We start from the raw sequence: 42,168 nt of genomic DNA, 5'->3' as shown, positions 1-42,168 counted from the left end.
GGGGGCGACCCCCTGGAACCCCCGTCGTCGGGCAGGCCCGCTGCGCTCGCTGCACTCGCTCCGCGGGCCTGCCCGTGGCGGTGGCCGGGGTCCGGCCTTCCGCGGCGGCGCTCAGCCGGACTGAGTGGAGAGGGATCCGGGTTTTTCGCGACACATCGCGTCTGCGGTGCCGGGTTTGCGATGATGGTCCCGTGAACCTTCCCGAGCAGCCCTCCGAGCCCGACTCGCCGGCCCGCATGCGCGCCTCGGACGCCGACCGCGACCAGGTCGCCGACCGTCTCCGCGAGGCCCTCGCGGAGGGCCGCATCACGCCGGAGGAGCACGCCGAGCGCATCGACGCCGTCTACCGCGCCAAGACCTACGCCGACCTCGACCCGCTCCTCGCCGACCTGCCGTCCGAGCAGGCGCCGCGGCCCAAGGTCCGGCTCCAGAAGGACGAGGCGGCGCTGCCGCCGCCCGTCCGCCAGTCGTCCAGCCTCGTCGCGGTCTTCAGCGGCGCGACCCGCAAGGGACGCTGGCTCGTGGAGCCGACCACCAACGTGTCCTGCGTGTTCGGCGGCGTCGACCTGGACTTCCGCCAGGCCGTCCTCAGCCAGGGCGAGGTCACCGTCAACGTCAGCTGCCTGTTCGGCGGCATCGACATCACGGTGCCGCCCGGCGTGCGGGTGACCAACTCCGCCGCGATGGTGTTCGGCGGCGCCGACCTGCCCGACGACGTCATCGACCCGGACGCGCCGCTGATCCGGCTGACCGGCATGGTGATCTTCGGGGGGATCAACGTGCGCCGCCGCGAGATCGGCGAGAAGCGCTCCCGGCACGACCGGCAGCTGGAACGCCACCGGCGGCACATGGAGCGGATCGAGGAGCATCACGAGCGGATGCTGGAGCGGCACACCGACATGCATCGCCGCCGCGACGAGCGCCGCGAGCGCCTCCGCGAGCTCCGCGCCGAACGCCGCCGCCACCGCTGATCCGCCCGCCCGCTGCGGCGAGCGCGCCCCCAGCCGCCGCGGAAAGGCCGTCCGACGGCGGGGCGCAGGACGCGGGGGCGGTGCGGCGCGGAGGCGGGAGCCTTGCGGCCGTCAGTCCCTGGCGTGCTCGCGGTCGGGCTGGCAGACGAGGCACGGCGTGCAGCCGCGGGCCTTCGCCTCGGCGCGGGACAGCGCCTCCAGGTCGTCGGCCTCGTCGCCGATGTCCTCGATGAGCGCGCAGTCGGTGCGGTGGTAGCGCTTCGTGCCGCTGAGGATCCGGACCTGCGGGCCGCCGTCGTCGGCCTCCCCGGTCTCGGCGGGCTCGTCGAAGTCGTCGAAGCCGTCGTCGGCGGGCGGGTCGGCCGGCCGCTCGTCCGCGGCGGGCGCGGCGGGCTCGGGGACGGCCGCGTCGTCGGCGTCGCGGGGCCGCGGCGCCGCCGCGTCGCCCAGGTTCAGCGGGTCGTCACCGAAGTCGGCGGTGACGTCGGCCGGCGCGGATCCGGCCGCAGCGGGCCTCTCCGCCGCGGACGCGGCCTCCGGCTCGGGCTCCGGCTCCTCGGCCGCCTGCGGCTCGACGGCGGGCTCCTCGGCCCGCTCCGGCTCCCGCGGCGGCGGGCCGGCGACGGGGATGTCCGTCAGCGTCGGCCCGGCGGGGCCGCGGAACGGGGCGGGGGCCTCCGGCTCGGGGTCCGGGTCGGCGGGCGAGGACGACCACGCGGACGGCACCCGGCCGGCCGGCGGCTCCTCGCGGTGCTCGGCCGCCGGGCGGTCGTGCTCCGGCTCGCCCGGCTCCGGCACGCGGGGGATCTCCGCGGTCGGGTCAAACGACGCGGGCGCGGAGTGCGGCGCGAAGGGGGCGGCGGGCGCGGGCTTCGCCAGCCCGGCCAGGCCGCCCTCCGCACCGGCCGCGGAGCGGTCCACGCGGGGCTTGGTGAGGTCGGAGCCGTCCGCGACCGTCCTGCCCGGGTCCGGTGACCCGGGTCCCGACGCCGCGGCGCGCGCCGCCAGTGCGGTGTCGGGCATGCAGGCGGTGCAGGGGCTGAACCCCTCCTCCTTGGCCTCGGCGTAGGTGAGCTCCTCGGTGTCGCGCCCGGCGAGCTGCCGGCACGTGTCGAGGTGGTAGCGCTTGCGTCCGCGCACGACGAACACCAGGGCGTCGTCGGGCACGTCGACGGGCTGGACGGGGATCTCCACCTCGTCGTCGGGCTCGGCCGGGGCGTCCAGGGACGGCCGGGGCGCCGCGGGGGCGCCGGCCGCGCTCTTGGCCGCGGGCGCCGGCGGAGCCGGCCGCGGCCGCTTGGCCTTCCTGCCCTTCCTGGCCGGCGCGGCGGGGGTGCCGCTGCCGAAGAGCTCCTTGCGGCGCAGGAACACCCCGATGGCCAGGCACAGCGCGGAGACGATGCTGACGGCGATCGAGATGTAGATCACCACCAGCGCATCCAGGCCGAAGACCTGGGCGCTGTCTCCGTTGCCGGCGACGATTCCCGCAACCAGCAGGGCGATCGCCGCCACCACGAGAACGCCACTCAGGATGATCACAGGGTCTCTCCCCCTCGTTCGGACCGCTCGGCTCCGGGCCGCCCTTCAGGCCCAGGTGTCACGCCGTATCTCCCCGGCCGACCGGCCCCGGCCGGCCGCCTCGGGGCGCCGGGACGGCGGCGGTGCCATCCTCGGCGCGGCGATCGGGACGACACTATCGCCTGCGGTGCCCGAGTCAGCGCCTCTCGTGCGGCGGGTTGTCACCGCCGCCGGAGTGGAACGCGCCGGTCGCCGAGTGCTGCACCTGCTGGGCGTGCTCGGCGGGCGACGGGAACGCCGGCCCGGCGGGGTTGGAGCCGCCGGCTCCGCCGTTGCGGTTCTCGGCGTGCGGCAGCGCGTTCTGCGGTCCCGTCTGGGGCCCGGCCTGCGGCGCGGTCGGCTGCGGCGCGGTCGGCTGCGCCACCGAGGGCGCCGCGCCCGGGACGGCGGCGAACGCGCCCGTCTCGGTGCTGCCGGCCTCGAGGTCGCGCAGCTGGCCCTCCAGGTAGACCTTCAGGCGGCTGCGGTACTCCCGCTCGAAGGCGCGCAGGTTGTCGACCTCGCGCTCGAGCTCCTCGCGCTGCTGCACGAGCGACCCCATGACCTGGCGGTGCCGCTCCTGCGCGTCGCGGTCGAGGGCCTCGGCGCGGGACCGGGCCTCGCTGACGATCTGGTCGGCCTGCCGGCGGGCCTTGCCGAGGATCTCCTCGGCCTCGCGGCGGGCGCGGCCGAGCGTCTCGTCGGCCTCCCGGCGGGCGTCGGCGATCGCCTGGTCGGCGGTCTGCTGCGCCAGCGCCAGCACGCGCGCGGCGGTGTCCATGTTGTCCTCGCCGGTGGGCGCGGGCGCCATGCCGAGGCCGCCGAGGGGGACGGGCTCGGGCTCGGGCTGCGGCTGCGGCTCCGGCCGGGGGGGCTCGGGGATCTTCTGGACGTCCGGCTTGGGCTCCACGATGGGGGCGGCCATGGCGGGAACCTTGCCACGGAGGCACTCGGCGAGCTTGGCCCGCAGCTCCTCGTTCTCCTGGATGAGGCGGTCGAGCTCGGCCTCGACCTCGTCGAGGAAGGCGTCCACCTCCTCCTCGTCGTACCCCGGCCTCAGCCTGGTGGTACTGAACTGCTTGTTCCGCACATCGGCGGGTGTCAGCGGCATGTTCGTCTCCTTGGCGCGCTTGGAGTCTGTCCCGAAGGACGGTATCCGATCAGAGCCTCTGCACGAAGATGATCAAGACCCACACCACAAAGATGAGGAAGGTGAAACTGAGGTCCAGCGCCACGTTACCCAGCCGTATGGGAGGGATGAAACGCCTCAGCAGCTTCAGCGGCGGATCGGTGATGGTGTAGGTCGCCTCGGCGATCACGAGCACCACCCCTCTGGGACGCCACTGCCTGGCGAACGACTGCAGCACCTCCAGGATCAGCCTGCCGATCAGGAAGAGCAGGAAGATGTACAGGAGGTACGTCAGCACCTGTCCAACGATGTTCACGGACACTCTCGCATGTGGCTGTCAGCTTTGGTTGAAGAACCCTCGTTCTGCCATCCGGGCCTTGTCCTCCGCCGTCACCTCCACGTTGGCCGGTGAGAGGAGGAACACCTTGTTGGTAACACGCTCGATGCTCCCGTGCAGGCCGAACACGAGACCCGCCGCGAAGTCGACGAGCCGCTTGGCGTCGCTGTCGACCATCTCGGTCAGATTCATGATCACCGGTGTGCCCTCACGGAAGTGCTCCCCGATGGTCCTCGCCTCGTTGTAGGTCCTAGGGTGCAGCGTAGTGATGCGCGCAAGGTCGGTGGTACCGGACTCGTAGAGCGCCACGGAGCGTCGCTCGGGCGGTGACACCGCGTGATGATCGCGTTCCCGGTCCGCGGTCTCCTCGGCTCGGGTAAGCTGACCGCCGGATTCGTCCTCGCGGCGCCGCCCCTGGCCGGGGTCGGTCTCGTCGTCGTAGGGCTCGTAGTCGTACTCGTCGCCGTACTTGTCGTCGTAGCGGTCGTCCTCCACCAGGCCGAGGTAGACCGCCATCTTGCGCATCGCGCTGGCCATACGCCCCTCCGTGTCCTGTGGCCGCGGCACCCGGCGCCTCCGGCGCCGCTGGACCGATCCGTCTACGTGGCCCGCGTTCCGGCAGGTACCACTCCCGGGACATTACCTGACGATTGCCCGTCGGCCGCCGAGCAACGCCGTACCGATCCGCAGGTGTGTCGCGCCGCACGCGATCGCCTGCTCCAGATCCCCGCTCATGCCCGCAGAGACGCTCCGCGCGTCCGGATGGTTCCGGCGCAGGTCCGCCGACAGCGCGGCGAGCCGTTCGAACGCCGGTGCCGGGTCGGCGCCGAGCGGCGCGACGGCCATCAGCCCGCCGAGCTCCAGGCCCGGGGCGGCGGCGATCTCGTCGGCGAGCGCCGGGACCTGCGCCGGGGCCGCGCCGCCGCGGTGCTCGGCCTCGTCCAGCGAGACCTGGACGAGGCAGCGCAGCGTGCGCCCGGCCCGGCCGGCGGCGCCGGACAGCGCGGTGACCAGCCGGGACCGGTCGACGGAGTGCACGACGTCGGCGTAGGAGGCGACCGCGCGGGCCTTGTTGGTCTGTAGGGACCCGACGAAGTGCCAGGTCAGCGGGAGGTCGGCGCACTCGGCGGCCTTCGGCCGCGCCTCCTGGTCGCGGTTCTCGCCGACGTCGGTGAGTCCGAGCCCGGCCAGCAGCCGCACGTCGGAGGCCGGGAAGGTCTTGGTCACCGCGATCAGCGCGACCTCCGCCGGGTCGCGTCCGGCGGCGGCGCAGGCGGCGGCGATCCGGCCGCGGACGTCGGCGAGGTTCGCGGCGAGTTCGGCGCGCCGCTCGTCCGAAGCCGCCGGGGCCGCCGGGCGGCCGGGCTCGCCGGCGGTCACGCGCCGCCGTCCTGGAGCCAGACGAATCCGGCGAACCGGCCGGTGCGGCCGTCGCGGCGGTAGGAGAAGAGGTCCGGGGTCTCGATGGTGCAGCGCGGGTCGACGCGGACGTCGCCGACCCCGCTCGCGGCGAGCTGCGCGGCGATGCCGGCGCGGATGTCGAGGCCCGGGGTGCCCTTGGACGTCGTCGCGTGCGCGGCGGGCACCACGGCGGCGACCTCGTCGCGCATCTCCGCGGGCACCTCGTAGCAGCCGCCGCACGCGGCGGGGCCGATCGCGGCGCGTATCCGGGCGGGGTCGGCGCCGCGCTCGCACATCGCCTTCACCAGCGCGGGGACGACGCCGGCCGCGGTGCCGGGCCGGCCGGAGTGGGCGGCGCCGGCCACGCCGGCGGCGGGGTCGGCCAGCAGGACGGGGGCGCAGTCGGCGACGAGGACGGCGAGGACCAGGCCGGGGACGGTGGTGACGATCGCGTCGACGGGGCCGCCGGCGTCGGCGGGGGCGGTGACGAACGCGACGTCGGCGCCGTGCACCTGCCGCATCCAGACGGTGCGCGCGGGGTCGACGCCGAGGGCGGCGGCGGCGCGCCGCCGGTTCGCGGTGACGGCGGCCGGGTCGTCGCCGACCGCGCCGCCCAGGTTCAGGGAGTCGTAGGGGGCCGTGCTCACGCCGCCGGGCCGGCCGGTGAAGGCGGCGCCGACGCCGTCGCCCAGGGCGACGGTGGTGATCACTTCAGGAAGTCGGGCACGTCGAGGTCGTCGTCCTCGTCGAACACGACCGGGCGGCGGCGCCCGCCGGCGGGGGCGGGGCCGCCGTCGTTCTCGCCGGCGTGCACCCGGGAGGGGGTCGACTCGGCGGACGGGCGCGGCGCGGGGGCGCGCGAGCCGGTGTCGGAGCCCTGGTCGCGGTCGCCGGACTGCCCCGGCTGGGAGGACGGCTGCGGCTCGGCGCGGCCGGAGTCCGAACGGGCCGGGTCGCCGGGAGGCGACCCGCCGCGGCCGGCGGCGCGGTCGTCGCCGGCCGACCCCGGGGAGCGCTCGGCCTCGGGCCGCGGCGCGGGCGCGGGGACCGGCGCCGCGAGCGGCGCGGACGGCTGCGGCGCGGCGGCGGCCTGCGCGACCGACTGGTGCGGCGCGGGCTGCGGGCCGGTGTCGGAACGGCCGACCCGGCTCGGGATCGGGTTGGACGGCGCGGGCGGCGCGGCGGGCGGCGGCACCGGGCGGGGCGGCGGGGCGGCGCGCTTGGTCTCCGGCTCAGGGGCCGGCCGGGTAGGGCGTCCCTCGTCGAACCCCGCGGCGATCACGGTGACCCGCACCTCGTCGCCGAGCGCGTCGTCGATGACCGCGCCGAAGATGATGTTGGCGTCCGGGGCGGCCGCGTTGGAGACGAGCTGCGCCGCCTCGTTGATCTCGAACAGGCCGAGGTCGGAGCCGCCGGAGATGGACAGCAGCACGCCGTGCGCGCCGTCGATGCTGGCCTCCAGCAGCGGGCTGGAGATCGCCATCTCGGCGGCGGCGACGCTGCGGTCGTCGCCGCGGGCCGAGCCGATCCCCATCAGCGCCGAGCCGGCGCCGGACATCACGGACTTGACGTCGGCGAAGTCCAGGTTGATCAGTCCCGGCGTGGTGATCAGGTCGGTGATGCCCTGGACACCGGACAGGAGCACCTGGTCGGCGGCCTTGAACGCGTCCAGCACGCTGACCTGCCGGTCGGAGATCGACAGCAGCCGGTCGTTGGGGATCACGATGAGGGTGTCGACCTCGTCGCGCAGCGTCTCGATGCCGGCCTCGGCCTGCATCGCGCGGCGCTTGCCCTCGAAGCTGAACGGGCGGGTGACCACGCCGATCGTCAGGGCGCCGAGCGACCGGGCGATGTTGGCGACCACGGGCGCGCCGCCGGTGCCGGTGCCGCCGCCCTCCCCGGCGGTGACGAAGACCATGTCGGCGCCCTTGAGCACCTCCTCGATCTCCTCCCGGTGGTCCTCGGCGGCCTTGCGGCCGACGTCCGGGTTCGCTCCGGCGCCGAGGCCCCGGGTGAGCTCGCGGCCCACGTCCAGCTTCACGTCGGCGTCACTCATCAGCAGCGCCTGGGCGTCCGTGTTGATCGCGATGAACTCGACGCCCTTGAGTCCCTCCTCGATCATCCGGTTGACGGCGTTGACGCCGCCGCCGCCGATACCGACGACCTTGATGACCGCGAGGTAGTTCTGCGGTGCTGCCACGACGAGGGGCCTTTCCGCTCGCTCTATCCGACCCGCCGGTCCGGTCTGCCGACCGTCCGCCGCGGAGTTTCCTGACCTGTGCGCTTTTCCGGCGCGGGAAGCGGGCGGAACCGACCGTCGATCCGATCCACCCTCAACCCTCACCCTCAACTTGAGGCTTACAGTTATGTCAACCTGAGGACTGATACGGACAGTAGGGCGGCCTTACCGCCAGGGTCAACTAACCTCCCCCGAACTCCACCGGCGTGTCGCACTGGGCACGGGTTTGCCCTGGTTGGCGACGGACGTGTCCGCCGCCTGCCGCTCAGTGCACCGCCGCCCGCCCTCCGGTCCGTCCAGGCCGGCCGAACTCCGGCCGACCGTTCCAGCGTGCCCCATCGGACGCCCGGAATCGCCCCGACACACGCACCGGACCCGAACGGCTTGACATTCCGCCGCGCCATCCGGCCGGTCACCGCGTGATCAGCACCTCCGGCGAGCTGACGTCGACGCTGTGCAGGGACCGCCCCGACGCCGTCCGCTCCACCGAGTCCAGCAGGCGGATCTTCTCCGCAGCGCGCTCCGGCGGGCCCCACGTCACCGTCAGGCCGCCCTTCATGTGCAGCTCCACGGACGCGGGATCGGCCGCCTCCACCTCGGTGACCCGGCCGCGCAGCCGTTCCGGCAGGCCGGTGAGCACCTTGAGGGCCGCGAGCGTCGCCGGGTCGGACGGCCCGGGCGAGGCGACGGTCAGCTCCGGAAGCCCCGGCGGGCGCGACGCCCCGTCCGCCACGGTCACCCCGTGCCGGTCGAGGCGCTCGTAGCGGCCGCCGCGCCGCAGCACCGCCACCGGGACGCGCTCGTGCACGACGATCCGGACCGTCGCGGGCCAGTCGCGCTTGACCTCGGCGGACTCCACCTCGCGGAGCCGCTCCACCCGCGCCCTGATCGCGCCGGTGTCCAGCCGCGCCATCGGGACGCCGAGCCGGATCCCGGCGGCGGCGACGATCCGGTCGCGCGGCGCGAGCGCGGCGCCGCTCACCTCCACGTGCCGCACCACCAGCAGCTTCGAGCCGAGCAGCACCCAGCCGACCGCGGCCAGCGCGCCGAGCACGAGCAGCGCGACGAAGATCACTTTCCATCGGCCCGGGCGTGCCCGGTCCGCGGCGGTCTCCGGCCCGTCCGCCGCCCGGTCCCCGGCCTCGCTCTCCGGTTGGTCCGTCCGCGCCTCGGTCATGACCCCAGCTTGACAGTGATCGGCCCGCGCGCCGCCGAACGCCCGCGCGGCGGCGTGTCCCCCTCCGCGCGGCGCGGGCGCTCAGCGGGCCGCGAGCCGCTCCAGGACCAGCGGGCCGAGCGCGGTCACGTCGCCGGCGCCCAGCGTGATCACCACGTCGCCGGGACGGGCGAGCGAGGCGGCCAGGGCGGGGACCTCGTCGCGCACGGGCGCGTAGACGGTCTCGGTCCCGGCGGGGACGGCGTCGGCGACGAGCGCGCCGGTCACGCCGGGTTCGGGGTCCTCGCGGGCGCCGTAGACGTCCAGGACGACGGCGACATCGGCGAGGCCGAGCGCGGCGCCGAACTCGGCGGCGAAGAACCGGGTGCGGCTGTACAGGTGCGGCTGGAACACCGCGACGATCCGGCCCGGCTCCTGCTTCTCCCCCAGGTAGCCGCGGGTGGCCTCCAGGTCGGCGGTCAGCTCGGTCGGGTGGTGGGCGTAGCTGTCGAACACCTCGACGCCGCCCGCCTCGCCCTTGCGCTCCAGCCGCCGCATCGCGCCGCCGAACGCGGCGAGCCCCTCGCGCACGGCGGCGTCGTCGACGCCGAGCGCCTGCGCGACCGCGACGACCGCGGCGGCGTTGAGCGCGTTGTGCCGGCCGGGGACGGCGAGCGCCACCTCGCCGGCGCCCTCGATCGTGAAGCGGGAGCCGAGGCCGCGCGGGGTGAACCCGGTGACCCGCAGGTCGGCGCCCTCGGCCTCGCCGTACGTCCGGACGGTCAGCCCCCGCGCGCGCGCCAGTTCCGCCAGCTCCATCGCGACGGGGTCGTCGGCGCCGGCGACGAGGGTCCCGCCCGGCTCGATCCGGTCGACGAACCTGGCGAAGTTCTCCTTCACCATCTCGAAGCCGCCGTAGTTGTCGAGGTGGTCGGCCTCGACGTTGGTGACGACCGCGATGTGCGGGGTGTACATGAGGAACGAGCCGTCGCTCTCGTCGGCCTCGGCGACGAACACGTCCCCGGTGCCCTCGTCGGCGCCGAGCCCCGTGGTGACCAGCTGCCCGCCGATGCAGTACGACGGGTCGGCGCCCGCGTGCTGCAGCGCGACCGTCAGCATCGACGTCGTGGTGGTCTTGCCGTGCGTCCCGGCGACGGCGACGGCGCGCCGCCCCGCCATCAGCGACGCCAGCGCCGCCGAGCGGTGCAGCACCCGCAGCCCGCGCTCGCGGGCGGCGACCAGCTCGGGGTTGGCCTCCCGGATCGCGGTGGACACCACGACGGTGTCGGCGTCGCCGACGTGCGCGGCGTCGTGCCCGACGAACACCTTCGCGCCGAGGTCGCCGAGCTGGCCGAGCAGCTCGGAGTCGCGCGCGTCACTGCCCGACACGGCGATCCCGCGGCGCAGCATGATCCGGGCGATGCCGGACATGCCGGCGCCGCCGATGGCGATGAAGTGGACCCGGCCGAGCTCCCCGGCCGGGACCACCTCGCACGGGTCGATCAGGCTCATCGGGCGGCGCCCGCCGCGCGGACCACGTCGTACACCATCCGGGCCAGCGCGACGTCGGCGTCCCGGCGGCCCATCCGCCCGGCCGCCTCGGACATGTGCGCGACCCGGCCCGGGTCGGCCAGCACCGGCAGCAGGTTCCGGGCGATCCAGTCCGGCGACAGCTCGGCGTTGTCGACCAGCATGCCGCCGCCCGCCGCGACGATCGGCTCGGCGTTCAGCCGCTGCTCGCCGTTGCCGATCGGGAGCGGCACGTACACCGCCGGGAGCGCGACCGCGGCGAGCTCCGCGCAGGTCATCGCGCCGGCCCGGCACATCGCCATGTCGGCGGCGGCGTAGGCGAGGTCCATCCGGTCGCAGTACGGGATGGTGACGTACTGAGGGCCGCCCTGCGCCGGCTCGGGCTCCTCGGTGTTCTTCGGCCCGACGATGTGCAGCACCTGGATGCCGGCCTGCCGGAAGTACGGCGCGGCGGCCACCGCGGCCTGGTTGAGGGAGCGGGCGCCCTGCGACCCGCCGAAGATCAGCAGCGTCGGCAGGTCGGGCAGCAGGCCGAAGTAGGAGCGGGCCTTGTCGCCCATCGCCAGCCGGTCCAGCGCCGCGATCTCGCGGCGCAGCGGGATGCCGACGAAGGTGGCGTTCGGGAGCGGCGAGTCCTGGTGGGACACCGCGACGTGGTCGGTGAAGCGGGCGCCGAGCTTGTTGGCCAGGCCCGGCTTCGGGTTGGCCTCGTGCACGATGATCGGCACCTTGCGCTTGCGCGCGGCCAGGTAGCCGGGGGTCGCGACGTAGCCGCCGAACCCGACCAGGATGTCGGCCTGCGCCTGGTCCAGCACGTTCGCCGCCGCGTTGATCGCGCCGCGCAGCCGTCCCGGGACCGACAGCAGCTGCGGGGTCAGCGTGCGCGGCAGCGGGACCGGCGGGATCAGCGCGAGCTCGTAGCCGCGCTGCGGGACCAGCCGGGTCTCCAGGCCGCGTTCGGTGCCGAGGCAGACGATCCCCGTGTTGGGGTCGTTGCGGCGCAGCGCGTCGGCGAGAGCCAGGGCGGGCTCGATGTGTCCGGCGGTGCCGCCGCCGGCCAGGACAACCCTCATGCTCGTTGACAACTCCTCAGCGTGTTCGACGTGTCGGGTGCCGTCCGCTCGCGTGCCGTCCGTCCCGCACTCGGCGCGTGCGGGCGGCGGACGCCGGGTCGCCGGCACCCCGGCGGGGGGATTTCAGCGCCGTGCCAGTCCCAGCCAGCTTAGAGCCCTCACGACCGGTCCGGGGCCGCGTGCGGACAGTGCCTGCCGCGCGCCGGGCTCGCGTTTGGCGAACGCCAGCAGCATCCCGAGCGCGATCAGCGTCGGGATCAGCGCGGAGCCGCCGTAGGACACCAGCGGCAGCGGGATGCCGGTGATCGGCAGCACCCCGATCACGGCGCCGATGTTGACGATGGCCTGGACGACCAGCCAGGCGGTCGCGCCGGCCGCGGCGAGCCGGGTGAACGGGTCCTTCACCCGGCGGGCGATGCGCAGCCCCGCGTAGGCCAGCAGCCCGAACAGGCCGAGCACGACGAGGGTGCCGACCAGCCCGAACTCCTCGCCGACGATCGCGAAGATGAAGTCGGTCTCGGCGTGCGGCAGGTAGTCCCACTTGGCGCGCCCCTCCCCGAGGCCGGTGCCGAACAGCCCCCCGGAGGCGACCGCGAACAGGCCCTGGATTCCCTGGTAGTTGCTCGTCAGCCGGTTGCCGGCCGGGTCGAGGAAGCCGGTGAGCCGCTGCATCCGGTACGGCTCGACGATGATCAGGATCGACACCAGCAGGCAGACGAGGCCGGCGATGCCGACGAACAGCCGGCCCGGCGCGCCGACCACCCACAGCAGCGCGAGGAAGATCGTCAGCAGGACGAGGGTGGTGCCGAGGTCGTTGCCGAGCATGACCAGCAGCACCAGCACCCCGGCGCCGGGCAGCAGCGGCACGAGCAGCGGCCGCCACTCGGTGAGCTGGCCGAGCCGCTCCTTGCGGGCCAGCAGGTCGGCGCCCCACAGCACGAGCGCGAGCTTGGCGGGCTCGGACGGCTGGATCTGGACGGGCCCGAGGTCGATCCAGCGGGTGGCGCCGCCCGCGCTGCGGCCGAGGCCGGGGACCAGCACCATGGCGAGCGCGACGATCGACAGCAGCAGCAGCGGGTAGGCGAGCGCGCGGAACGTCCGCACCGGCAGCCGGGACGCCAGCCACATCAGCGGCAGCCCGATCACCATCCACACGGCCTGCTTCTGGAACAGCGTGTAGGCGGACCCGGTCTCCTGGAGCTGCTTGACCGACGACGCGGACAGCACCATGGTCAGGCCGAGCGCCAGCAGCATCACCGAGCAGCTCAGCACCAGGTAGTAGGAGGTGAGGGGGCGGTCGAGCAGCCCGACCGCGGCGACCACCTGCTCGCGCGGCCCCGCCCGGCGCGTCCGTTCCTCCTCGGCCGGTACGGCGGTGGTCATGACGCCTGCGGGTCTCCGGCGGCGGCGAGGCGTTCCACCGCGGCGATGAACGCCTCGCCGCGGGCGGGGTAGTTGGCGAACATGTCGAAGGAGGCCCCGACGGGGGCGAGCAGCACGGTGTCGCCGGGACGGGCGAGCCCGGCTGCTTCGGTGACGACGCGGTCCATGGCCCCAGTGTCGGTGTCGGCGACGTCGACGACCGGGACATCGGCGGCGTGTCGCGCGAGTGCCTCGGCGATCCGGTGCCGGTCGCGGCCCATCAGCACGACGCCGCGCAGCCGCCCGGCGCAGGTGCGCACCAGGTCGTCGACGTCCAGGCCCTTGAGCAGGCCGCCGGCGATCCACACGATCGACTCGTAGGCGGCCAGGGACGCGGCGGCGGCGTGCGGCTGGGTCGCCTTGGAGTCGTTGACGTAGGCGACGCCGGCGACGTCGGCGACGTGCTGGATGCGGTGCGGGTCGGGCACGAACGAGCGCAGCCCCTCCCGGACGGCCTCGGGCGGCACGCCGAAGGCCCGCGCCAGGCCCGCCGCCGCGAGCGCGTTGGCGACGTTGTGCGGGGCGAACGGGCGGACGTCCGCCAGCGCGGCGAGCTCGGCGGCCTCGCTCGCCGGGTCGGCCGTGAACGCGCGGTCGACCAGCAGTTCCTCGACGACGCCGAGCTCGCCGGGGCGCGGCACGCCCAGCGTGAACCCGGCGCGCCGCTCGACGCCCTCGGCGCGCTCGGCGAGCGCGGTGGAGGTGGCGTCGTCGGCGTTGTAGACCGCGACGGTGCCGGGCGCGAAGATCTTCGCCTTGGCGCCGACGTAGGCGTCCATGGAGCCGTGCCAGTCGAGGTGGTCGGGCGCGATGTTCAGCACGGTCGCCGCCAGCGGCGCGAGCGAGCTCGACCAGTGCAGCTGGTAGCTGGACAGCTCCACCGCCAGCACGTCGTACGGCTCGGCGACGGCCTCGACGATCGGGGTCCCGACGTTGCCGACGGCGAGGGCCTTGTGCCCGGCGGCCGTCAGCATGCACGCCAGCATCCGGACGACGGTCGTCTTGCCGTCGGTTCCCGTGATGGCGAGCCACGGCGCCGCGCCCTGCTCGCCCGCGGGCCGCAGCCGCCAGGCCAGCTCGACCTCGCCGATGATCTCGACGCCGGCCGCGGCGGCCGCCGCGAGCAGCGGCGCGTCCGGCTTCCATCCCGGCGAGGTGACGACCAGGCCGGTGCCCTCCGGGAGGGTCTCGCCGTCGCCGAGCCGGACCGCGACGCCGCGCTCCTCCAGCTCGGCGGCCTGCGCGCGCTGCTCGTCGCCGTCGCGGGCGTCGACGGCCGTGACGCGGGCGCCGCGCGCGGCGAGCGCGCGCGCCGCGGCCCGTCCGGACACGCCGAGCCCGGCGACGCAGACGGCGAGGCCGTCCCAGGGACTCATCGTCACTTCTTCGGCATCCATTCCAGGTAGAAGATCCCGATCCCGATCCCGACGAACAGCGCCGACATCAGCCAGAACCGCACGACGATCGTGGTCTCGGCCCAGCCGGACAGCTCGAAGTGGTGCTGCAGCGGGGCCATCTTGAACACCCGTTTCTTGGTCATCTTGAAGCCGCCGACCTGGATGATCACCGACAGGGTGATCATCACGATCAGGCCGCACAGGATGGCCAGCAGGAACTGGGTGCGGGTGAGGATCGCGAGGCCGACCAGCACGCCGCCGAGGGCCAGCGAGCCGGTGTCGCCCATGAAGATCTTCGCGGGCGGGGCGTTCCACCACAGGAAGCCGAACACGCCGCCGAGCACGGCCGCGGCCACCACCGCGAGGTCCAGGGGGTCGCGGACGTTGTAGCAGTTGGGGGCGAGCGCGGCGGCGCAGGAGTTGCGCAGCTGCCAGTTGCCGATGATCACGTAGGCGGCCAGCACCATGCCGGCGGGGCCCGCGGCCAGGCCGTCCAGGCCGTCGGTGAGGTTCACGCCGTTGGACATCGCCGCGATCAGCAGCAGCGCCCAGACGACGAACAGGTAGGGGCCGATCGAGGGGCCGAAGTCGCGCAGGAAGGACAGGTGGGGGTCGGCGGGGGTGATGTCGTAGCCGTTGGGGAAGTTCAGCGAGGCGACCGCGAAGACCACCCCGACGAGGATGATGCCGATCATCTTGGCGCCGCTGCGCAGGCCGAGGCTGCGCTGCTTGAACACCTTGATGAAGTCGTCGACGAACCCGACGAACCCGAGGCCGGTCATCAGGAACAGCACCAGCACGCCCGAGATCGTCGGCGCCTCGCCGGTGAACAGGTGCGCGAGCGCGTACCCGAACAGCGACCCGACGATGAAGACGGTGCCGCCCATGGTGGGGGTGCCGCGCTTGGTGAGGTGGGCCTCGGGGCCCTCGTCCCGGATCATCTGGCCGTAGCCGAGCCGGTTGACGATCCGGATCCACACGGGGGTGCCGACCATGACGAACACCAGCGCGAACCCGGCCGCGATGAGGATGTTGGTCATCGACCGGCCTCCGTGCCGGGCCCGCCGGGCCCGTCCGGCGCGAGCAGCGCCTCGGCGACCCGTTCCAGCCCGGCGACCCGGGAGCCCTTCACCAGCACGACGTCCCGCGGCGCGAGCCGCTCGCTGAGCGCGGCCACCGCCGCGCCGACGTCATCCACCTGCACGCACTCTCCCGTCCATGACGCCACCTCCGCGGCACCTTCGGCCATCGCCGCCGCGTTCGCGCCGACGACGACGAGGCCGTCCAGCCCGCTGCGCGCGGCGTGCCGCCCGATCCTGGCATGTTCCGCGGCGGACGAACCTCCCAGTTCGGCCATTTCTCCCAGCACCGCGTACGCGCGCCGGCCGCGGGCCATGTGCGCGAGCACGTCGATCGCGGCCCGCGTCGAGTCGGGGTTGGCGTTGTAGGCGTCGTTGACCACCGTCACCCCGTCGGCCCGCTCGGTGACCTCCATCCGCCACCGGCTCGCCGGCTCCGCCTCCGACAGCCCCGCGGCGATCTCGTCCACCGGCAGGCCCGCCGCCCGCGCCGCCGCCGCTGCCGCCAGCGCGTTCGCGACCGCGTGCGAACCGTACAGCCGCAGCGCCACCGGCGCCGAGCCCTCCGGCGCCACCAGCGTGAACCGGGCCCGGCCCTGCTCGTCGAGCGTCTCGTCCACCGCGCGGACCGCCGCGCCCTCCGACCGGCCGAACGTCACGACCTCGCCCACCGTCCGCGACGCCATCGCGCTCACCAGGGGGTCGTCGGCGTTGAGCACGGCGGTGCCGCCGGGCCGCAGCGCCTCCACCATCTCGCCCTTCGCCTGCGCGATCGCCTCCCGGCTGCCGAACTCGCCGAGGTGCGCGGTGCCGACGTTCAGCACCACGCCGACGTCGGGCGGGGCGATCCGGGTCAGGTAGGCGATGTGCCCGATGCCCCGGGCGCCCATCTCCAGCACCAGGTGCCGCGTCTCGGCGTCGGCGCGCAGCACCGTCAGCGGCAGCCCGATCTCGTTGTTGAACGAGCCCGGCGGCCACACCGTCGGCCCCGCCCGCCCGACGAGCTGCGCGATCAGGTCCTTGGTGGAGGTCTTGCCCGCCGACCCGGTGACCGCGGCGACGGTCGTGTCCGGCAGCCGCTCCAGCACGCCCCGCGCGAGCCGGCCGAGCGCCTCCTTCACGTCGTCGACCAGCACGGCCGGGCCGCCCACCGGGCGCTGCGCCAGCACCGCCGCGGCCCCGGCCGCCAGCGCGGCGGCGGCGAAGTCGTGCCCGTCCGCGCGCTCGCCCTTGAACGCCGCGAACAGCGCCCCGGGCTCCACCGCGCGGGAGTCGATGACCACGGGACCGCCGGCCACGGCGTCCGGGGGCGCCCCGTCGACGGTGCCCCCCGTGATCTCCGCGATCACCGACAGCGGAAGTGGGATCACGCCTGCGTCCCGTCCCCTCTACTTCTCTTCCCGAGGCGCGGCACGCCGCAGCGCCTCCCGGACGACCTCGCGGTCGTCGAACGGCTGCACCTCGCCCGCCGCGTACTGGCCCTGCTCGTGGCCCTTGCCCGCGACGACGAGGACGTCGCCGCGGCGGGCCCGGCCGACGGCCAGCGCGATGGCGGCGGCGCGGTCGGGCTCCACGACGATGTGCGCCCGGTGCCGCTGCGGCACCTTGAGCCCGCCCTCGACCATAGCGGCGAGGATGGCGAGCGGATCTTCGGACCTCGGGTTGTCGTTGGTGAAATACGCCATGTCGGCCAGCCGCGCCGCCGCCTCGCCCATCAGCGGCCGCTTGCCGCGGTCGCGGTCGCCGCCGCAGCCGAGCACCACCGCGAGGGTCCCCTCGGTGACCGGACGCAGCGCCGTCAGCACCGCCTCGACCGCGCCGGGCTTGTGCGAGTAGTCGACGAGCGCGACGAAGTCCTGGCCCTCGTCGACCCGCTCCAGCCGCCCGGGCACGCCCTCCAGCGACGCGACGCCGCGCACCGCCGACGGCAGCCCGATCCCCGCCTCCACCAGCGCGACGATCGCGGCGAGCGCGTTCGCGACGTTGAACGGCCCGGCGAGCCGCACCGAGGCGTCGGCCTCGACGCCGCCCGGCCCGACGACCCGGAACACGCTGCCGTCCGCGCCGACCCGCACGTCCTCGGCCCGCCAGTCCGCCGCCGGGTCACCGGACGCCGAGAACGTCGTCATCGGGATCCGGGCGATCTCCAGCAGCTCGCGGCCGTAGTGGTCGTCGAGGTTCACCACCCCGACCCGCGCGTACTCCGGCGTGAACAGCTGCGCCTTCGCCAGGAAGTAGTCCTGCATCGTCGGGTGGTAGTCGAGGTGGTCCTGCGACAGGTTCGTGAAGACGGCGACCTCGTAGTGCGCGCCGCCGACCCGGCCCTGCACCAGCGCGTGGCTGGACACCTCCATCGCCGCGGCGCCGACGCCGCGCTCGCGCATCATGGCCAGCAGCGCGTGCAGGTCGGTCGCCTCCGGCGTGGTCAGCGCGCTCGGCACCCGCTCGTCGGCGACCCGGATCTCCACGCCGCCGACCAGCCCGGTGGTGAGACCGGCGCCGCGCAGCCCCGCCTCGACCAGGAACGCCGTGGTGCTCTTGCCGCTGGTGCCGGTGATGCCGATGAGCGTGATGTCGCGTCCCGGCTCCCCGTACACCCAGGCGGCCGCGTCGCCGAGCCGCGCCCGCGCGTCCGCGACCACCAGGACCGGCAGCCCGGTCGCGGCGGCGCGGCTCCGGCCGGCGGCGTCGGTGAGGATCGCGACCGCGCCCGCCGTGGCGGCCTGCGCGGAGAACTCCGCGCCGTGCGTGCGGGTGCCGGGCAGCGCCGCGTAGACGTCGCCGGGCCGCACCGCCCGCGAGTCGTGCGTGATCCCGGTGACCCGCGCGTCCCCCCAGTCGCCCCGCCCGATCCCGAGAGTCGCCGCGAGCCCGTCCAGCGGACGGGCCTGAGTGGTGGTCGGACGCATGACGGTTCTTTCGGTGCCGGTGGGACGGGAACGCTGGTGAACGGATGGTGGACTCACGGCGAGTGAGGGTACTCGCTGCGGTCAGTCTCGGGCGTAGATCTTGATGATCGGCGGTTTGCTCCCCGTCGGCGGGATCTTCTCGGACTGCAGCGCGAAGCTCATCACGTCGCGGAACACGGGCGCGGCGACGTCGCCACCATAGTGGCTGCCCCGCTTGGGGTCCTGCAGGACGACCTGCACGACGAGCCGCGGGTCGTCGGCGGGCGCGAACCCGGCGAACGACGCCGTGTACCCCTTGTAGCATCCGCAGCCCGCGTCGAAGCGCTGCGCCGTGCCGGTCTTGCCCGCCACCCGGTAGCCCTTGATCTGCGCCTTCGGCGCGGTGCCCTCGGCGGTGGTGACGCCCTCCAGCATGTCGCTGATCTGCCGGGCCGTGCCCTGGCTGATCACGCGGCGCTGCTGCGGGGCGGGCGCCGGGGTGAACCTGTCGTCCGCGCCGACCGTCCCCGCGACCAGGTTCGGCGCGACGCGGACGCCGCCGTTGGCGATGGTCGCGTAGACGCTCGCCATCTGCACCGCGTTGACCGACACCGTCTGCCCGAAGGCGATCGGGTACCGGTCGGTGCCCGACCACTTCGACGGCGGGTTCAGCAGCCCCGCCGTCTCCCCCGGCAGCGGCAGGCCGGTCTTCTGGCCGAACCCGAAGTCGCGCAGGGTCTGGTAGAGCTGCTCCTCGCTGATGGTCTGGCTGGCCATGATGGTGCCGACGTTGCTGGACTTGGCCAGCACCCCGGCGAACGTCAGGTCCTCCACGCCGTGCGGCTCGGAGTCGTGGAACACCACGTTGTACTTGCTGATCTTGTCGGGGACCTTGAAGGGCGTCTGCGGCGTGACCCCGCCGTGCTCCATGACGGCGGCGGCGGTGACGACCTTGCCGGTGCTGCCCGGCTCGTAGGCGTCCTGCACCAGCGGGCTGCCCCACACGTCGCGGTCGTCCTTGGTGACGTGGTTCGGGTCGTAGCCGGGCGCCGACGCCATCGCCAGCAGCCGGCCGGTGCGCGGGTCCATGACGATGACGGTGCCGCTGCGCGCGCCGCTCGCCCTGACCTGCTTCTCGATCTCCTGCTGGGCCTTGAACTGCAGGTCCTGCTGGAGGGTGAGGCGGATGCCGCGGCCGGGCACGGGCGGCTTCTTCTGGTCCTCGCCCATGGGGATGTGCTGGCCCTCGAGGCTGATCTCCACGCGCTGCCAGCCGTCCCGCCCGGACAGCACGGCGTTCTGCGTGCTCTCGAGGCCGGCGGCGCCCTGTCCCGCACCGTTCACGAAACCTATGACGCTCGCGCCCAGCGATCCGTTGGGATACTCCCGGCGATATTCCGGCAAAGTCCCGATGCCCTGGAAGTTCCACGACGTGATGAGGCGGGCCTGGTCGGGGGTGACGCCGTGCGCCAGCGTGACGAACTGGGTGCCCTTCTTGCTGATCGCCTTCATCACCGCGTCCGGGCTCAGGCCGAGGGCGGGCGCGAGCGCGTTGACGATCGCCTGCCGCTTCTCCGGCTTGATGACGTACGGGTCGGCGGTGATCGCGCGGGCCTCCACCGTCACGGCGAGCCAGTTGCCCTGCGCGTCGGTGATCGCGCCGCGGACGGCGGGCAGCGTCAGCTTGCGCAGCCGCTGGTCCATCGCCTGCTCGCTGTACTTGCCCGACTCGATGGTCTGGAGCTGGACGAGGCGGCCCGCGAACAGCGACAGCACGAACGCCACGACCAGCAGCCCGGCGTTCAGCCGCTTCATCGGGTCGCGGCGGTGGAAGGGGACGCGCGGGCGGCGCGGGGGCCGCGGCGGGCGGCGCCCGGACCCGCCGCCGGGGCGCGGGCCGCGGGGGCCGTCGCGGCGCGTCCCGCCCGTGCGGGACGGCCCGCCCGGCCGCGCGGTGGGCGCGGTCGTGCGGAACGCGGCCGTCCGGCTCTTCGCGGGCGCACCGCCCTTGCCGGAGCCGCCCCTGCCTGAGGTCGCCTTGCCGGTCGCGCCCTTGCCGGTCGCGCCCTTGCCGGTCGCGCCCTTGGCGGTCGCGTTCTTGCCGGTCGGCTTCTTCTCCGCGTCCTTCTTACCGGTGCCCTTGCGCGGCTGCGGGACGGTGCCGCCGCGGGCCGGGCGGCGGGCGGCGGGGCCGCCCTTCTTGCCGGGCCGGCCCGCCGCGTCCGCGCGTCCCGCCTGCGGGCGCGGCGGGTTGCCGGTCTGGCGCCCGGACGCGCGCGCCGCGCCCGGGCCGCTCGTGTCGTCCCGCCCCGCCGAGCCCCGGGGGCCGCGTTTCCGGCCGGGCGGCGGCCCGGCGGTCCCGCGTCCGGGTCCCTTCGTCACCGCGTCCCCCGCCCCTCGGTGCTCACCCCGTCGTGGCCGCCGCCCCGCGTCACGGCCGGCCGCTCCCGGTCCCGGTCCCCCGCGCCGCGGTGTTCCCGTGCCCCGAGCCGTTGCCCTGCGCCGATCCGTTGCCCTGTGCGGGGCCTCCGGAACCGGTCGCGCCGGACGGCACCGGGACCCCGTCGCCCGGCACCACGGTGCCGGGCACGCCCAGGACGGCCGCCGCGCCGGCGGACGCGGTGGCCGACTGCGGGACGGGCCGCAGCCCGCCCGCGCTCGTCTTGCCGGTGCCGGGGAAGTAGAACCGCGGGTACTTGTTCTGGACCATGCCCTGCGCCTCGGCCTTGCGCGCCAGGTTCTGCGGCGAGTTCTCCTCCTCGTTCTGCGCCTGCAGCTCCTGGCCCTGCTGGTCGAGCTCCTTGTTCTGCTGCTCGAGCTTGCTCAGCGTGAAGGCGTCCTTCGCCAGGACGGTGTTGAGCAGCAGCAGGCTCACCAGCGCGCCGCCGAGCAGCGCGATGATGAGCAGGACGAACGGGGCGCGCGGCGGCACGGCGGCCGAGCGCCGCGCCGGCCTGGGCTCGCGCCGTGCCCGGACGGCCGCCGCCTGCGCGTCCCCGCCCGGTGCCTTCTTCGGCGGTGTCCGCTTCGCCGGGGCCCGCTTGGGCGCGGCGGGCTCGGGCGGGGCGCCCTTGCGCGGCCGGGCCTTGGCCGGGGCGGCCGCGGCCGGCGCGCCCTTCGCCGCGCTCTTCGCCGGGCGGCGCGGCGGCGCGGCCCGTCCCGCGGCGGCGTCGGCCGGGCGGTCCGGGTCGGGCCTCTTCTTCTTCGCGGGCGCGGCCTTCTTCGGCGCGTTCCTGGCGGGCGCGGTGGCCGGCGGGCGTCGGCTCGTCGTCGTCATGTCGCCTCCCGGACCCGCTCGGCGGCGCGCATCCGCACCGACCCGGCCCGTGGGTTGGTCGTGGTCTCCTCGTCGGACGGCAGCTCGGCCCCGCGCGTCAGGAGCCGGAACCTCGGCTCGTGCTCCGGCAGCGGGACGGGCAGCTCCGGCGGGGTGGTGTCGGCCGCCTCGGCGGCGAGGACCCGCTTGGTGATGCGGTCCTCCAGCGAGTGGTAGCTGAGGACGGCGACCCGGCCGCCGACCGGGAGCGCGTCCAGGGCGGCGGGCAGCGCCCGCCGCCAGATGTCCAGCTCGCCGTTCACCTCGATGCGCAGCGCCTGGAACGTCCTTTTGGCCGGGTTGCCGCCGGTGCGGCGGGTCGCGGCCGGGATGGAGGTGCGGACCAGGTCGGCGAGCCGCCTGGTGGAGTCGAGCGGGGCGCGCTCGCGCTCGCGGACGATCGCCGAGGCGATGCGCTGGGCGAACCGCTCCTCGCCGTACTCGCGCAGGATGCGCGCCAGCTCGGCGGGCGGGTAGCCGTTGACGACCTCCGCCGCGGTGAGCGTCTGGGTGCGGTCCATCCGCATGTCGAGGGGCGCGTCATAGGAGTAGGCGAAGCCGCGGTCGGCCTCGTCGAGCTGCGGGGAGGAGACGCCGAGGTCGAACAGCACGGCGTCCACCGACGGGACGCCGAGCCGGGCGAGGACGCCGGGGATCTCGTCGTAGACGGCGTGCTCGAACGCGACGCGGTCGCCGAAGGGGGCGAGCCGGCGCGCGGAGCGCTCCAGCGCGGTGGTGTCGCGGTCGAGGGCGATGACCCGCAGGTCCGGGTGGGCCCGGAGCATGGCCTCGGTGTGGCCGCCCATGCCGAGGGTGGCGTCGAGGTAGAGGGGTGTGCGCCCGGCGGCGCGGGCGGCGTCCACGGCGGGGGCGAGGAGTTCCAGAACGCGACCGAGCATGACCGGTACGTGACCGGCCCCGGCCGCGTGGTCTCCCACGTCCATGGTTCACCCCCCTGGTACTGCCACCTCGCTCGCGGACTGTGTGGCATCGCCGGTCCGGACCTTGCGCGCCCCCGGCGGCGGCCTCGCCCGGCCAGGTCCCCATCCGCTGCCCTAAGGGAAGATCACCGCGTTACCGCGGGGGGTCGCCGTCTGGCACCGGGGAAGCTGCGCCAGCTGGCTCGGAGAGCGGCTGGAGACCTGGCCGAACGTGGGCCAATGCCGGTCAACGGACCGACGGGTCGTCTAGAGGATCCCGGGCAACACCTCCTCCGAGACGTCGGAGAACGCCTGTTCCTCCTGCTCGAGGTAGGACTCCCAGGCCTGGGTGTCCCAGATCTCCAGGCGTGTGTTGGCGCCGATGACCGTGCAGTCGCGGGTGAGGCCCGCGTACGTGCGCAGCGGCGGCGGGATCGTGACGCGTCCCTGCTTGTCGGGGACCTCGTCGGAGGCGCTGGCGAAGAAGACCCGGCTGTACGCGCGGACCGCCTTCTCGGTGACCGGCGCGGCACGCAGAGCCTCGGTGATGCGCTGGAACTCCGCCATGGGGAAGACGTACAGGCAGCGTTCCTGGCCCTTCGTGATCACCAATCCCCCCGACAGCTCCTCGCGGTACTTCGCCGGCAGGAACAGTCGTCCCTTGTCGTCGAGGCGCGGTGAATGGGTGCCGAGGAACACCGGCCCCACCTCCCGCGCCGCATGAGGCGCTACTGCTCCCCACGGCGCCCCACTCTACTCCACTCTTCCCCACCGTCAACAAGGAAAACGCCTTCCGCGCACGAAGATCATCGAGAAAGCCGCAGGTCAGATGGGGTGGGGCGGAGTGGGGGGCGGCGGGCGCCCCTCCGCGCGCCGTCCCGCGGCGGTCCCGCCGGGACGGCCCGCGGCACCGTCCGCCATGGACCTTTGAGGGGGCGCGCGGGAGGGCCGGGAGCGTCCGGTGGGGCGAAGTGGTGGGGCCGGTGGAGCGAAGTGATGGGCCCGGTGGGGCTGTGGTGGTGATCGCCGTGGAGCACAATGGGCTCGCGTTCCACATGAACATCGCGGCGGGCCCGCCGACGACGTACTGTCGGTTGGGCGGGCGCACAGAGCGCCGCACCGGTCGCGAGGAGACGGGCCCCCGGTCCCGGGGGGCGGGCTCCGTCAGGGGCCTTCGAGCACACCACGCGGCCGGACGGCTGAGGAGGGTTTGGTGGCAGTAGGCACGCACGGCGAGTCGTTCATGGAGACCGACCCCCCGGCATCGCGCCCCGCCCGGCCCGGCAGCGCGGGCCGCGGCAGGGCGGAGGGCCCGGCGGGACGCGAGGGCTCCGGCGGCGACCTGGCCGGCCTCGCGCGGATCGCCGACCGGATCCGGGCCGCCGTCGAGTCGGTGATCGAGGGCAAGCCGAAGGCGGTGCGGCTGGCGCTGACCGTGCTGCTCGCCGAGGGGCACCTGCTGATCGAGGACGTGCCGGGCGTCGGCAAGACGATGCTGGCCAAGGCCCTCGCGCGCTCCGTCGACTGCTCGGTGCGGCGGGTGCAGTTCACGCCGGACCTGCTGCCCAGCGACATCACCGGGGTCAGCGCCTACAACCAGGAGCTGCGCGAGTTCGAGTTCAAGCCGGGCCCGGTGTTCGCCAACATCGTGGTCGGCGACGAGATCAACCGGGCGTCGCCGAAGACGCAGTCGGCGCTGCTGGAGTGCATGGAGGAGCGCCAGGTCACGGTGGACGGCACCACCTACGCGCTGGAGCCCCCGTTCATGGTGATCTCCACGCAGAACCCGGTCGAGATGGAGGGCACCTACCCGCTGCCGGAGGCGCAGCGCGACCGGTTCACCGCGCGGATCTCGATGGGGTACCCCGACCCGGCGGCGGAGCTGGAGATGCTCGACGCGCACGGCGGGTCGTCGCCGCTGGACCGGCTCACCCCGGTCGCGCACGCCTCCGACGTCCGCGACCTGATCGAGGTGGTGCGGCGCCAGCACGTCGCGGCGTCGGTGCGGCAGTACGCGATCGACCTGGTCACCGCGACCCGCAAGCACCCCGAGCTGCGGCTCGGCGCCTCCCCCCGCGCGACCCTGCACCTGGTCCGGGCGGCGCGCGCGTACGCGGCGCTGGACGAGCGCGACTACGTGCTGCCGGACGACGTGCAGGAGCTGGCCGTCCCGGTCCTGGCGCACCGGCTGCTGCCGACCGCGGAGGCGCAGGTGGAGCGGCGGCGTCCCGAGCAGGTGGTCGCCGAGCTGGTGCGCCGCCTGCCGGTGCCCGCACCCGGGAAGTGACCGGTTGAGGCGGGCGCTGGCCGGGCTGACCACGCGCGGGCGGTCCTTCGTGGCCGCCGGCGCGACGGCCATCGTGTGCGCGTTCGTGCTCGGCGAGCGGGACCTGCTGCGCGCCGGGATCCTGGTGCTGGTGCTGCCGCTGCTGTCGACGCTGGCGGTGTCGCGGACCCGCTACCGGCTGGCGTGCGCGCGGCGGCTGGAGCCGCCGCGGCTGCCGGTCGGCCACGAGACGCGCGTCGACCTGCGGCTGGAGAACGTGTCGCGGCTGCCGAGCGGGCTGCTGCTGGTGGAGGACCGGGTGCCGTACGCGCTCGGCGGGCGGGCGCGGTTCGTGCTGGACCGGATCGAGTCGCAGGGCTCGCGGGAGCTCGGCTACCGGATCCGCTCCGACGTGCGGGGCCGCTTCCGGGTGGGGCCGCTGACGGTCCGGCTGGCCGACCCGTTCGGGATGGTGGAGCTGGTCCGCTCGTTCAGCATGTCCGACACCCTCACCGTCACGCCGGCGATCGTGCCGCTGCCGGCGACGCGGCTGAGCGGCGCGTGGGGCGGCGGCGGCGAGAGCCTGGCCCGGGCGGTGTCGGCGGCGGGCGAGGACGACGTCGCGCCGCGCGAGTACCGGCACGGCGACGACCTGCGGCGGGTGCACTGGCGGTCGACGGCCCGGCACGGCGAGCTGATGGTGCGGCGCGAGGAGCAGCACCGCCAGAGCAGCGGGACGCTGTTCCTGGACACGCGGCGCCGCGCGCACTGGGGCGACGGCCCGGGCGGCTCGTTCGAGCAGGCGGTGTCGGTCGCCGCGTCGATCGGGGTGCATCTCGGCCGGACGGGGATGAACCTGCGGTTCGTCACCGACGCGGGCGAGGCGCTGTCGGCGGCGGCGTCGTTCGACGGGGCGTTCGAGGGGCTGCTGCTCGAGGCGCTGGCGGTGGCGCGGCGGTCGAAGTCGGTGTCGCTGACGCCGGGCCTCGCGGCGCTCGGCGGCGCGCCCGGGCAGGGCCGGGAGGGCGACGGGCTGGTCACCGCGGTGTTCGGCGCGCTGACCGCCGAGGAGGCGCACCGGGTCGCGGCGACGCGGCGCGGCGCCGGCTCCCGGCTGGCGGTGCTGATCGACGCCTCTCCCGCGCGCCGGGACGGCGGGGCGGAGAACGTCCATCGTGCGCGGATCGCCCGGCCGCGGGTCCCGGGGGCGCGCGGCGGCACGGGCGGGCGGGCCCCGGAGCCGCGGTCCGGGGACGCGGAGGACGGGCCGCTGGCGCCGGAGGCCGCAGCCGGCCTGCTGCGCGCGGGCGGATGGCGGGTGCTGGTCATCCGTTCCGCGGCCGAGCTGGCCGGGGCGTGGGCGGGCGCCGGGCAGGCGGGGGCCGGTCCGCGGAGCCACGGCGCGCCGGACGAGCCCGGCGGGACCGCCGCGGCGACGGCGGACGCGGGGCCCGGCGCGGGTCCCGGCACCGAGAGGGACGAAGCGGCGGACAAGGCTGCGGATGCCACCGGAGGCGCGGCATGAGGATCCGGATGACGATCGTGGCGGCGGTGGCGACGCTGGCCTGCTCGATCGGCCTGTACCCGCTGTTCGCCGGCGGCCGGTGGTTCTGGACGGGCGTCGCCGCGGTGCTGGCGGCGGCCTGCGGCGGGCTGGTGTCGCGCCGGCTGCGGCTGCCCGCCGTGCTGGACCCGCTGTGCGGGCTGGCGGCGCTGCTGCTGTACCTGACCGTGGCGTACGCGAGGGGCGAGGCGTGGCTCGGGGTCGTCCCGTCGCCCGGCTCGCTGTCGCACCTCATCGACCTGGCCGGGGACGGCTGGAACGCGGCGAACCGGTACGCGGCGCCGGTGCCGCTGGTGCCGGGGATCGGGCTGCTGGTCGCCGCCGGGATCGGCGTGGTCGCGGTGCTGGTCGACCTGCTGGCGGTGCGGCTGCGCCGGGCGGCGCCGGCCGGGCTGCCGCTACTGGCGATGTACAGCGTGCCCGCCGCGGTCCGCCAGGACGGCGTCGGGTGGCTGGCGTTCGGCATCGGCGCGATCGGCTTCCTCGCGCTGCTGATGGCCGACGCGCGCGAGCAGGTCGGCGGCTGGGGGCGGGCGGTCACCGTCCACCGGCACGGCGGCGAGCTGCCGCTGGCCGGGGCGGAGCCGCCGAGCGGCCAGCGCGTGCGGACCGACGGCGGCCGGCGGGCGGCGAGCGGGCGGCGGATCGCGGTCGGGTCGGTGGCGATCGCGGTGGTACTGCCGATGGCGATCCCCGGGATCCACCCGCGCGGCGTGTTCGGCATGGGCGGCGGGGGGCGCGGCAAGGCCGGCCAGACGGTCACGACGCCGGACCCGCTCGTCAGCCTGAAGCGGGAGCTGACCCGGCTGGACGACTCGGTCGTCCTCACCTACCACACCGACGACCCGGACGGCCCCGACTACCTGCGCCTGTACGCCCTCGACCGGTTCGACGGCGACCGGTGGACGTACAGCCGGCTGAGCAGCAGCGCCGCGGACCGGCTGTCGGGCCGGACGCTGCCGCCGCCGCCCGGGCTGAGCATCGCCCCGGTGCACGAGGTGACGACGCAGGTGAAGGTGAGCGGCGAGGTCCGCGACATGACCTTCCTTCCGGTGCCGTACGCGCCGACCCGGGTGTCGATCAAGGGCGACTGGCGGGTGCACCGGCAGTCGCTGATGATCTACTCGCTGAGCGACTCGGCGGGCGGCCGCGCCTACACCGTCAAGAGCCTGCGCGCCGACCCGACCGCATCCGACCTGTCCGCCGCGGTCGGGTATCCGGCCGACGTCGTCTCGCACTACACCGCCGTCCCGAAGAACATCCCGCCGCAGGTCAGGACGCTCGCGCAGAACGTGACGGCGGGCGCGGCGACGGCGCGGGCGCAGGCGGTGAAGCTGCAGCGCTGGTTCACCCTGACCGGCGGGTTCACCTACGACCTGTCGACGCCGGCGCCGCAGCACGGCAACGACCTCGTCGACTTCCTGCTGCGCAGCAAGCGCGGGTACTGCGAGCAGTTCGCCGCGTCGATGGCGCTGATGGCGCGGATCGTCGGCATCCCGTCGCGGGTCGCGATGGGCTACACGTCCGGCACGCAGACGCAGCCGGGGACGTGGGTGGTGCGGTCGCGGGACGCGCACGCGTGGCCGGAGCTGTACTTCGAGGGGTCGGGCTGGGTGCGGTTCGAGCCGACGCCGTCCGGCGCGGCCGGGCAGGGCACCGCGGTGACGCCGGCCTACAGCCGGCCGGCGGGCGGCGGCGGCCGGCAGGGCGACGACGCGCTGCCGACCCCGGAGACGTCGTCGGGGCCGGACCGGTCGTCCGCGTCGCCGCAGGCGGCGCCGCACCGCAACGACACCGGCCCTCAGGGCGGCCTCACCGAGGAGGACTCCGGGGACGGCGGGCTGTCGGCGGCGCCGTGGATCGCGGGCGGGGTGCTGGTGCTGCTGCTCCTCGCGGTCCCGATGGTGCTGCGGGCGCTGACCCGGCGGCGCCGCTGGGCGGTGCTGTCGGCGCCGCCGCGCGGGCACGGCGGGAATCCGGATTCTCTCCGGCCGGGCGGCCGCGGCGGCGCGCCGGACGGCGCCCTGAACGGCGTCCTGGAGGGCGCCCCGGACGGCGTCCTGGAGGGCGGCCCGGACGGCGTCCCCGACAACAGCGGCGCCGCGCACGCGGCGTGGCAGGAGATGCGCGCCGACGCCCTCGACCACGGGCTGGAGTGGCGGCCGAGCGACTCGCCGCGCGCGGCGGCGCGGCGGCTCGGCGAGCTGCTGGAGCTGGACGCGGTCCCCGCGGAGGCGCTCGGGCGCATCGCCCGCGCCGAGGAACTCGCCCTCTACGCGTTGGCCCGGCCCGCCGATCCGCCCGAGCGGCTGCGCGCCGACGTGCGGACGGTTCGCGCGGCGTTCGCCGCGTCCGTGGGGCGCCGGGCCCGCTGGCGCGCCCGGGTGTTCCCGCCGTCGGCGATGGCGCAGGCGCGGTCGGCGCTGCGCGGCACCGGCACCCGCGCGGCCGACCTCGCCGACCGCCTCAACGACCTGCCGAACCGCATGCGGCGCCGCTAGGCCTCGCAGGCCCGCGGCGCCGCTCAGTGAGGCCGGTACGGCCGGTTCACTCGCCTTCGGTGCGGCGGCGCCAGCGTTCCTCCATGCGCTCCATGAAGCCGGCCTTCGCGGGACGGGCCTGGCGGCCGCGCCGCGCGGGCTCGTTCCCGATGCCGGTCATCCGCTTCCAGCTCGTGAGCGCCCACACGCAGCAGACCACCATCAGCAGGAAGCCGGCCACGCTGACCGCGATGGTCGCGGTCCCGGCGTTGATGACGAGCCCCGCCATCAGCGCGCAGACACCGACGACGAACCCGAGGGCGGCCTTGATGATCCGGCGCTTGTAGTGCACCTGAGGGTTGGTCGACCGGACGGCGTGCGCGAACTTCGGATCCTCGGCGTACAGCGCCTGCTCGATCTGCTCGAGCATGCGCTGTTCGTGCTCAGACAGCGGCACGGCGCCTCCCAACGACAGCCCCGCGGCGGGGTATCCGATGCGGGACGGGAACGTCAACGGTGATATGCCCAGAATACGAGCACTCACCGGCGTACGAAAGCGAACGGCGGGTCCAGGGCCCCATACCGGTCAGCTCACCGCCTTCTTTCATCGTCTCCCGTCCCTGCCGTCGCGTGCGTCACCGTCGTGCGCGCGCTCGACCAGGGCGGCGGGACGGACGGCACCGCGGCCGAACCGGTTCGCCACCTGGTCCATCGCGCGCTCGGCCTCGCGCCAGCCGCGTTCCGGCTCGTCGAAGGCGAGCTGACGGGGGGCCTCGCCGGCGGGGCACAGGTTCTCCACCCGCACCCCGACCAGACGGAGTCGTACCCGTTCCAGGCCCGCGCCCTCATAGAGCTCGCACGCTGTGACATAGATCACACGTGCCAGATCGGTGGGTTCGCGGAGGGTCCGCGCCCGGGTGATCGTCTTGAAGTTCGCCATCCGGAGTTTGACGCTCACCGTGCGTCCCGCGTTCCCCGACGCCCGCAGCCGCGCGCCGACCTTCTCGGCCAGCCGCAGCAGCTCCCGGCGGATCACCTCCGGGTCGTCGACGTCGGTGTCGAACGTCTCCTCCGCGCCGATGCTCTTGTCCGGGGTGTGCGGGACGACCTCGCGCGGGTCGCGGCCCCACGCCAGCTCGTGCAGATGCGCGCCCATCGCGTTGCCGAGCTCGCGCTGCAGCGTCGCGAGGGGGATCTGCGCGAGCTGCCCGACGGTGCGCAGCCCGAGCCGGGCCAGCGTCTGCTCCGTCCGCTCCCCCACGCCCCACAGGGACGCGACGGGCAGCGGGTGCAGGAAGTCGACGACGCCGTCGGCGGGCACCACGAGCAGGCCGTCCGGCTTGCAGCGGGTCGAGGCGAGCTTGGCGACGAACTTGGTGCTCGCGACGCCGACCGAGCAGGTGATGCCCTGCTGCGCGCGGACCTGCTCGCGGATCATCCGGGCGATCTCGGCGGGGCGGCCGAGGCGCCGGCCCGCGCCCGCCACGTCGAGGAACGCCTCGTCCAATGACAGGCCCTCCACCAGCGGGGTGATGGACCGGAAGATCTCGAAGACGGCCGCCGACACCCGCCCGTACTTGCCGTGGCTGACCGGCAGCACCACCGCCTGCGGGCACAGCCGCCGCGCCCGCGACATCGGCATCGCCGAGTGCACGCCGAACTTCCGGGCCTCGTACGACGCGGCGGACACCACCCCGCGCGGCCCCGCGCCGCCCACCACCACCGGGCGGCCCCGCAGCTCCGGCCGCTCCAGCAGCTCGACGCTGACGAAGAACGCGTCCATGTCCACGTGCAGGATCGAGCAGCCGGTGTCGTCGGCGGGCGGCCCCGGCTGCGGACCGGGCCGGTGCAGCTGCTGCTTGCGACTCATCGGCGGATCTACTCGGCCGGCTTGTCGGCCACCAGGTGCAGCTGGGTGGCCAGGTCGCGCAGCACCGGGTGCACCGCCGCGACGGACTCCAGCGCGATCAGCGCCTCCGCCGAGCCGGCGTCGCCGTCCAGCATCCCGCTCGGCACCAGGTCCGCGAAGATCCGCACCCCGTGCAGCTCGGCGACCCGCAGGCCCGCGCCGCGCACCAGCGCCGTCAGCGTCTCGCGGGTGAACCGGCGGGGCATCCGGTCGCCCTCGCCCCACCGCCCGGACACGTCCGTCAGCACCCGCCGCGCGTCGTCGAAGTGGCCGGACACGGCGCGGTGCAGCGCGGCGGCGACCTGCCCGGCCACCAGCACGCTCACCGACCCGCCCGGGCGGACGGCGGCGGTCAGCGCGGCCATCGCCGCGGCCGGGTCGTCGACGTACTCCAGCACGCTGTGGCACAGCACCAGGTCGGCGGCGCCGCCGCCGAGCAGGTCCGGCAGGTCGACCGCGTCGCCCTGGACGGCCCGGACCCGCACCCCGGACTCGGCGGCGCGGCGCTCCAGCGCGGCCAGCGCGTCCGGGTTGGCGTCCACGACCGTGACGCGGTGGCCGAGCTCGGCGAGCGGCACCGCGAACCCGCCGGTGCCGCCGCCGACGTCCACGACGTCGCTCCGGCCGGCCTCGGGGGCGATGCGGTCCAGGACCGTGCGCAGCGCCTCCCACAGGACCGCGCTGCGCACGCGGCTGCTCCCGCGCACCCGCTTCTGCTGCCGGCCGGCCACGGCCGCTCCGCTAACGTCGTTCATCCCCGCCCACCCTAGCCGCCCGCCGCCCGCGGACGGGCGCCAGGCGACGATTCGCCGTCAGAGCGACAGGGACGGCTTGAGCTGCTGCAGCCGCGCCAGCAGGCCGTTGACGAACCGGGGCGACTCGTCGGTGGACAGCTCGGTGGCGAGGCCGACCGCCTCGCTCACCGCCACGCCGTCCGGGACGTCGTCCACCCACAGCAGCTCGTAGGCGCCCATCCGCAGGATGTTGCGGTCGACGACCGGCATCCGCTCCAGCGTCCAGCCGGTCGCGTAGGTGGCGATCAGCTCGTCGATGCGCTCCCGGTGCTCCTGCACGCCCTCGATCAGCCGCACCGCGTGCGGGTACTCCGACAGCTCGTCCTGGTTCGGACGGCCGCGCGCCGCCAGCACCGCCGTCGGCTGCTCCTCGCGCAGCTCCGCCGCGAAGAGGATGTCGAGGGCCAGCTTGCGCGCCTTCGTGCGTGCCGCCATCTCAGCCGCGGCCGAGGTACTCGCCGGAGCGGGTGTCGACCTTGACCTTCTCGCCCGTGGTGATGAACAGCGGCACCTGGATCTGCGCGCCGGTCTCCAGGGTGGCGGGCTTGCTGCCGCCGGTGGAGCGGTCGCCCTGCAGGCCCGGCTCGGTCTCGGTGATCTCCAGCACCACGGCGGCGGGCAGCTCGACGTAGAGCGGGTTCTCGTTGTTGAACGCGATCACGGCGTTCTGCTCGGGCAGCAGGTAGTTCGCGGCGTCGCCGACGGTGGCCGCGGGGATGTGCGGCTGGTCGTAGGTCTCGGTGTCCATGAAGACGAAGTCCTCGCCCTCGCGGTAGAGGTACTGCATCTCGCGCTTGTCCACGCTCGCCACGTCGACCTTGGTGCCGGCGTTGAAGGTCTTGTCGACGACCTTGCCCGACAGCACGTTCTTGAGCTTGGTGCGGACGAACGCGCCGCCCTTGCCGGGCTTGACGTGCTGGAACTCCTGGACGGTCCACAGCTGGCCGTCGAGGTTCAGCGTCATGCCGTTCTTGAGGTCGTTCGTCGTCGCCACTGCGTCATTCTCCCGGTCGCGGGCCCGCTCGCTGACCGGACGTCAGAGGACGAGCAGGTCCTTCGTCGTTGTGGTGAGGAGCTCCGGGCCGCCCGGGCGGACGACCAAGGTGTCCTCGATCCGGACTCCGCCCCGGCCCGCCAGGTACACCCCCGGCTCCGCGGTGATCGGAACTCGATCCATCAGCTTACCGGTCCTGTCGTACCCCATGAGCGGTGCCTCGTGGATCTCCAGGCCGACGCCGTGCCCGAGGCCGTGGGTGAACGCGTCCCCGTGCCCGGCGTCCTCGATGAGGCCGCGGGCGGCGGCGTCGACGTCCCTGGTCTCGGCGCCGGGGCGGGCGGCGGCGATCGAGGCGAGCTGCGCGCGCAGGACGAGGGCGTAGAGGTCGCGCTGCCAGGCGGCGGGTTCGCCGATCGCGACGGTGCGGGTCATGTCGGCGTGGTAGCCGCCGTAGCGCGCGCCGAAGTCGAGGGTGACGAGGTCGCCGCGCTGCAGCTCGCGGCCGCCGGGGTGGTGGTGCGGGACGGCGCCGTTCGGCCCGGACGCGACGATCGAGTCGAACGCGGGGCCCTCGGCGCCGAAGTCGACCATGGCCCGTTCGAGGGCGATCGCGACGGCGCGCTCGGTGACGCCGGCGCGGATCTCCGGCAGGACGGCCTCGAAGGCGCGGTCGGTGATGGCGCACGCCTCCCGCAGCAGGCCGATCTCCTCCTCGTCCTTGACCCGGCGCAGGTCCTCGACGAGGCGGCCGAGCGGCCGCAGCGGGATGTCGGCGGCCTCGGCGAGCCCGGCGTGCCGCTCGACGGTGAGGTCGTGCGCCTCGAAGCCGAGGACGCGGTGGCCGGAGGCGGCGGCGCGGGTGGTGAGCGCCTCGGCGGCCCGCCGCTCGACGAGGGTCTCCAGTTCGGGGCAGACCTCGGCGGCCATCCCGGCGTAGCGGCCGTCGGTGGCGAGCACGGCGGGGCCGTCCGCCGGGACGAGCAGCGCGGCGTTGGAGCTGTCGAGGCCGGTGAGGTAGCGGACGTTGACGAGCCGGGTGACGAGGACGGCGTCGGCGCCCGCGTCGGCGACCAGCGCGGCCAGCCGGCGGCGCCGCGCGGCGTGCCCGTCCCCCTGCGTCTCCTGCATGTGCGCCTCCCCCACGGTCAGGACTCTAGAGCACGCGGCCGGCGGTGGCCCGGCCCGTCTCGACGCGGTCACAGAACATGAGAATCGCTCGACTTCCGGGCCGCGGGTGGCCTAGCGTGCCTCGGCGAGTGATCGTTTCATCCCGCCCCGTCCCCCCGCACCGGACGTCCCTGGAGGGATTCCCCTTGACCCGAGTCAGCCGCCGCAGATTGCTCGGAACGGGCGCGCTCACCGCCGCCGGAGCCGTGGTCTCCGCGGCCGCGGCGCCCGCCGCCGCCGCGCGGACCGTCACCCGCCCCGCCACCGCCCCGGCCGCCCCCATGGCCGAGAGCGCCACCGCCGACGTCGTGATCGTCGGCGCCGGGCTGTCCGGCCTCGCCGCCGCCCGCGACCTGGTCGCCGCCGGCCGGTCCGTGATCGTCCTGGAGGCCCGCGAGCGGCCCGGCGGCCGCGTGTACGGCATGCCGCTCGGCGACGGCACCACCAGCGAGGGCGGCGCCGAGTTCATCGGCCCGACCCAGGACCGCATCGCCGCGCTCGCCAAGGACATGGGCGTCGCGACGTTCCCGACCTACAACACCGGCAAGAACGTCTACTACCGCAACGGGCAGCGGTCCCTGTACGCCACCGACGGCGTCCTCGGGGCGGTACCGCCCGACTGGGGCGTGGTCGACCTGGAGGTGGCGCTGCTCAAGCTCGGCAGCATGGCCAAGGACGTCCCGGTCGGGCAGCCGTGGAAGGCCGCCAAGGCCGAGGAGTGGGACGCGCAGACCTTCTACACCTGGTCCCGGTCCAACTCGCTGAGCAGCGGCGCGCGGTTCCTGATGGACGAGTTCATCAGCTCCACGCTGTCGGTGCGCTCGCAGGACGTGTCGCTGCTGTACGTCCTGAACTACATCGCGTCGGCGGGCAACGAGAGCAACCCCGGCTCGGTCGACCGCCTCATCGACACCAAGGGCGGCGGGCAGGAGTCCCGGTTCGTCGGCGGGTCGCAGGAGGTGCCCGTCCGGCTGGCCGCCAAGCTCGGCGACGTCATCCGCTACAACACGGCGGTCCGGGCGATCTCGACGGACGGCGGCGCCGTCACCGTGACCGCCGACGGCCTCACGGTGTCGGCGAAGCGGGTCGTCGTCGCGATGTCCCCGGCGATCGCCGGGAAGATCGACTTCTCGCCGGCGCTGCCCGCGGCGCGCGCGCAGCTGATGCAGCGCTACCCGATGGGCTCGATCTGCAAGTTCGTCGCCGTGTACGACACCCCGTTCTGGCGCGCGGACGGGCTGACCGGGCAGGCCGTCTCCGACAGCGGCGCGATCGACGCGACGTTCGACAACAGCCCGCCGGACGGGTCGCGCGGGATCATGATGGGCTTCATGAACCAGGCCAACATCCGCAAGCTGGACGGGGCCTCGGCGGACGAGGTGCGGGCCGCGGGCCTGGCGGCGTTCGCGAACTTCTACGGCGACAAGGCCAAGACCCCGGTGCGGACGGCGTTCCAGCGCTGGGACAACGAGATCTGGAGCGGCGGCGGCCCGGTCGGCGTCGCCCCGCCCGGCGTCCTGACCGGCTTCGGCGAGGCGCTGCGCGCGCCCTGCGGCCCGATCCACTGGGCCGGAACGGAGACGTCCGACTACTGGACCGGCTACATGGACGGCGCGGTCCGCTCCGGCGAGCGCGTCGCCAAGGAGGTCAACGCCGCCCTCTGACGCCCGCATGACGTTGAGTCGCGGCGTGCCGCCCTCATGGGTCGTCCCACGAGCGCGGCACGCCGCGACTCAACGGAGGGATCAGACGTCGGCGGCCATCTGCTTGACCTTCTCGATGAGGGCGACGCGGCCCTTGTGATCGCCGGCGATGGGCTGCACGTTCAGCGTCGTGATGCCGGACTCCTTCATCGCGGCGAGCCGCTCGCGGACGTGGCCCTCCGTGCCGATCAGCGACATCTTCTCCAGCAGCTCCTGCGGGACCTTCGCGGCGGCCTCGTCCTTCTTGCCGTCGAGGTAGAGGTCCTGGATCTCCTCGGCCTCCTTCTCGAAGCCGTACCGGCGGGCGAGGTCGTTGTAGAAGTTCTTGCCCTTGGCGCCCATGCCGCCGATGTAGAGCGCGGCCATCGGGCGGCCGAACTCCAGGTAGCCCTGCACGTCGTCGCCGATGGCGAGGGTCGCCTGGCCGACGACGTCCAGCTCGCCGAGCGCGGGGTCGCGCTTGGCCTTGCCGGCGGCGAGCGAGGCGCCCCACACGTCCGCGGCCTTCTCCGGCATGTAGAAGATCGGCTCCCAGCCGTTGGCGATCTCGGCGGTGAGCTCGACGTTCTTCGGGCCGATCGCGGCGACCATGACCGGGATGTCGGCGCGGACCGGGTGGTTGATCAGCTTCAGCGCCTTGCCGAGGCCGGTGCCCCGCTCGGCGGGCAGCGGCAGCGTGTAGTGCTTGCCGTCGTGCTGGACGCGCTCGCGCCGCCACACCTTGCGGCAGATGTCGATGATCTCGCGGGTGCGGCCGAGGGGCGCGATGTAGGGGACGCCGTGGAAGCCCTCGATGACCTGCGGGCCGGACGCGCCGATGCCGAGCGTGAACCGGCCGTCGGAGACGTAGTCCAGGCCGGCGGCGGTCTGCGCGATCGCGGTGGGCGTGCGCGAGTAGATGTTCAGGATGCCGGAGCCGATCTCCAGCCGCTCGGTCTTGGCCGCGATGTACCCCATCTGGCTGACCGCGTCGAAGCTGTAGGCCTCCGGGACGTAGACGATGTCGAGGCCGGCCTTCTCGAAGTCGGCCAGCTCCTCGACGGTGTCCTTGAAACCGCTGCCCGCGTAGTTGAGCCCCATCCCGATGCGCATCCGGCGTCCCTTCCCGTAAAACCGAATCAGATTCCAGTCGAACGTAACCTACTCCGCGCCGCCCGCCGGAGCGAGGGCCCGGCGCGGGCCCCGGCGTGGACCCGCGTGGGCCCGGCGTGGACCCGCGTGGGCCCGGCGTGGACCCGCGTGGGCCCGGCGTGGACCCGCGTGGGCCCGGCGTGGACCCCGGTGCGGGGCCCGGGTGCCGGGCTAGCCGAGCGCCGGGCCGCGCAGCGCCTCCAGCGCGGGACGGTACAGGTCCGCGCGGATCTTGCCGACCACCCGGCCGTCCTTGCCGGCCAGCGACCCCGCGAGCTCCAGCGCCGCGGGCAGCACGCCCGCCTCGTCCGCCGTCCGCTGCACGATCCCGGCCGCCATCGCCTGCTCGGCGGCGTACCGGCGGCCCGTGATCATCGCCTCGTGCGCGGTGCGCCTGGGCAGCCGCGCTGCGATCAGCGCGTTCATCCCGGGCGTGAACGTCATGCCGAGGTCGACCTCGGGCAGGCAGAAGTAGCCGCGGTCGGTGCGCATGACGGCGAAGTCGTGGGCGAGGGCCAGCATCCCGCCGCCCGCGAACGCGTGCCCGTTGATCGCGGCGACCGTCGGCATCGGCAGCTCCAGCAGCCGCGCGTAGACGGCGTGGATGCGGCTCAGGTACGCCTCGAACTGGTCGCCGTGGGCGCCGAGCCACTCGAGGTCGAGGCCGTTGGAGTAGAACTTGCCGGTCCCGGTGGTGACCAGGGCGCCGGGCCCGTCGTTCTTCTCGACGGTGTCGAGCGCGCCTTCGACGGCGCTGAGGAAGTCGGGACTGAACCGGTTCTCGCCGTCGTCGAAGCGCAGGACGTAGACGTCGCCGTCGCGCTGCAGGTCGATCACGCTGGTCTCCTTCGTCGGTGCCTGAGCAGACCCTACTGGTCGGTAGCCGGCGGGAAGATCATGCAGGTCGTGGTGCCGTGCGCGACGAGCTTGCCGTCCTGGTTCACGATCCGCCCCTCGGCGGTCGCGACCTTCCGCCCGACATGGACGGTCGTTCCCTCGCAGGTCAGCCTGCCACCCTCCAGCGGCACCGCGCGGACGAAGTTGACCTTCAGTTCCAGCGTCGTGTAGCCGGCGCCCTCGGGCAGCGAGGTGTGCACGGCGCAGCCCATCGCCGAGTCCAGCAGCGTGGACAGCACGCCGCCGTGCACGGTGCCGAGCGGGTTGCTGAAGTCGGTGCGCGGAGCGAGCGAGAAGACGACCCGTCCCGGCTCCAGCTCCTCGGCGGCCATGCCGAGCAGCGCGCCGATGCCGTACCCCTCCTCGGCGCCCTTGTTGATCAGCGCCTTCAGCTGCTCGAGGCCCGCCGTGGTCGGCGCGGCCGGCTCGGTCGTCGCGGTCGGCTCGGTCGTCGTGCCCGCCATCGCTCCGCTTCCCTCCAGGTCACCACTGTGTATGACGTCCGTCATAAGCACGGTGGGCTATGACGACCGTCATGGTCAATGCGAGAAGCTTATGATGAATGTCATAATCGACGCATGGGCACCGACAGCCGGGAACGCATGGTGCGCAGCGCCGCCTACCTCTTCCGCGAGCGCGGCTACAGCGGCACCGGGTTCCGCGACGTCATCGCGCACAGCGGCGCGCCGCGCGGCTCGATCTACCACCACTTCCCCGACGGCAAGGCGCAGCTCGCCGAGGAGGCCGTGCGCTACGCCGGCGAGTTCCTCAACGCCGGCATCCTCGCCGCCACCGAGGGCGGCGACGCCGCGTCCGCCGTGGACGCCTTCGTCGGCTGGTGGCGGCAGGTGCTGATCAAGAGCGAGTTCCGGGCCGGCTGCCCGATCGTCGCCGTCACCGTGGAGAGCCACGACGACGCCCCGCAGCTGGCGTCCGCCGCCGCGGCCGCGTTCGACCGCTGGCAGGACACGCTCGCCACCGGGCTCGGCAACGCGGGCGTCCCCGACGACCGCGCCGCCCGCCTCGCCCGCCTGATCGTCGCCGCGGTCGAGGGCGCCACGATCCTCTGCCGCGCCCACCGCGACGTCGCGCCCCTCGACGACGTCGTCGCCGAGCTCAAGGAGATGACGAGGAGCGCCGTCCAGGAGGACTAGCGCGGCGCGCGGACGCCGGACGGGCGGCGGCCTGCTCGTCCCCGGCGCGCAGCCGCATCAGCACCACCCCGTACATCCGGTCCGCCGGGCACGGGCCCCACTGCTTGGAGTCCTCCGAGCGGGGATGGTCGCCGCGCAGCACCAGCATGCCCGGCGAGACGCGGCCCGGCCCGTCCCCCGGCACCCAGGAGGGCATGGGGTCGCCGGCCCTCGCGGCGACCCGCTTGACGTACCACCCGGCGGACGGGTCGGACGGGCCGTCCCACCCCGTGCGCCGGTCGGGCCGCTGGACGACCACGATCCGGCCCGGCCGGGCCCGGCGGCGGTGACGCAGCACCAGCACCACGTCGCCGGGGTCCAGGGCCGGGGTCATGCTTCCGCCCTGGACGGTGACGGTGGACAGCAGCAGCCGGGCCGCGACCGCGGCCCCGACCACGAGGGCCGCGGCGAGAGCCCAGCCCGCGACCTGGCTCATCCGGCGGCCACCGTGCTCGGCGCCGTGCTCGCCGCAGAGCCCCCCGGCGCCGGGTCCTCCTGGTAGCCCTCGGCCTGCCTGGCGAAGAGCTTGGCGTAGACGCCGTCCGGGGACGCGATGAGGGAGGCGTGGTCGCCGCTCTCCAGGACCCGGCCGTCCTGCACCACGACGATCCGGTCGGCCCGGCGGACGGCGCCGAGCCGGTGCGAGACCAGGACGCTCGTCGAGCCCGCGCGCAGCTCCCGCAGCCGGTCGTGCACCGCCGCCTCGGCCTCCGCGTCGAGCCCGGAGCTGGGCTCGTCCAGGATCATCAGGTCGCGGCCCCGGCGCATCAGGCCGCGGGCCGGCGCCAGGCGCTGCCACTGCCCGCCGGACAGGTGGACGCCGTTCGCCCGGGCGGCCTCGCCGTCGCCGTCCTCCTCGTCGCCGGCGTGGAACAGCCGGCTCAGCATCGTCGCGTAGCCGGCGGGCAGCCGCTCGACGGTCTCGTGGACGCCGGCGCGCTCGGCGGCGGCGCGGATCCGCTCCCGGTCGCCGATCGAGTCGAGGTCCCCGAGCCCGATGTTCTCGGCGGCGGTGAGGTCGTAGTCCATGTAGTCCTGGAACACCGCCCCGATGCGCCGGCGCAGTTCCTCGACCGGGACGTCGCGGACGTCCACCCCGTCCCACAGGACGGCGCCGCGCTGCGGGTCGTAGAACCGGCAGAGCAGCTTGACGAGCGTGCACTTGCCGGCGCCGTTGAGCCCGACGACGGCGAGGCTGGTGCCGTGCGGGATGGTCAGGTCCAGCCCGCGCAGTACCCAGGGGGCGTCCTCGCTGTAGCGGAACCAGACGTCGCGCAGCTCGATGGCGTGGGCCAGTGGGGCCAGCTCGCGGGGGCGCGCGGGCGCGTCGAGGTCGTCGCCGGTCCCGACCACCGTCAGGTAGTGGTGGAACACCAGGGCGGACTGGTGGCCCATGGCGATGCCCTGCACGAGGGACCCGAGCCCGGACTGGAGCCCGGCCAGCGCGCCGATGAAGACCGACACGTCGCCGACGCTGATCGTCTTCTGGGCCGCGGCGTGCACGGCCCACAGCAGGCCCGCCGCCGCCAGCAGCGCCCCGAGGGCTGCGAGGAGGACCTGGACGCGCACCACGCCCCGCTCCAGCCGGTCCTCGGCATCGTTGGCGGCGCGCAGCTCGGTGAGCATCCGGCCGTGCAGGAAGCCGCCCAGCCCGAACAGGCGGACCTCCTTCGCGGCCTGCAGGTCGGTCAGCAGCATCTGGTAGAAGAGCTTGCGCCGCAGGCCGGGGCTGATCCGCAACAGCAGCCCCGCCCGCCGGCGGCCGAGCGCCAGGTGGGCGACCATCGCGGGCACGGCGGCGGCGAGCGCGGCGCCGGCCATGACCGGGTTGGTCGCGATCAGGGTGCCGAGGAACCCGGTGACGCCCAGCGTCCCGCGCAGGGTCGTCAGGCCCATCTGGACGAGCTGGTCCGGGGCGTTCTCGGCGGACTGCTGGGCCGGCCGCAGCCGGTCGTGGAAGCGCGGCTCCTCCAGGCGCGCCAGCCCGTTCATCCGGTTGACCGCGCCGAACAGCCGGTCCTGCGAGAGCAGGCCGACGGCCCGCCGGGCGCGTCCCTGCGCGTAGGCGGACACGGCCGAGGACGAGGCCATCGCGATGCCGAGGGCGCCGATGCCCGCCGCGAACCACAGCAGCCCCCCGCTCCGGGGGCGGGCGGCGGTCAGCTCGTCGAGCGCGGCCTTGGTCAGCCAGGCGGTCGCCACCGGTGCCGTCCCGTCGACGATCGCCATGCCGAGCTGGAGGAACAGCATGCCGGGGCAGGCACGCCAGGCGAGCGCGTAGGCCGCCTTCATCCCGCGGAGGACGGAGACGCGGGGCCCCATCGTGCCGCCGCCGGTCACGTCGCCACCGCGCACGCCGCCGCTCATGTCGCCGACGGCTGCGCGGCGGCCTCGCCGAGCCCTTGCAGGCCGACACTCGCCGCGGTGGGCGACGCCGTCCGGGCCATAGTGGGCGAATCCCGGATAGAAGCGGACCCCGAAGGCGGTGCCGACGGGCGCGTCCAGGGGCTCGGGCACCACGTGGTCCGCGACGCCGGCGAGGCGGGCGGCGAGGTCGCTGCCGGCCGCGTCGATCCCGACCACCGTGGCCAGGACGCGGCCTCCCGCGTCCCGCACCCGGCGGGCGAGCCCGGCGAGCTCCGGCACGCTGTCGTCGCAGCCCGGGCAGTCCAGCGACAGGAGGCGAGCAGCGCCGGGCGGCCGGCCAGGTCGTCGCTGGTGACCGTGGTGCCGGTGGTGGTGGCGGCGGTGAACGCGGGCATCCGGTCCCCCGGCGCGATGCCCAGGTGCGGGGCCCCGCCGGACGGGCCGAGGCCATGCCGGTGGCCGGCCGGCGAAGCGCCCAGGCGGGCGCGCCAGCGGCGCAGCACCGCCGCGGTGAGCGCGGCGTTCAGCGCGGTGAGCGCCGCGACCAGGACGGTCCCTGCGATGAGGTAGTCCACGGATGTCCTTTCCGGCTTCGGCGCCTCACCGGCCCGGGTCCCCGGCGGCGACCGGGGACCGGAAGAGCGCGGCGATGTCGTCGACGAAGACGGTCAGAGTGGTGAGCAGGCCGGCCGAGAACACCGCCAGCGCGATCCCCGGGATCCGGCCGGGAACGCCGTCGCCCAGCGACAGCGCGACGGCCGCGCCCAGGCACGCCGCCGCCAGCAGCACCGCGTTGCGGGCGATGTGCCAGCCGCCCATGGGCGCGCCGCCGGAGCCGAAGCACGCGCAGGTCACCCGCTTCCCCCGGGCGACGACGGCGACCGGGACGGCCGTCAGGCCGCAGCAGAGCAGCGCGGCGGCGGCGAAGCCGGCGGTGACGGTGGCGGGGCACGGCGAGCAGCAACGCGACGAGCAGTTCGGCGGCGGGGACGAGCACGGCCAGCGGGCGGCGCAGCCGCGCCGGGACGAAGCCGAGATCGGCGAGGGAGGCCGCGAAGGCGCCCGGCGAGCGCAGCTTCGCCACCGCCGCCAGCGTCATCACCGCGACCAGGGTGAGGCGGCAGGCGAACGATACGTACAGCACGGATGCTCCTGGGGGAGGTGGTACGCGAGCGCGGGGGGCCCCCCCGCGGGGGGGGGGGGGGGCGCGGGGGGGGCGCCCCCCCCGGGGGGGGGGGGGGGGCGGGGGGGGGCGCGGGCGGCCGGGGGGGGGGCGGGCGGGCGG

The 42,168-nt window shown here is 74.9% G+C and carries 37 protein-coding genes and 1 pseudogene; 6 read left to right on the top strand and 32 right to left on the bottom strand.

All coding sequences use genetic code 11. The features are described from left to right. Window positions 1-191 precede the first annotated feature (191 nt). Window positions 192-971 (top strand): DUF1707 domain-containing protein, encoded by a 780-nt coding sequence (locus tag AB0C78_RS44250; RefSeq protein ID WP_360760509.1) that lies wholly within the window; start codon window positions 192-194, stop codon window positions 969-971. 111 nt (window positions 972-1,082) lie between these two features. Here AB0C78_RS44250 and AB0C78_RS44245 read toward each other — a convergent pair whose 3' ends face one another. The 19 genes from AB0C78_RS44245 to mraZ form a co-directional block, all read right to left on the bottom strand. Next, window positions 1,083-2,510: a hypothetical protein gene (locus tag AB0C78_RS44245; RefSeq protein WP_360760507.1), complete on the bottom strand. Its 1,428-nt coding sequence runs from the start codon at window positions 2,508-2,510 to the stop codon at window positions 1,083-1,085. 175 nt (window positions 2,511-2,685) lie between these two features. Continuing rightward, on the bottom strand, window positions 2,686-3,639 hold the full coding sequence (locus tag AB0C78_RS44240) for a DivIVA domain-containing protein (RefSeq protein ID WP_360760504.1): 954 nt from the start codon (window positions 3,637-3,639) through the stop codon (window positions 2,686-2,688). A gap of 49 nt (window positions 3,640-3,688) precedes the next feature. Beyond that, the gene (locus AB0C78_RS44235; RefSeq protein WP_151547235.1) at window positions 3,689-3,973 is read right to left on the bottom strand and encodes a YggT family protein; all 285 of its coding nucleotides are present in this window, start codon (window positions 3,971-3,973) and stop codon (window positions 3,689-3,691) included. 21 nt (window positions 3,974-3,994) lie between these two features. Continuing rightward, window positions 3,995-4,531 (bottom strand): cell division protein SepF, encoded by a 537-nt coding sequence (gene sepF, locus AB0C78_RS44230; protein ID WP_190862283.1) that lies wholly within the window; start codon window positions 4,529-4,531, stop codon window positions 3,995-3,997. 102 nt (window positions 4,532-4,633) lie between these two features. After that, window positions 4,634-5,374, bottom strand: a complete 741-nt coding sequence (locus tag AB0C78_RS44225; RefSeq protein WP_360760501.1) for a YggS family pyridoxal phosphate-dependent enzyme — start codon at window positions 5,372-5,374, stop codon at window positions 4,634-4,636. Further along, window positions 5,371-6,105: a peptidoglycan editing factor PgeF gene (pgeF, locus tag AB0C78_RS44220; RefSeq protein ID WP_360760498.1), complete on the bottom strand. Its 735-nt coding sequence runs from the start codon at window positions 6,103-6,105 to the stop codon at window positions 5,371-5,373. The genes AB0C78_RS44225 and pgeF overlap by 4 nt, the downstream gene beginning before the upstream one ends. After that, window positions 6,102-7,595, bottom strand: a complete 1,494-nt coding sequence (gene ftsZ, locus AB0C78_RS44215; RefSeq protein WP_360760496.1) for a cell division protein FtsZ — start codon at window positions 7,593-7,595, stop codon at window positions 6,102-6,104. Before ftsZ ends, pgeF begins: the two co-directional genes overlap by 4 nt. Window positions 7,596-8,046: 451 nt before the next feature. After that, a complete protein-coding gene (locus AB0C78_RS44210; RefSeq protein ID WP_360760493.1) occupies window positions 8,047-8,811 on the bottom strand; it encodes an FtsQ-type POTRA domain-containing protein in 765 nt (254 codons plus the stop codon). A gap of 81 nt (window positions 8,812-8,892) precedes the next feature. Further along, window positions 8,893-10,302 carry a UDP-N-acetylmuramate--L-alanine ligase gene (gene murC, locus AB0C78_RS44205; RefSeq protein ID WP_360760490.1) on the bottom strand — a complete coding sequence of 470 codons (1,410 nt, stop codon included), beginning with the start codon at window positions 10,300-10,302 and terminating at the stop codon, window positions 8,893-8,895. Further along, a complete protein-coding gene (gene murG, locus AB0C78_RS44200) occupies window positions 10,299-11,393 on the bottom strand; it encodes an undecaprenyldiphospho-muramoylpentapeptide beta-N-acetylglucosaminyltransferase (RefSeq protein ID WP_151546879.1) in 1,095 nt (364 codons plus the stop codon). Before murG ends, murC begins: the two co-directional genes overlap by 4 nt. 123 nt (window positions 11,394-11,516) lie before the next feature. Then, entirely contained in the window at window positions 11,517-12,776 is a 1,260-nt protein-coding gene (gene ftsW, locus AB0C78_RS44195) for a putative lipid II flippase FtsW (RefSeq protein ID WP_151546878.1), read from the bottom strand. Continuing rightward, complete coding sequence (gene murD, locus AB0C78_RS44190; protein ID WP_360760486.1) at window positions 12,773-14,191, bottom strand: UDP-N-acetylmuramoyl-L-alanine--D-glutamate ligase; 1,419 nt, start codon at window positions 14,189-14,191, stop codon at window positions 12,773-12,775. The genes ftsW and murD overlap by 4 nt, the downstream gene beginning before the upstream one ends. Before the next feature lie 2 nt (window positions 14,192-14,193). After that, window positions 14,194-15,252: a phospho-N-acetylmuramoyl-pentapeptide-transferase gene (gene mraY / locus AB0C78_RS44185; RefSeq protein ID WP_151547069.1), complete on the bottom strand. Its 1,059-nt coding sequence runs from the start codon at window positions 15,250-15,252 to the stop codon at window positions 14,194-14,196. Next, the gene (murF, locus tag AB0C78_RS44180) at window positions 15,249-16,661 is read right to left on the bottom strand and encodes a UDP-N-acetylmuramoyl-tripeptide--D-alanyl-D-alanine ligase (protein WP_360760484.1); all 1,413 of its coding nucleotides are present in this window, start codon (window positions 16,659-16,661) and stop codon (window positions 15,249-15,251) included. Before murF ends, mraY begins: the two co-directional genes overlap by 4 nt. Window positions 16,662-16,679: 18 nt before the next feature. Beyond that, window positions 16,680-18,200 carry a UDP-N-acetylmuramoyl-L-alanyl-D-glutamate--2,6-diaminopimelate ligase gene (locus AB0C78_RS44175; protein WP_360760481.1) on the bottom strand — a complete coding sequence of 507 codons (1,521 nt, stop codon included), beginning with the start codon at window positions 18,198-18,200 and terminating at the stop codon, window positions 16,680-16,682. Between the two features lie 81 nt (window positions 18,201-18,281). Next, window positions 18,282-20,561 carry a penicillin-binding transpeptidase domain-containing protein gene (locus tag AB0C78_RS44170; RefSeq protein WP_360760479.1) on the bottom strand — a complete coding sequence of 760 codons (2,280 nt, stop codon included), beginning with the start codon at window positions 20,559-20,561 and terminating at the stop codon, window positions 18,282-18,284. A gap of 49 nt (window positions 20,562-20,610) precedes the next feature. Beyond that, window positions 20,611-21,456, bottom strand: a complete 846-nt coding sequence (locus AB0C78_RS44165) for a hypothetical protein (RefSeq protein ID WP_360760476.1) — start codon at window positions 21,454-21,456, stop codon at window positions 20,611-20,613. After that, on the bottom strand, window positions 21,453-22,439 hold the full coding sequence (rsmH, locus tag AB0C78_RS44160; RefSeq protein WP_360760473.1) for a 16S rRNA (cytosine(1402)-N(4))-methyltransferase RsmH: 987 nt from the start codon (window positions 22,437-22,439) through the stop codon (window positions 21,453-21,455). The genes AB0C78_RS44165 and rsmH overlap by 4 nt, the downstream gene beginning before the upstream one ends. A gap of 243 nt (window positions 22,440-22,682) precedes the next feature. Further along, window positions 22,683-23,114, bottom strand: coding sequence for a division/cell wall cluster transcriptional repressor MraZ (gene mraZ / locus AB0C78_RS44155; RefSeq protein ID WP_151547170.1), 432 nt, complete (start codon window positions 23,112-23,114; stop codon window positions 22,683-22,685). A gap of 514 nt (window positions 23,115-23,628) precedes the next feature. On the opposite strand from mraZ, the gene AB0C78_RS44150 reads away from it, so the two are divergent. The 3 genes from AB0C78_RS44150 to AB0C78_RS44140 are packed head-to-tail and all read left to right on the top strand — an operon-like array spanning window position 23,629 to window position 28,746. Beyond that, window positions 23,629-24,702, top strand: coding sequence for a MoxR family ATPase (locus AB0C78_RS44150; RefSeq protein WP_360760469.1), 1,074 nt, complete (start codon window positions 23,629-23,631; stop codon window positions 24,700-24,702). Window positions 24,703-24,706: 4 nt separating this feature from the next. Then, window positions 24,707-26,206 (top strand): DUF58 domain-containing protein, encoded by a 1,500-nt coding sequence (locus AB0C78_RS44145; protein WP_360760466.1) that lies wholly within the window; start codon window positions 24,707-24,709, stop codon window positions 26,204-26,206. Then, window positions 26,203-28,746 carry a DUF3488 and transglutaminase-like domain-containing protein gene (locus AB0C78_RS44140; RefSeq protein ID WP_360760463.1) on the top strand — a complete coding sequence of 848 codons (2,544 nt, stop codon included), beginning with the start codon at window positions 26,203-26,205 and terminating at the stop codon, window positions 28,744-28,746. The genes AB0C78_RS44145 and AB0C78_RS44140 overlap by 4 nt, the downstream gene beginning before the upstream one ends. 46 nt (window positions 28,747-28,792) lie before the next feature. Here the strand turns inward: AB0C78_RS44140 and AB0C78_RS44135 are convergent, their stop codons facing one another. The 6 genes from AB0C78_RS44135 to AB0C78_RS44110 form a co-directional block, all read right to left on the bottom strand. Then, window positions 28,793-29,182 (bottom strand): DUF3040 domain-containing protein, encoded by a 390-nt coding sequence (locus AB0C78_RS44135; RefSeq protein WP_360760461.1) that lies wholly within the window; start codon window positions 29,180-29,182, stop codon window positions 28,793-28,795. Between the two features lie 147 nt (window positions 29,183-29,329). Further along, window positions 29,330-30,595 (bottom strand): DNA polymerase IV, encoded by a 1,266-nt coding sequence (locus tag AB0C78_RS44130; RefSeq protein ID WP_360760458.1) that lies wholly within the window; start codon window positions 30,593-30,595, stop codon window positions 29,330-29,332. 8 nt (window positions 30,596-30,603) lie between these two features. Then, a complete protein-coding gene (locus tag AB0C78_RS44125) occupies window positions 30,604-31,389 on the bottom strand; it encodes a methyltransferase domain-containing protein (RefSeq protein WP_151546561.1) in 786 nt (261 codons plus the stop codon). 57 nt (window positions 31,390-31,446) lie between these two features. After that, window positions 31,447-31,863, bottom strand: coding sequence for a transcription antitermination factor NusB (nusB, locus tag AB0C78_RS44120; RefSeq protein WP_151544966.1), 417 nt, complete (start codon window positions 31,861-31,863; stop codon window positions 31,447-31,449). 1 nt (window position 31,864) lies between these two features. After that, complete coding sequence (gene efp / locus AB0C78_RS44115; RefSeq protein WP_151544967.1) at window positions 31,865-32,422, bottom strand: elongation factor P; 558 nt, start codon at window positions 32,420-32,422, stop codon at window positions 31,865-31,867. A gap of 42 nt (window positions 32,423-32,464) precedes the next feature. Then, entirely contained in the window at window positions 32,465-33,553 is a 1,089-nt protein-coding gene (locus tag AB0C78_RS44110) for an aminopeptidase P family protein (RefSeq protein ID WP_360760454.1), read from the bottom strand. A 185-nt stretch (window positions 33,554-33,738) separates the two neighbouring features. Between AB0C78_RS44110 and AB0C78_RS44105 the strand changes: the two genes are divergently transcribed. Next, a complete protein-coding gene (locus AB0C78_RS44105) occupies window positions 33,739-35,256 on the top strand; it encodes a flavin monoamine oxidase family protein (RefSeq protein WP_360760451.1) in 1,518 nt (505 codons plus the stop codon). Between the two features lie 81 nt (window positions 35,257-35,337). Here AB0C78_RS44105 and AB0C78_RS44100 read toward each other — a convergent pair whose 3' ends face one another. From AB0C78_RS44100 to AB0C78_RS44090, 3 genes are all read right to left on the bottom strand, one after another. Then, the gene (locus AB0C78_RS44100; protein ID WP_360760449.1) at window positions 35,338-36,387 is read right to left on the bottom strand and encodes an LLM class F420-dependent oxidoreductase; all 1,050 of its coding nucleotides are present in this window, start codon (window positions 36,385-36,387) and stop codon (window positions 35,338-35,340) included. Between the two features lie 210 nt (window positions 36,388-36,597). Then, window positions 36,598-37,263 carry an enoyl-CoA hydratase-related protein gene (locus AB0C78_RS44095; RefSeq protein WP_360760446.1) on the bottom strand — a complete coding sequence of 222 codons (666 nt, stop codon included), beginning with the start codon at window positions 37,261-37,263 and terminating at the stop codon, window positions 36,598-36,600. A gap of 32 nt (window positions 37,264-37,295) precedes the next feature. After that, window positions 37,296-37,787: a PaaI family thioesterase gene (locus AB0C78_RS44090; RefSeq protein ID WP_360760443.1), complete on the bottom strand. Its 492-nt coding sequence runs from the start codon at window positions 37,785-37,787 to the stop codon at window positions 37,296-37,298. A gap of 114 nt (window positions 37,788-37,901) precedes the next feature. On the opposite strand from AB0C78_RS44090, the gene AB0C78_RS44085 reads away from it, so the two are divergent. Beyond that, complete coding sequence (locus tag AB0C78_RS44085; RefSeq protein WP_360760440.1) at window positions 37,902-38,477, top strand: TetR/AcrR family transcriptional regulator; 576 nt, start codon at window positions 37,902-37,904, stop codon at window positions 38,475-38,477. Here AB0C78_RS44085 and AB0C78_RS44080 read toward each other — a convergent pair. The 4 genes and pseudogenes from AB0C78_RS44080 to AB0C78_RS44065 all read right to left on the bottom strand — a co-directional run. Beyond that, complete coding sequence (locus tag AB0C78_RS44080) at window positions 38,440-38,952, bottom strand: S24/S26 family peptidase (protein ID WP_360760437.1); 513 nt, start codon at window positions 38,950-38,952, stop codon at window positions 38,440-38,442. The genes AB0C78_RS44085 and AB0C78_RS44080 overlap by 38 nt on opposite strands. After that, on the bottom strand, window positions 38,949-41,162 hold the full coding sequence (locus AB0C78_RS44075; RefSeq protein WP_360760434.1) for an ABC transporter ATP-binding protein: 2,214 nt from the start codon (window positions 41,160-41,162) through the stop codon (window positions 38,949-38,951). The genes AB0C78_RS44080 and AB0C78_RS44075 overlap by 4 nt, the downstream gene beginning before the upstream one ends. Window positions 41,163-41,483: 321 nt before the next feature. Further along, window positions 41,484-41,921: a MauE/DoxX family redox-associated membrane protein gene (locus tag AB0C78_RS44070; protein ID WP_360760512.1), complete on the bottom strand. Its 438-nt coding sequence runs from the start codon at window positions 41,919-41,921 to the stop codon at window positions 41,484-41,486. Continuing rightward, a pseudogene (locus tag AB0C78_RS44065) lies at window positions 41,845-42,027 on the bottom strand (MauE/DoxX family redox-associated membrane protein); the annotation flags it as partial. The gene AB0C78_RS44070 and the pseudogene AB0C78_RS44065, both read right to left, overlap by 77 nt. Window positions 42,028-42,168: the final 141 nt, after the last annotated feature.

The sequence above is a fragment of the Actinomadura sp. NPDC048394 genome, from assembly GCF_040651755.1.
Classification (GTDB): Bacteria; Actinomycetota; Actinomycetes; order Streptosporangiales; family Streptosporangiaceae; genus Spirillospora; species Spirillospora montaniterrae.
The sequence above is the reverse complement of the archived record's forward strand: the minus strand, read 5'-3'. Positions and strand labels throughout refer to the sequence as shown.

What these genes read in the sequence shown, in the direction of transcription:
- AB0C78_RS44090 (WP_360760443.1), bottom strand. Translation starts at nt 37,787, where the DNA reads ATGGCGGGCACGACGACCGAGCCGACCGCGACGACCGAGCCGGCCGCG.
- AB0C78_RS44130 (WP_360760458.1), bottom strand. Translation starts at nt 30,595, where the DNA reads ATGAGTCGCAAGCAGCAGCTGCACCGGCCCGGTCCGCAGCCGGGGCCG.
- AB0C78_RS44140 (WP_360760463.1), top strand. Translation starts at nt 26,203, where the DNA reads ATGAGGATCCGGATGACGATCGTGGCGGCGGTGGCGACGCTGGCCTGC.
- AB0C78_RS44085 (WP_360760440.1), top strand. Translation starts at nt 37,902, where the DNA reads ATGGGCACCGACAGCCGGGAACGCATGGTGCGCAGCGCCGCCTACCTC.
- AB0C78_RS44240 (WP_360760504.1), bottom strand. Translation starts at nt 3,639, where the DNA reads ATGCCGCTGACACCCGCCGATGTGCGGAACAAGCAGTTCAGTACCACC.
- AB0C78_RS44110 (WP_360760454.1), bottom strand. Translation starts at nt 33,553, where the DNA reads ATGCAGGAGACGCAGGGGGACGGGCACGCCGCGCGGCGCCGCCGGCTG.
- AB0C78_RS44175 (WP_360760481.1), bottom strand. Translation starts at nt 18,200, where the DNA reads ATGCGTCCGACCACCACTCAGGCCCGTCCGCTGGACGGGCTCGCGGCG.
- AB0C78_RS44210 (WP_360760493.1), bottom strand. Translation starts at nt 8,811, where the DNA reads ATGACCGAGGCGCGGACGGACCAACCGGAGAGCGAGGCCGGGGACCGG.
- ftsW (WP_151546878.1), bottom strand. Translation starts at nt 12,776, where the DNA reads ATGACCACCGCCGTACCGGCCGAGGAGGAACGGACGCGCCGGGCGGGG.
- murG (WP_151546879.1), bottom strand. Translation starts at nt 11,393, where the DNA reads ATGAGGGTTGTCCTGGCCGGCGGCGGCACCGCCGGACACATCGAGCCC.
- murC (WP_360760490.1), bottom strand. Translation starts at nt 10,302, where the DNA reads ATGAGCCTGATCGACCCGTGCGAGGTGGTCCCGGCCGGGGAGCTCGGC.
- sepF (WP_190862283.1), bottom strand. Translation starts at nt 4,531, where the DNA reads ATGGCCAGCGCGATGCGCAAGATGGCGGTCTACCTCGGCCTGGTGGAG.
- AB0C78_RS44080 (WP_360760437.1), bottom strand. Translation starts at nt 38,952, where the DNA reads ATGAGCCAGGTCGCGGGCTGGGCTCTCGCCGCGGCCCTCGTGGTCGGG.
- mraY (WP_151547069.1), bottom strand. Translation starts at nt 15,252, where the DNA reads ATGACCAACATCCTCATCGCGGCCGGGTTCGCGCTGGTGTTCGTCATG.
- murD (WP_360760486.1), bottom strand. Translation starts at nt 14,191, where the DNA reads ATGAGTCCCTGGGACGGCCTCGCCGTCTGCGTCGCCGGGCTCGGCGTG.
- AB0C78_RS44165 (WP_360760476.1), bottom strand. Translation starts at nt 21,456, where the DNA reads ATGACGACGACGAGCCGACGCCCGCCGGCCACCGCGCCCGCCAGGAAC.
- AB0C78_RS44125 (WP_151546561.1), bottom strand. Translation starts at nt 31,389, where the DNA reads ATGAACGACGTTAGCGGAGCGGCCGTGGCCGGCCGGCAGCAGAAGCGG.
- rsmH (WP_360760473.1), bottom strand. Translation starts at nt 22,439, where the DNA reads ATGGACGTGGGAGACCACGCGGCCGGGGCCGGTCACGTACCGGTCATG.
- nusB (WP_151544966.1), bottom strand. Translation starts at nt 31,863, where the DNA reads ATGGCGGCACGCACGAAGGCGCGCAAGCTGGCCCTCGACATCCTCTTC.
- AB0C78_RS44100 (WP_360760449.1), bottom strand. Translation starts at nt 36,387, where the DNA reads ATGCGCATCGGGATGGGGCTCAACTACGCGGGCAGCGGTTTCAAGGAC.